At 72.2% G+C, this 56,530-nt stretch carries 52 protein-coding genes (2 of these 52 cut by a window edge); 25 read left to right on the forward strand and 27 right to left on the reverse strand.

The features are described 5' to 3' along the window. Positions 1-84: the end of a heavy metal translocating P-type ATPase gene (locus tag ACZ67T_RS11650; RefSeq protein ID WP_469983328.1), read on the forward strand. 2,202 nt of this gene lie to the left of the window's left edge; only the last 84 of its 2,286 coding nucleotides appear in the window; its start codon lies beyond the left edge, outside the window; its stop codon occupies positions 82-84. Between the two features lie 66 nt (positions 85-150). On the opposite strand, the gene ACZ67T_RS11655 is transcribed toward ACZ67T_RS11650, so the two are convergent. Both ACZ67T_RS11655 and ACZ67T_RS11660 read right to left on the reverse strand, forming a co-directional pair. After that, positions 151-1,803, reverse strand: coding sequence for a DNA repair helicase XPB (locus tag ACZ67T_RS11655; RefSeq protein ID WP_469983330.1), 1,653 nt, complete (start codon positions 1,801-1,803; stop codon positions 151-153). A gap of 119 nt (positions 1,804-1,922) precedes the next feature. Beyond that, the gene (locus ACZ67T_RS11660; protein WP_469983332.1) at positions 1,923-4,442 is read right to left on the reverse strand and encodes a helicase C-terminal domain-containing protein; all 2,520 of its coding nucleotides are present in this window, start codon (positions 4,440-4,442) and stop codon (positions 1,923-1,925) included. A gap of 141 nt (positions 4,443-4,583) precedes the next feature. Here ACZ67T_RS11660 and ACZ67T_RS11665 point away from each other — a divergent pair, with 141 nt between their 5' ends. Continuing rightward, on the forward strand, positions 4,584-5,588 hold the full coding sequence (locus ACZ67T_RS11665; RefSeq protein ID WP_469983334.1) for a hypothetical protein: 1,005 nt from the start codon (positions 4,584-4,586) through the stop codon (positions 5,586-5,588). A gap of 12 nt (positions 5,589-5,600) precedes the next feature. Here the strand turns inward: ACZ67T_RS11665 and ACZ67T_RS11670 are convergent, their stop codons facing one another. The 4 genes from ACZ67T_RS11670 to ACZ67T_RS11685 are packed head-to-tail and all read right to left on the reverse strand — an operon-like array spanning position 5,601 to position 9,485. Continuing rightward, on the reverse strand, positions 5,601-6,578 hold the full coding sequence (locus ACZ67T_RS11670) for an ABC transporter substrate-binding protein (protein WP_469983336.1): 978 nt from the start codon (positions 6,576-6,578) through the stop codon (positions 5,601-5,603). Further along, positions 6,575-7,414, reverse strand: coding sequence for an ABC transporter ATP-binding protein (locus ACZ67T_RS11675; RefSeq protein WP_469983338.1), 840 nt, complete (start codon positions 7,412-7,414; stop codon positions 6,575-6,577). Before ACZ67T_RS11675 ends, ACZ67T_RS11670 begins: the two co-directional genes overlap by 4 nt. Continuing rightward, positions 7,411-8,472 (reverse strand): FecCD family ABC transporter permease, encoded by a 1,062-nt coding sequence (locus ACZ67T_RS11680; RefSeq protein ID WP_469983340.1) that lies wholly within the window; start codon positions 8,470-8,472, stop codon positions 7,411-7,413. Before ACZ67T_RS11680 ends, ACZ67T_RS11675 begins: the two co-directional genes overlap by 4 nt. Continuing rightward, complete coding sequence (locus tag ACZ67T_RS11685; protein ID WP_469983341.1) at positions 8,469-9,485, reverse strand: FecCD family ABC transporter permease; 1,017 nt, start codon at positions 9,483-9,485, stop codon at positions 8,469-8,471. Before ACZ67T_RS11685 ends, ACZ67T_RS11680 begins: the two co-directional genes overlap by 4 nt. Before the next feature lie 65 nt (positions 9,486-9,550). Between ACZ67T_RS11685 and ACZ67T_RS11690 the strand changes: the two genes are divergently transcribed. Next, on the forward strand, positions 9,551-10,198 hold the full coding sequence (locus tag ACZ67T_RS11690) for an HAD family hydrolase (protein ID WP_469983342.1): 648 nt from the start codon (positions 9,551-9,553) through the stop codon (positions 10,196-10,198). On the opposite strand, the gene ACZ67T_RS11695 is transcribed toward ACZ67T_RS11690, so the two are convergent. Next, positions 10,177-10,425 carry a hypothetical protein gene (locus tag ACZ67T_RS11695; protein ID WP_469983343.1) on the reverse strand — a complete coding sequence of 83 codons (249 nt, stop codon included), beginning with the start codon at positions 10,423-10,425 and terminating at the stop codon, positions 10,177-10,179. The genes ACZ67T_RS11690 and ACZ67T_RS11695 overlap by 22 nt on opposite strands. 187 nt (positions 10,426-10,612) lie before the next feature. Between ACZ67T_RS11695 and ACZ67T_RS11700 the strand changes: the two genes are divergently transcribed. Next, the gene (locus ACZ67T_RS11700) at positions 10,613-10,996 is read left to right on the forward strand and encodes a cold-shock protein (protein WP_100595742.1); all 384 of its coding nucleotides are present in this window, start codon (positions 10,613-10,615) and stop codon (positions 10,994-10,996) included. 108 nt (positions 10,997-11,104) lie between these two features. Here ACZ67T_RS11700 and ACZ67T_RS11705 read toward each other — a convergent pair whose 3' ends face one another. From ACZ67T_RS11705 to ACZ67T_RS11720, 4 genes are all read right to left on the reverse strand, one after another. After that, positions 11,105-11,962: a 1,4-dihydroxy-6-naphthoate synthase gene (locus ACZ67T_RS11705; protein WP_469983344.1), complete on the reverse strand. Its 858-nt coding sequence runs from the start codon at positions 11,960-11,962 to the stop codon at positions 11,105-11,107. Continuing rightward, a complete protein-coding gene (locus tag ACZ67T_RS11710) occupies positions 11,959-12,666 on the reverse strand; it encodes a futalosine hydrolase (protein WP_469983345.1) in 708 nt (235 codons plus the stop codon). Before ACZ67T_RS11710 ends, ACZ67T_RS11705 begins: the two co-directional genes overlap by 4 nt. Further along, on the reverse strand, positions 12,636-13,112 hold the full coding sequence (locus ACZ67T_RS11715; protein ID WP_469983347.1) for a DUF2771 domain-containing protein: 477 nt from the start codon (positions 13,110-13,112) through the stop codon (positions 12,636-12,638). Before ACZ67T_RS11715 ends, ACZ67T_RS11710 begins: the two co-directional genes overlap by 31 nt. A gap of 102 nt (positions 13,113-13,214) precedes the next feature. Continuing rightward, a complete protein-coding gene (locus tag ACZ67T_RS11720; protein ID WP_469983772.1) occupies positions 13,215-14,564 on the reverse strand; it encodes an MFS transporter in 1,350 nt (449 codons plus the stop codon). A gap of 383 nt (positions 14,565-14,947) precedes the next feature. Here ACZ67T_RS11720 and ACZ67T_RS11725 point away from each other — a divergent pair, with 383 nt between their 5' ends. The 3 genes from ACZ67T_RS11725 (at position 14,948) to ACZ67T_RS11735 (ending at position 20,229) form a co-directional block, all read left to right on the forward strand. Further along, positions 14,948-15,871, forward strand: coding sequence for a DUF3027 domain-containing protein (locus ACZ67T_RS11725; RefSeq protein WP_469983349.1), 924 nt, complete (start codon positions 14,948-14,950; stop codon positions 15,869-15,871). A gap of 89 nt (positions 15,872-15,960) precedes the next feature. Next, positions 15,961-19,107: a sacsin N-terminal ATP-binding-like domain-containing protein gene (locus tag ACZ67T_RS11730; RefSeq protein ID WP_469983773.1), complete on the forward strand. Its 3,147-nt coding sequence runs from the start codon at positions 15,961-15,963 to the stop codon at positions 19,105-19,107. A gap of 186 nt (positions 19,108-19,293) precedes the next feature. Then, positions 19,294-20,229, forward strand: a complete 936-nt coding sequence (locus ACZ67T_RS11735; RefSeq protein ID WP_469983351.1) for a hypothetical protein — start codon at positions 19,294-19,296, stop codon at positions 20,227-20,229. A 5-nt stretch (positions 20,230-20,234) separates the two neighbouring features. Here ACZ67T_RS11735 and ACZ67T_RS11740 read toward each other — a convergent pair whose 3' ends face one another. Next, positions 20,235-22,634 (reverse strand): cation-translocating P-type ATPase, encoded by a 2,400-nt coding sequence (locus tag ACZ67T_RS11740; protein ID WP_469983353.1) that lies wholly within the window; start codon positions 22,632-22,634, stop codon positions 20,235-20,237. Between the two features lie 145 nt (positions 22,635-22,779). Beyond that, on the reverse strand, positions 22,780-23,046 hold the full coding sequence (locus tag ACZ67T_RS11745; RefSeq protein ID WP_469983355.1) for a DUF2530 domain-containing protein: 267 nt from the start codon (positions 23,044-23,046) through the stop codon (positions 22,780-22,782). Between the two features lie 191 nt (positions 23,047-23,237). Between ACZ67T_RS11745 and ACZ67T_RS11750 the strand changes: the two genes are divergently transcribed. Continuing rightward, positions 23,238-24,683 carry an NCS2 family permease gene (locus ACZ67T_RS11750; RefSeq protein ID WP_469983357.1) on the forward strand — a complete coding sequence of 482 codons (1,446 nt, stop codon included), beginning with the start codon at positions 23,238-23,240 and terminating at the stop codon, positions 24,681-24,683. 70 nt (positions 24,684-24,753) lie between these two features. Here ACZ67T_RS11750 and ACZ67T_RS11755 read toward each other — a convergent pair whose 3' ends face one another. Then, positions 24,754-24,936, reverse strand: coding sequence for a ribbon-helix-helix protein, CopG family (locus ACZ67T_RS11755; RefSeq protein WP_266562974.1), 183 nt, complete (start codon positions 24,934-24,936; stop codon positions 24,754-24,756). 165 nt (positions 24,937-25,101) lie between these two features. On the opposite strand from ACZ67T_RS11755, the gene ACZ67T_RS11760 reads away from it, so the two are divergent. Both ACZ67T_RS11760 and ACZ67T_RS11765 read left to right on the forward strand, forming a co-directional pair. After that, the gene (locus ACZ67T_RS11760) at positions 25,102-25,539 is read left to right on the forward strand and encodes a MarR family winged helix-turn-helix transcriptional regulator (RefSeq protein ID WP_100595753.1); all 438 of its coding nucleotides are present in this window, start codon (positions 25,102-25,104) and stop codon (positions 25,537-25,539) included. A 58-nt stretch (positions 25,540-25,597) separates the two neighbouring features. Then, positions 25,598-26,941 (forward strand): MFS transporter, encoded by a 1,344-nt coding sequence (locus ACZ67T_RS11765; RefSeq protein WP_469983359.1) that lies wholly within the window; start codon positions 25,598-25,600, stop codon positions 26,939-26,941. Between the two features lie 17 nt (positions 26,942-26,958). Here ACZ67T_RS11765 and ACZ67T_RS11770 read toward each other — a convergent pair whose 3' ends face one another. After that, positions 26,959-27,456: a GNAT family N-acetyltransferase gene (locus ACZ67T_RS11770; protein ID WP_469983360.1), complete on the reverse strand. Its 498-nt coding sequence runs from the start codon at positions 27,454-27,456 to the stop codon at positions 26,959-26,961. 17 nt (positions 27,457-27,473) lie between these two features. Between ACZ67T_RS11770 and thpR the strand changes: the two genes are divergently transcribed. Continuing rightward, positions 27,474-28,052 carry an RNA 2',3'-cyclic phosphodiesterase gene (gene thpR, locus ACZ67T_RS11775; RefSeq protein WP_469983362.1) on the forward strand — a complete coding sequence of 193 codons (579 nt, stop codon included), beginning with the start codon at positions 27,474-27,476 and terminating at the stop codon, positions 28,050-28,052. A 161-nt stretch (positions 28,053-28,213) separates the two neighbouring features. Here the strand turns inward: thpR and ACZ67T_RS11780 are convergent, their stop codons facing one another. Together ACZ67T_RS11780 and ACZ67T_RS11785 are read right to left on the reverse strand one after the other, a co-directional pair. Continuing rightward, a complete protein-coding gene (locus ACZ67T_RS11780; protein WP_469983363.1) occupies positions 28,214-29,209 on the reverse strand; it encodes an aldo/keto reductase in 996 nt (331 codons plus the stop codon). Between the two features lie 30 nt (positions 29,210-29,239). Continuing rightward, entirely contained in the window at positions 29,240-29,932 is a 693-nt protein-coding gene (locus ACZ67T_RS11785) for a GDSL-type esterase/lipase family protein (RefSeq protein WP_469983364.1), read from the reverse strand. 70 nt (positions 29,933-30,002) lie between these two features. Between ACZ67T_RS11785 and ACZ67T_RS11790 the strand changes: the two genes are divergently transcribed. Further along, on the forward strand, positions 30,003-30,977 hold the full coding sequence (locus ACZ67T_RS11790; protein WP_469983366.1) for a WD40 repeat domain-containing protein: 975 nt from the start codon (positions 30,003-30,005) through the stop codon (positions 30,975-30,977). A 144-nt stretch (positions 30,978-31,121) separates the two neighbouring features. On the opposite strand, the gene serC is transcribed toward ACZ67T_RS11790, so the two are convergent. Continuing rightward, positions 31,122-32,240: a phosphoserine transaminase gene (serC, locus tag ACZ67T_RS11795; RefSeq protein ID WP_469983367.1), complete on the reverse strand. Its 1,119-nt coding sequence runs from the start codon at positions 32,238-32,240 to the stop codon at positions 31,122-31,124. A 144-nt stretch (positions 32,241-32,384) separates the two neighbouring features. Further along, a complete protein-coding gene (locus tag ACZ67T_RS11800; protein WP_469983369.1) occupies positions 32,385-33,317 on the reverse strand; it encodes a LysR family transcriptional regulator in 933 nt (310 codons plus the stop codon). A gap of 237 nt (positions 33,318-33,554) precedes the next feature. Here ACZ67T_RS11800 and ACZ67T_RS11805 point away from each other — a divergent pair, with 237 nt between their 5' ends. The 10 genes from ACZ67T_RS11805 (at position 33,555) to ACZ67T_RS11850 (ending at position 44,226) form a co-directional block, all read left to right on the forward strand. Continuing rightward, positions 33,555-34,580, forward strand: a complete 1,026-nt coding sequence (locus ACZ67T_RS11805; protein ID WP_469983774.1) for an EamA family transporter — start codon at positions 33,555-33,557, stop codon at positions 34,578-34,580. Between the two features lie 174 nt (positions 34,581-34,754). Then, on the forward strand, positions 34,755-35,549 hold the full coding sequence (locus ACZ67T_RS11810; RefSeq protein ID WP_469983371.1) for a TIGR03084 family metal-binding protein: 795 nt from the start codon (positions 34,755-34,757) through the stop codon (positions 35,547-35,549). Next, positions 35,546-37,333 carry an acyclic terpene utilization AtuA family protein gene (locus tag ACZ67T_RS11815; protein WP_469983373.1) on the forward strand — a complete coding sequence of 596 codons (1,788 nt, stop codon included), beginning with the start codon at positions 35,546-35,548 and terminating at the stop codon, positions 37,331-37,333. The genes ACZ67T_RS11810 and ACZ67T_RS11815 overlap by 4 nt, the downstream gene beginning before the upstream one ends. Continuing rightward, positions 37,330-38,928, forward strand: coding sequence for an acyl-CoA carboxylase subunit beta (locus ACZ67T_RS11820; protein ID WP_469983375.1), 1,599 nt, complete (start codon positions 37,330-37,332; stop codon positions 38,926-38,928). Before ACZ67T_RS11815 ends, ACZ67T_RS11820 begins: the two co-directional genes overlap by 4 nt. 17 nt (positions 38,929-38,945) lie before the next feature. Beyond that, entirely contained in the window at positions 38,946-40,799 is a 1,854-nt protein-coding gene (locus ACZ67T_RS11825) for an acetyl/propionyl/methylcrotonyl-CoA carboxylase subunit alpha (RefSeq protein WP_469983775.1), read from the forward strand. Continuing rightward, the gene (locus ACZ67T_RS11830) at positions 40,796-41,965 is read left to right on the forward strand and encodes an acyl-CoA dehydrogenase family protein (protein ID WP_469983376.1); all 1,170 of its coding nucleotides are present in this window, start codon (positions 40,796-40,798) and stop codon (positions 41,963-41,965) included. Before ACZ67T_RS11825 ends, ACZ67T_RS11830 begins: the two co-directional genes overlap by 4 nt. Before the next feature lie 292 nt (positions 41,966-42,257). Next, a complete protein-coding gene (locus ACZ67T_RS11835) occupies positions 42,258-42,509 on the forward strand; it encodes a DUF6400 family protein (RefSeq protein ID WP_469983377.1) in 252 nt (83 codons plus the stop codon). Then, the gene (locus ACZ67T_RS11840; RefSeq protein WP_266671677.1) at positions 42,493-42,732 is read left to right on the forward strand and encodes a hypothetical protein; all 240 of its coding nucleotides are present in this window, start codon (positions 42,493-42,495) and stop codon (positions 42,730-42,732) included. Before ACZ67T_RS11835 ends, ACZ67T_RS11840 begins: the two co-directional genes overlap by 17 nt. A 157-nt stretch (positions 42,733-42,889) precedes the next feature. Next, positions 42,890-43,636, forward strand: a complete 747-nt coding sequence (locus ACZ67T_RS11845; protein WP_469983378.1) for an enoyl-CoA hydratase family protein — start codon at positions 42,890-42,892, stop codon at positions 43,634-43,636. Continuing rightward, positions 43,624-44,226: a TetR/AcrR family transcriptional regulator gene (locus tag ACZ67T_RS11850; protein ID WP_469983380.1), complete on the forward strand. Its 603-nt coding sequence runs from the start codon at positions 43,624-43,626 to the stop codon at positions 44,224-44,226. Before ACZ67T_RS11845 ends, ACZ67T_RS11850 begins: the two co-directional genes overlap by 13 nt. Before the next feature lie 76 nt (positions 44,227-44,302). Here the strand turns inward: ACZ67T_RS11850 and ACZ67T_RS11855 are convergent, their stop codons facing one another. Next, positions 44,303-45,433, reverse strand: a complete 1,131-nt coding sequence (locus ACZ67T_RS11855; protein ID WP_469983381.1) for a citrate synthase 2 — start codon at positions 45,431-45,433, stop codon at positions 44,303-44,305. Positions 45,434-45,663: 230 nt separating this feature from the next. On the opposite strand from ACZ67T_RS11855, the gene pdxH reads away from it, so the two are divergent. Beyond that, positions 45,664-46,404 (forward strand): pyridoxamine 5'-phosphate oxidase, encoded by a 741-nt coding sequence (pdxH, locus tag ACZ67T_RS11860; RefSeq protein ID WP_469983382.1) that lies wholly within the window; start codon positions 45,664-45,666, stop codon positions 46,402-46,404. A gap of 33 nt (positions 46,405-46,437) precedes the next feature. Here pdxH and ACZ67T_RS11865 read toward each other — a convergent pair whose 3' ends face one another. Together ACZ67T_RS11865 and ACZ67T_RS11870 are read right to left on the reverse strand one after the other, a co-directional pair. Continuing rightward, a complete protein-coding gene (locus ACZ67T_RS11865; protein WP_469983383.1) occupies positions 46,438-47,298 on the reverse strand; it encodes an alpha/beta fold hydrolase in 861 nt (286 codons plus the stop codon). 588 nt (positions 47,299-47,886) lie between these two features. Further along, positions 47,887-48,579, reverse strand: a complete 693-nt coding sequence (locus ACZ67T_RS11870; protein WP_469983385.1) for a metal-dependent transcriptional regulator — start codon at positions 48,577-48,579, stop codon at positions 47,887-47,889. A 203-nt stretch (positions 48,580-48,782) separates the two neighbouring features. Here ACZ67T_RS11870 and ACZ67T_RS11875 point away from each other — a divergent pair, with 203 nt between their 5' ends. Beyond that, positions 48,783-49,538: an SIS domain-containing protein gene (locus tag ACZ67T_RS11875; protein WP_469983387.1), complete on the forward strand. Its 756-nt coding sequence runs from the start codon at positions 48,783-48,785 to the stop codon at positions 49,536-49,538. Positions 49,539-49,552: 14 nt separating this feature from the next. On the opposite strand, the gene ACZ67T_RS11880 is transcribed toward ACZ67T_RS11875, so the two are convergent. The 3 genes from ACZ67T_RS11880 to ACZ67T_RS11890 form a co-directional block, all read right to left on the reverse strand. Beyond that, positions 49,553-50,938, reverse strand: coding sequence for a PAS domain-containing protein (locus tag ACZ67T_RS11880; RefSeq protein WP_469983388.1), 1,386 nt, complete (start codon positions 50,936-50,938; stop codon positions 49,553-49,555). Between the two features lie 498 nt (positions 50,939-51,436). Continuing rightward, positions 51,437-52,321 (reverse strand): formyltetrahydrofolate deformylase, encoded by an 885-nt coding sequence (purU, locus tag ACZ67T_RS11885; RefSeq protein WP_469983390.1) that lies wholly within the window; start codon positions 52,319-52,321, stop codon positions 51,437-51,439. 70 nt (positions 52,322-52,391) lie between these two features. Next, on the reverse strand, positions 52,392-52,892 hold the full coding sequence (locus ACZ67T_RS11890) for an SCO4402 family protein (RefSeq protein ID WP_469983392.1): 501 nt from the start codon (positions 52,890-52,892) through the stop codon (positions 52,392-52,394). A gap of 117 nt (positions 52,893-53,009) precedes the next feature. Here ACZ67T_RS11890 and ACZ67T_RS11895 point away from each other — a divergent pair, with 117 nt between their 5' ends. Next, complete coding sequence (locus tag ACZ67T_RS11895; protein ID WP_469983393.1) at positions 53,010-54,305, forward strand: ABC transporter substrate-binding protein; 1,296 nt, start codon at positions 53,010-53,012, stop codon at positions 54,303-54,305. 26 nt (positions 54,306-54,331) lie between these two features. Here the strand turns inward: ACZ67T_RS11895 and ACZ67T_RS11900 are convergent, their stop codons facing one another. Then, positions 54,332-55,864: a hypothetical protein gene (locus tag ACZ67T_RS11900; protein ID WP_469983395.1), complete on the reverse strand. Its 1,533-nt coding sequence runs from the start codon at positions 55,862-55,864 to the stop codon at positions 54,332-54,334. Positions 55,865-56,080: 216 nt separating this feature from the next. Then, a protein-coding gene (locus ACZ67T_RS11905) for a transcriptional regulator (RefSeq protein WP_469983396.1) crosses the window boundary here: on the reverse strand, positions 56,081-56,530 show its 3' end. Its footprint extends 933 nt past the window's final position; the window shows 450 of its 1,383 coding nt (coding positions 934-1,383); its start codon lies beyond the right edge, outside the window; the stop codon is at positions 56,081-56,083.

Raw genomic sequence — 56,530 nt, forward strand, 5'->3', positions numbered from 1 at the left:
ATCGCGGGCGCGGCGATGGCGTTCTCCTCGGTGTTCGTCGTGGGCAACAGCCTGCGGCTGAGGAACTTCAGGCCGCAGGCGTAGGAACACGCCGGCCGTCAGCGACAAGGGCCCGTCCACACACGGTGGACGGGCCCTTGTCGCTGAGGCTCAGATGCCCTGCCCGCCCGCGAGGAGCTCGTCGGCGTCGATGATGCGGTACGCGTAACCCTGCTCGGCGAGGAAGCGCTGGCGGTGGGCCGCGAAGTCCTGGTCGATGGTGTCGCGGGCGACGACGGAGTAGAAGCGGGCCTCGTGCCCGTCGGCCTTCGGGCGCAGGACGCGGCCGAGGCGCTGCGCCTCCTCCTGCCGGGACCCGAAGGTGCCGGACACCTGGATCGCGACCGTGGCCTCGGGCAGGTCGATGGAGAAGTTGGCGACCTTGGACACGACGAGGACGGAGATCTCGCCGTTGCGGAACGCGTCGAAGAGCTTCTCGCGCTGGGCGTTGCTGGTCTCGCCCTTGATGACGGGGGCGTCCAGATGCTCGCCGAGCTCGTCGAGCTGGTCGATGTACTGCCCGATGACGAGGGTCTGCTCGCCCTGGTGCTTGCGCACGAGGGCCTCCGTCACCTTCCGCTTGGTCGCGGTGGTGGCGCAGAAGCGGTACTTCTCCTCGGCCTCCGCGGTCGCGTAGGCGAGCCGCTCGCTGTCGGTGAGATTGACGCGCACCTCTACACAGTCGGCGGGCGCGATGTAACCCTGGGCCTCGATCTCCTTCCACGGAGCGTCGAAGCGCTTGGGCCCGATCAGCGAGAACACGTCGGACTCGCGCCCGTCCTCACGTACCAGCGTCGCGGTGAGGCCGAGGCGCCGCCGGGCCTGGAGGTCGGCGGTGAACTTGAAGACGGGCGCGGGGAGCAGATGCACCTCGTCGTAGATCACGAGCCCCCAGTCGCGGGAGTCGAAGAGCTCCAGATGCGGATAGATGCCCTTCCGCTTCGTGGTCAGCACCTGATACGTGGCGATGGTGACGGGCCGGATCTCCTTCTTCGTCCCGCTGTACTCGCCGATCTCGTCCTCGGTCAGGCTCGTCCGCTTGACCAGCTCGTGCTTCCACTGCCGGGCGGAGACCGTGTTGGTGACGAGGATGAGCGTCGTCGCCTTGGCCTCGGCCATCGCGCCGGCGCCCACCAGCGTCTTACCGGCGCCACAGGGCAGCACGACCACGCCGGACCCGCCGTGCCAGAAGCCCTCGACGGCCTGCTTCTGGTACGGGCGCAGCGCCCAGCCGTCCTCCGCGAGATCGATCTGGTGCGCCTCGCCGTCCACGTAACCGGCGAGGTCCTCGGCGGGCCACCCCAGCTTGAGGAGCGTCTGCTTGATCTGGCCGCGCTCCGAGGGGTGCACGGCGACGGTGTCGGCGTCGATGCGGGCGCCGACCAGCGGGGCCACGCGCTTGGAACGGAGGATCTCCTCGAGCACCGGCCGGTCCGTGGTGGTCAGGACGAGGCCGTGCGCCGGGTGCTTGGACAGCGTGAGACGCCCGTACCGGTCCATGGTCTCGGCGATGTCGACCAGGAGCGCGTGCGGGACGGGGTAGCGGCTGTACTCGACGAGGGCGTCCACGACCTGCTCGGCGTCGTGGCCGGCGGCCCGCGCGTTCCACAGCCCGAGCGGCGTCAGCCGGTAGGTGTGGATGTGCTCCGGGGCGCGCTCCAGCTCGGCGAAGGGCGCGATGGCGCGACGGCAGGCGTCGGCCTGGTCGTGGTCGACCTCCAGGAGCAGCGTCTTGTCGCTCTGGACGATGAGTGGTCCGTTCACGTGTATCCCTTCCACCGCGCTCCGCGAGGCGCGGGGCCAAACGTCCAGTGTGCCGCATGGCGCGTACGAACCGCGTACGGTCGGCCGCCGACGGGACGTGAGGGGAGCGGACCCCGGCGTCAGGCCTCGGCCTCCAGCTCGGCCACCCCGGTCACCCGGTGCAGCGGGTACGTCCGCACCTCGTCCGCCGTGTGGTCGTAGGCGGTGACGAACCCGCCCTCGACCCGGATCGGGGCGATCACGCGCTGGCTGGCGGTGCCCTCCGCGTTCACATAGCCGATCCACACGGCCTCACCCGTCAGGACGGCCGCCTGCATCGTGGCCAGCGTGTCCGCCGCGCCGGTGCGGGGCAGCGCCCCGCTCTGCTCGCCCGGCGCGTGCTTGCGCGGGGTCGTGGAGGCGAGGTCACCCGCGCGGATCGCGCGCACGGCGGCGGTCAGGAGCGTGCCGTCCGGAACCGGCGGCCCCTCCGGGACGGGCTCGGGGGCGCTGCGCGGCGGAGTGCGGAGGGCGTGGGCGCGGGTGATCAGCACATCGCCCTCGGCGCTCTCCGCGGCAGGCGCGAATCCCATCTGGCGCAGGCCCTCGAGGAGCGCCGCGGGATCGGCCTGCGCGGCCAGGACGGTCGGCGCGAGCCGTCGCAGCCGCAGTCCGGCCGAGCGCTTGTCGGCGAGGATCTCGCCCAGGAGCACGTCGTCGTCGCAGCGCACGTACGCGGAGGCGGCGCCGATGCGCAGATGCCCGTGCTTACGGGCCACGTCGTCGATGAGGTACGCGAGGGGCTGCGGCACGGGCGTACGGGAGTGCGTGTTCAGGAAGTCGTGCAGGTCGGAGGCGGTGCGGCCGGAGTCGAGCGCGCGCCGTACGGACCCGGGGGTGAACCGGTAGACGGTCGCGCCGCCCTTGGACTCCACGTCGGCGAGGACGGAGAGCGCCTCGGCGAGAGGCCGTTCCAGGGGCCCGGGGGCGACGGCGGTCAGGTCGGCCTGAAGAAGGACGTGGTCCAGCGGCTCGGGCAGCAGCGGGCCGAGCAGAGCGACGGCGGCTGCCTCCGCAGCAGGCGTGGCACCGCCCTCGAGGAGGGCCCGCCCGTGCTCGGACAGGGCACCCCGGCCCGTGAAGCCGAGCAGTTCCGCCTCGGTGAGGGTCCACCGGGCGATGCGGGCGCGCAGGTCGTCGGGGTCACCGGCTTCGTCGGAGGAGGCGGCCGCCCCGCGCAGGGGACGCTCCCAGCGGAGCCGGGCGAGGAGGGTCTCGGGGTCGGGGGAGGCACCTTCGGGCAGCTCGGCGAGGAGCGTGAGCACGCGGCGGCGGACCTCGGGGGCGGCCGAGCGGTCGAGGTGCGGCCCGAGCGCGGAGAGGGTGCGCCCGGCGGCGGAGACGGCGGCGCCGCCGTCGCGCCCGGCGACGAGTCCGGGTGTGCGGGTGGCGGGGAGCCAGGCGGCGACGAGCCGCGCCCAGCGCTCGGCGGCGGGCTGCTCCAGCCAGTCGTCGTAGGCGGGCGTCGCGGCGTACTGCTCGTCGGCCTCGCCGTCGGACGCGATGAGCCCGGCCGCGTAGGCGAGTTCGACCCAGAACGCGGCGAGGGGCTCGGTGGTGTCGAGGGCGGCGGCGGTGCGCTTGAGGTCGCGCACGCTGAGCCCGCCGGCGCGGAGAACGGCGGGCCCGCCCTCGTCCCAGTCCTTGAGCAGCTCCTCGACGGTGGCGAGCGCGGTGTAGGCCTGCCCGGCGCCGGTCGCGTTCACGACGGTGGGGCGGTGTGTGGCGGCGGGCTCGACGGCGGGAGGTACGGGTTCCAGGGCGCGGTGGGCGCGTCCGCCGCGCAGGTGGAGGGCGGCCTCGCGGGGCAGCACGACCGTCCCGGGGGCGGTCGGCAGGAGGAGCCCGCGGTCGAGGAGCCAGCGCAGATGGGCGGCGGGCTCGGCGGTGACCTGGCCGTAGGGCGGGCCCCAGACGAGCCGGGAGAGGACCTCGACGGCGTCCGCGGGCGCCTCGTCGAGGAGGACCGACATGCGCGGCCGGTCGGTGAAGAGCGCGGTCAGCGAGGCGACGGCGGACACCGGGTCGTGCGTGGAGGCCAGGCCCGCGGCCGTCACGATCTCCTGGACGCGGCCGGGGGACATGCCCGCGGTGGCCTCGGCGACGGTGGGGCCGAGGCCGGTGGGGGAGGGCCGCTGGGGTGCGGGCGCGAGCAGCTCACGGGCGGTGCGCACGAGGCGGAGCCGGTCGTCGGGCCCCCAGAGCAGGGCCTGTTCGCGCAGGGCGGCGACGGCGTGCGGCAGAGCGGCGGAGACCGTACGGGCGTCCAGGCCCGCGTCGTCACCCTCGTCCCCGGCGAGCAGGGCGAGGAGGGTGCCGTACGTGGTGGGGTCCGGGGCGACGGCCAGCGCCTCCGCGGTCTGGAGCGTGAAGCGGTCCAGGTGTTCGAGCGCGCGGATCACGGAGGCGCGGGTGCCCGCACGGGTGGCGAGCTGCGTGAGGTCGCCGGGAACGGGGTTGAGCAGATCGGGGCGGGCGCGCAGGAGTGCGCCGAGGGAGGCGTCGTCGCGGGAGCGCAACGCCTCGGCCAGGGACCGGGGGGCCGTACTCCCCGCCCCGCTCCCGTCCTCGGCGGCGCGGTCCGGCTCGTGAGTGCTCATCCGGGCCACGGTAGCGCCTGACCGGCCCGCCGGGCGGCGGCCCCGCTGGGCCCGGAAGAGGCCCCCGGTGCCGGGCCGGGCACGGTAACGTCGTAAAACGGGTGAACGAACCGTCAACACCGCCACCCCGGAGGGGACTTCGTGGGGATCGAGAGCGATCAGCTCGTCTTCGACTATCTGAGCCGGGTCGGCGACCTGGCCCAGCAGCGTCAGCTGCCCTCGAGCACACGGATGCGCCTGGTGTCGGAGCTGCGCAACGAGATCGAGACGCGACGCGCGAGAACGACGGTGGACAGCCCGGCTGCGGTGCGCCGGATCCTGGAGCGCCTCGGCACGCCGGACGAGGTGGTGACGGACGCGGGCAGGGGCCGCGGTCCGGCGGAGCCGGAGGCGCCGCGGGCGGCGGTGCCCGTGCAGAGGACGAAGGAGCAGCGGCCCAAGGAGCCCCGCCCGAAGGGCCTTCGGCGGATCGTGCCGGGCCCGCGCGCGCAGCCGCATGAGGACGACGAGGAGGGGTGGGACGCGCCGTCGCCGCCGCATCTGGCGGGGACGGACGAGCTGGGGGAGCCCGGTTCGGAGCCGGACTGGTGGCGCGTGGACAGCAGCCCGTTCGGCGTTGCCGACAGCGTGCCGGGATTCGTGGGCGGCGTCGAGATCCCGGAGATACTCAAGCCGCCGGGCCAGGACGACCCGCGCCTGCCCAAGGCACGCAAGGCCCCGGCCGCGACGGAGGACGAACTCCCGGACGACGAGGCGGAGACGGACCCGGAGGACACGTCCCGAGGGCGCCGCCTCCCGTCCCTGTCCACCTGGTCGAACCCGCTCCTGCTGCTCGCCGCCGCGCTTCTCGTGGCCGGCGCGGTCATGGGCAACTGGTTCGCGCTGGGCCTCGGCTGGATCATCGCGTACGCGTCGCGGCGCCTCAGCGAGGGCGAGTCGAAGGTGGCCGTGCTGTGGCTGCCGGGGCTCGCGGTGACGGCCGGGCTCGTGTGGCTGTGGGGCCGTAACACCGGGCGGTGGGGCGAGCCGATCGCCCAGGGGCGGATGAGCGACGCGATCGGCACGACGTGGCCGTGGGTGGTGCGGGGGGCGGCCGTCGCCTCCGCGCTCTTCGTGGTGTGGAGATCGCAGCGGCAACGGCCGTGACACAAGGGCCTGTCAGGCGGTCAGGTCCTTCTGGAACTCGTCGAGGATCTGGTGCGCGGCGGTGTAGCCGATGCCCGCGATCCACAGGTTGTCGTCGACCGTGAAGACCTTGCCGTCCTTGGACGCCCTGAGGTTCTTCCACAGGCCGCTCTTCATCGTCCGGGTCGTCTTCGCCTTGCCCGGGTCGCCGTAGGTCGAGGTGAAGACGACGTCCGCGTCCGCGAGATCGATCTTCTCGGGGCTCACGTCGTACGAGAACCCGTCCTCGGCCTTGTCGGTGATGGCGGGGCGGCCGACGCCGAGGTCGGCGAGGATCGAGCCGATGTAGTTCTGCCTGCCGTAGATGCGGATGTCGGAGCCCTCGACGAAGCGGACGAAGTTGATGTCCGTCGCGGCGGCCTTCTCCTTGCCGCCGATCGCGGTGGTCACCTTCGCGACGTGCGCGTCGTAGTCGGAGACGACCTTCTTCGCCTCGGCCTTCCTGCCGAGCGCGTCGGCGTGGACCTGGAAGTTCTCCTTCCAGGTGGTGCCGGTGGACTCCGTCATCACGGTCGGGGCGATGGCGCTGAGCTGCCGGTAGCGGGCGCCGTCGCGGACCTTGCTGGTGAGGATGAGGTCGGGCTTCAGGGCGGCGACGGCCTCCATGTCGGGGTTGGCGATCTCGCCGACCTCCTCGATGCCCTTCACCTCGTCCCGGGGCAGGTACGAGGGGAGGCCCTCCTCCGTCGCCGCGTGGGTCGCGCCGACGGGCTTCACGCCGAGGGTGAGCGCGGAGTCGAGTTCGCCGGTGTCCAGGACGACGACGCGGGCGGGGTGTTCGGGCACCTTCACGTCACCCATCGCCGTACTGACCGTGTGCGTCTTCGGGGATGCCGGTGCGGCCGCGCCGGAGCCGGAGGCCCCGTCGGACGAGCCGCACGCGGTCAGGGCCAGGGCGCCGGTCAGGGCGAGTAATCCGGAGGTGAGGGCGCGGCGGTCGCTGCGGGTCATGAGGCTGCCTTCCGGGAGAGGGAGTCGGACGGAGCACCGGCCCGGGCGTCCGGCTGCCAGGGCGCGCCGGGCACGATCAGCGGGGAGCCGGTCACGGGGTCGGGGACGACCACGCAGTCGAGGCCGAACACCTCCCGTACGAGGTCCGCCGTGACGACCTCGGTGGGTGGGCCCTCGGCGACGATGCGGCCGGACTTCATGGCGACGAGGTGGTCGGCGTAGCGCGCCGCCTGGTTGAGGTCGTGCAGGACGAGGACGACGGTGCGGTCCTTGTCGTGGTTCAACTGGCGTACGAGGTCGAGCACTTCGACCTGGTGGGCGATGTCGAGATACGTCGTCGGCTCGTCGAGGAGCAGCAGTTCGGTCTCCTGGGCGAGCGCCATGGCGATCCAGACGCGCTGGCGCTGGCCGCCGGAGAGCTCGTCGACGGAGCGGTCGGCGAGGGCCGCGACGTCGGTGCGTTCCATGGCCTCGGTGACGGCGCGCTCGTCGGCGTCGGACCACTGCTGCCACCAGTGCTGGTGGGGCTGGCGGCCACGGGCCACGAGGTCGGCGACGGTGATCGCCTCGGGCGCCACGGGCGTCTGCGGCAGCAGCCCGATCTGCTGGGCGATCTTCTTGGTGGGCAGCCTGGTGAGCGCTTCGCCGTCGAGGAGCACGGAGCCGCTCTTCGGCTTGAGGAGCCGGCCGAGGGCGCGCAGCGTGGTCGACTTGCCGCAGGCGTTGGGCCCGACGATGACGGTGACGCGGCCGTCGGGGACGGCGAGGTCGAGGTCGTGGACGACGGTGCGGTCCTCGTAGGCGAGGGTGAGCGCGCTGGTGCTGAGCCGGGTCACCGGTTTCCTCCCGTGCGGCTGCGGACGATGAGCCAGATCAGGTACGGCGCCCCGACGGCGGCCGTGAGGACACCCACCGGGAGTTCGGTGGGGGAGAACAGGCGCCGGGCCAGCAGGTCGGCCACGACAACGATGAACGCGCCCAGGAGCGCCGAGCACAGGAGCGGGATCTGGGCGGTACGGGTCACCCGGCGGGCGATCTGCGGGGCCAGGAGCGCGACGAAGTCGACGGGCCCGGCGGCGCCGGTCGCGACGGACGCGAGGACGACGCCCAGGAGTACGAGGCCGAGGCGTACGCGGCCGAGGCGGACGCCGAGCGCGGTCGCCGTGTCGTCGTCCAGGGAGACGGTGCGCTGGGCGCGGGCGGCCCACGCGACGAACGGGACGAGGACGAGGAGGGTCCAGCCGAGCGGGGCGGCCTCCGCCCAGCCGCGGCCGTTGAGCGAGCCCGTCATCCAGATCTGGGCCTGCTGGGCGACGAGGTAGTCGCCCTTCGTCATGAAGAGCGTCGTCACCGACCGCAGAGCGATGGCGAAGCCGATGCCGATGAGGACGAAGCGCGTCGCGTGGAGTCCGCCGCGCCAGGCGAAGGCGTACACGAGGAGCGCCGCGAGGAGGCCGCCGAGTACGGAGAGGTAGGGCAGGACCGCGTACGACGTGACGCCGAACGTCATCGCGCCGACGGTCAGCGCGCTCGCGCCCTGGCTGATGCCGATGATGTCGGGGGACGCCAGCGGGTTGCGGGCGACGGTCTGGATGAGGGCGCCCGCGACGCCGAACGCGGCGCCGACCAGGAGGCCGACGACCATGCGGGGGGCGCGCAGCGTGCCCACGACGAGTTCGTCCGGCGACGGCCGGCCGGTGATGACCCTGAGGACCTCGCCGGGGGCGATGAACGACTCGCCGACGCAGAGATAGGCGAGGCAGGCGGCCGCGAGGAGGACCGCGAGGGACGCGGCGGCGACGGCGGCCCTGCGGTGCAGGAGGAAGGCGGCGCTGCCCGCCCGGACGACGGAGTACCCGGCGGGGCGGACCCGGGGCGCGGTGGTCGTACTCATGCGGGGACCGCCTTGCGCCGGACCAGGGTGACGAGGAACGGGACGCCGATCAGCGCGGTCATCACACCCGCGGGGACCTCGCTCGGCGGGAAGACGACGCGGCCCACGGTGTCGGAGACGAGGAGCATGACGGGGCCGATGAGGGCCGCCATCGGCAGGACCCAGCGGTGGTCGCTGCCCACGACGGCCCGGGCTATGTGCGGAACGGCCAGGCCGATGAAGGCGATCGGTCCGGCGGCGGCGACGCCGACGCCGGTGAGGACGGTCGCGCCGAGGCCGCCGACGATCCGTACGGTCGCGACCCGCTGGCCGAGGCCCTTGGCGACGTCCTCGCCGAGCGCGAGCGCGTCGAGGCCGCGCGCGACGGACAGCACGAGCAGCACGCCGACGACGAGGAACGGCCAGATCTGGCCCACGATGTGTGCGTCCCTGCCGGACAGCGAGCCCACCTGCCAGAACCTGAACTCGTCCATGGCGGACGCTTTCGTGGTGAGGACGGCCGTGGTGACGGAGACCAGGAGCGCGTTGATCGCGGCGCCCCCGAGCGCGAGTTTCACCGGCGTCGCGCCGCCGCGCCCGCTGGAGGCGATGGCGTAGACGGCGACGGACGCGAACGCGGCGCCCGCGAACGCGAACCAGACGTAGCCGGTGAGCGTGTGGATGCCGGCGAACGCGATCGCGAGGACGACGCCGACCGACGCGCCCTGGCTGATGCCGAGGATCCCGGGGTCGGCGATGGGGTTGCGGGTGATGCCCTGCAGGACGGTCCCGGCGAGGGCGAGCGCGGCGCCCACCATCAGGCCGACCAGTGTGCGCGGCAGCCGCAGGCCCCTGATGACCTCGGCGTCGTCGCTGTGGCCGCCGTGCACGAGCGCGTCGAGGACCGCTGACGGGGCGATCGCGCGGGCGCCCACGGCGAGGCTGAACAGGACCGCGAGAACGAGGGCCACGAGCGCGGCCGCCGTCCAGACGATGCGTCGCCGCGCGGCGGGGGCGGCTGAGATCTGACCCATGGACCAATCCGAGGTTGGTAAGGCTTAGCTAAGCGGCAATCGTACGCCCAGGCACAATGGCTCCTATGGGTGCATACGAGAGCGCGAACGGATCAGCTTCGGGACCGACGGTCGGCTTCGACCTCGACATGACGCTGATCGACTCACGGCCGGGAATCAGGGACACATGGCTGGAACTCGCCCAGCGCACCGGCGCGCGCCTCGACGCCGATCTCATCGTGACGCGGCTCGGCCCGCCGCTGGAGCAGGAGCTCGCGTACTGGTTCCCCGAGGAGCGGATCCCGGAGATGGCCGACCTGTACCGGGAGCTCTACCCGGCGCACGCCATCACCGGGACGTACGCGATGCCGGGCGTGCACGAGGCCGTTGCCGCGGTGCACGCGGCGGGCGGCAGGGTGATCGTCGTGACGGCGAAGTACGAGCCCAGCGCGAAGCTCCACCTGGAACACCTGGACATCGCCGCCGACGAGGTCATCGGCAGTCTGTGGGCCGAGGGCAAGGGGACGGCGCTGCGCGAGCACGGCGCGTCCGTGTACGTCGGTGACCACACCGGCGACGTGCGCGGCGCCCGTGCCGCCGAGGCGCTGTCCGTCGCGGTGACGACCGGGCCGTGCGACGCGGCGGAGCTGCGCGAGGCCGGCGCGGACGTGGTGCTCGCGGATCTGACGGAGTTCCCCGTCTGGCTGGAGGGCTACGTCGCCGAGCGGGCCTGACGGCGCTGCGCGGCGATCCCGCGCAGCACGCCGGCCGCGGAGATCAGGAAGCCGACGCCCATCAGCATGCACACCGCGTAGGCGACGGGCGGGAACGGGTCGGTGCCGAGGAACAGAGGGGCCATGGTGGCCAGGGTGGCCACGGCTCCGACGATGAAGACGATGCCGCCGGCCTTGACGAGGCGGTCGCCGGGTCCTGCGGAATTCGCTTGGGTTTTGTCACGCACCCGACCAGGGTAGTTCCCAGCGCGAAGGAACAATCCGGGTCCCTCGGGCCGTCTTGTCACCGGCTCCTGGACCATTAGCCTGGTGCCGGCGGGTCGGGCGGCCCGCTGCAGTGCTATCCAGAGCCGTTTTCACCGCCGTTCTTCATCGCTCGGAACGGCATGACGAGTACGAGGACGAGGACTTCACGTGCCTACCGGCAAGGTCAAGTGGTTCAACAGCGAGAAGGGCTTCGGCTTCCTCTCCCGCGACGACGGCGGCGACGTCTTCGTGCATTCCTCCGTACTTCCCGACGGCGTGGACGCTCTCAAGCCGGGCCAGCGTGTCGAGTTCGGCGTCGTCGCGGGACAGCGCGGCGACCAGGCCCTCTCCGTGACGATCCTCGATCCGACCCCGTCCGTGGCCGCGGCGCAGCGCCGCAAACCGGACGAACTGGCCTCGATCGTCCAGGACTTGACGACGCTCCTCGAGAACATCACGCCGATGCTGGAGAAGGGCCGCTACCCGGACAAGGCCTCCGGCGCGAAAATCGCGGGCCTCCTGCGGGCGGTGGCCGACCAGTTGGACGTCTGACCGCGCCACGGGAGCGCGAGCGCACCCGGGCCGAGGGCGGGCACGAAGCCCTCGGCCGCGGCGCGCGTCAGCAGGGCCGCGGATCGCCGCAGCCCCTCTTCCCGGCCGTCAGGGGAACGACAGGGCGCCGGGGCCGAGTGCGGGGACCAGGCCCTCGGCCGCGGCGCGCGTCAGCAGGCCGCGGATGGCCGCGTATCCGTTCTCGCCGAGGTCGGCCGTGAATTCGTTGACGTACAGGCCGATGTGCTGGTCCGCCACCGACGGGTCCATCTCCTGGGCGTGTTCGAGGACGTAGGGGCGGGAGGCCTCCGGGTCGTCCCAGGCCATGCGTACCGACGTGCGTACCGAGTCGGCGAGTTGGCGCAGGCGGTCCTCGCCCAGGCTCCGCCTCGCGATGATCGCGCCGAGCGGGATGGGCAGCCCGGTCGTGTTCTCCCAGTGCTCGCCCATGTCGGCGAGGGAGTGCAGACCGTAGTCCTGGTACGTGAAGCGGGCCTCGTGGATGACGAGTCCGGCGTCGACCTTGCCGTCCCGCACGGCGGGCATGATCTCGTCGAACGGCATCACGACGACCTCGCCGACCCCGCCGGGCACGACGTCCGCGGTCCACAGGCGGAACAGCAGGTACGCCGTCGACTTCTCGCTGGGGACGGCGACCGTCTTCCCGGTGAGGTCGACGCCCGGCTCGCGGGTGAGCACGAGGGGGCCGCAGCCCCGGCCGAGCGCGCCGCCGCAGGGCAGCAGCGCGTAGTCGTCGAGGACGTACGGCAGGACCGCGTACGACACCTTCAGCACGTCGAAGTCGGGGGAGCGGCGCTCGGCGACGCCGTTCGTGATGTCGATGTCGGCGAAGGTCACGTCGAGGGCGGGAGCCCCGGGGACGCGGCCGTGGGCCCACGCGTCGAAGACGAACGTGTCGTTCGGGCAGGGCGAGAAGGCGATCCGGAGTTCTTCGGGGTGCGTCATGTGCGGTTCCAACTCTCCAGTACGGGCGCGGACTTCCCGAACGCCTCGGCCAGCGCCGCGAGTGCGTCGCCGATGCGCCAGGCCGCGCGGTCGCGGGGGCCGACGGCGTTGGAGACCGCGCGGATCTCCAGGACGGGCACGCCGTGCGCGGCGGCCGCCTCGGCGACCCCGAAGCCCTCCATCGCCTCGGCGGCGGCGCCGGGGTGCCGGCGTTGCAGCTCGGCGGCGCGGGCCGCGGTGCCCGTCACGGTGGAGACGGTCAGGACGGTGCCGGTGAGCGCGCCGGTGGCCGCGGCGACGTCCCGTACGAGGGAGGGCGGCGGGCGGTGCGTGACCGTGCCGAAGCCGAGCTCGGTGACGGGCAGGAAGCCGTCGGGGGTCTCGGCGCCCAGGTCGGCGGCGGTCAGCGCGTCGGCGACGACGACGGAGCCGAGCGGGGCGCCCGGCCGGAACCCGCCGCCGATGCCGGCGGAGACGACCAGGCCGTACGGCCGCCCCGACAGGGCGGCGGTGGTGAGGGCGGTGGCGGTACCGGCCGCCGCGGCGGCGGGCCCGACGCCCACCGCGACGACATCGACGGCAGGGTGCGCGGCGCCCGCCTCGGACAGGCCCCTGGCCACCGCGTCCCGCTCCGCGGGGACGGCGGTGGCGATCAGGACCCGCCCGCTGTCCGTCAGGCGTCCTTCTTGAGCTTGAACGACCACAGGCCGCTCGCGTTCGAGCCGCTGCCCTCGACGATGGAGACCGTCGTGGAGCTGCCCGTGGCGCCGTACTGCTGGTTGAAGAACACGCTGCCCGGGACGGTGCGGTAGGTCTTCTTGCTGGAGTCGGTCAGTGCCTGACCGTTCATCAGCAGGGTCCAGCCCTTTTTCGCGATCTTCGGATCGACGCCGAAGCGGACCGTCGCGTCGGGGTCGACCTTGATGGACTTGATGTCCTTGTTCTTGAGGCAGTCCTTCAGCGCGGAGGCGTTCAGGGCCTTGCCGTCGTTGTAGCAGGCGGCTTCCGTCGTCACCGTGGAGCGGCCGACCGTGATGGTCGCCAGCGGCGTCGGCTTGTCGCAGGCCGAGAGGACGAGCAGCCCGGCAGCGACGGCGCCGGCGGCTGCCACGGTGCGGCGGTTGCGCACGGTGAAACGCAGGGAGGTCATGCGGGCAGGCTATCTGGCGGCCCGCGCACACTCGCCATGCGGGTCCGGCGTGCCGCATGCTCACGCCATCCGGGGTGGATCTCCCGCTCGCCCGGCCGTCCCTCACGCCACGCGGCTGCGTGCCTGGCCGCCGTGGCGCGCGGCGGTCAGCAGGCCCCGTACGGTCGTCAGCCAGCCCGTCCCGACGATCGCCGCGGCGACGCCGAGGCCCAATGCTCCGTTCAGGGGCAGCGCGATGCCGATGGCGCCGCCGAGGACCCACGCCATCTGGAGGAGGGTCTCGGAGCGGGCGAAGGCGGAGTTGCGGACCTCCTCGGGGACGTCGCGCTGGATCAGGGCGTCCAGGGACAGCTTCGAAAGGGCCTGCGCGAACCCGGCGACGGCCGCGAGGCACGCCGTGAGGAACGCGGTGAAGAACAGCGCGGCCGTGATCGCCACGCCGAGGACCACCGCCACCACCGTCACGATGATGATCTCGGGCGCCCGTGATTTGAGCCACGCCCCGACGGCCGTGCCCAGCGCGTTGCCCGCGCCCGCCGAGACGCCGACGATGCTCAGCGACACGGCGGCGCTCTGCCCCGACATGGGGTGCTCGCGCAGCAGGAACGCCAGGAAGAAGATCAGGAAGCCGGAGAGGCAGCGCTGCGAGGCGTTGACGAACAGCGCGTGCGTCACGGCCGGGCCGACCGTGCGCAGACCGGGGCGCTTCTGCTTGGCGGCCTCCTTGCGCGGGCCGTGCAGATGCTGCTCGTCTGCCGCCAGGAGCGCCTTCCCCTCGCCCTTCGCGGAGTCCACCTTGTGCGGCAGCTGGAAGGACAGCACCATCCCCGAAATGAAGATCACAAACGCGCCGTAGAGGGGCCAGCGCGGCCCGAGCAGCTGGAGCCCGGCACCGACCGGCGCGGCCACACCGGTGGCGAGGAGCCCGCCGAGCGTCACCCGCGAATTGGCCTTGACCAGGGAGAAGCGGGGCGGCAGCAGGCGCGGCACGACGGCGCTGCGGACCACTCCGTACGCCTTGGACGCCACCAGGACGCCCAGCGCCGCCGGGTACAGCTCCACGCCGCCGGTGACCACCGCCCCGGACAGGACGATCGCGAGGAGCGCCCGCGCCAGCATCGCAGCGGCCATCGCGGCGCGCCGCCCGTGCGGCAGCCGGTCCAGGAGCGGCCCGATGACGGGCGCGAGGAGCGTGAAGGGCGCCATCGTGATGCCGAGGTAGAGGGCGACGCGCCCGCGCGCCTCGTCCGTCGGCACCGAGAAGAACACCGTGGACGCGAGGGCGATGGTGATCATGACGTCGCCGGCGCCGTTCACCGCGTGCAGTTCGATCAGTTTTCCCAGGCCCGACTCGCCCGCACCGTGCGCGTGGGTCGCTTTGCGAATCCCCCGCGCCGTACCGGTGAACGGCAGGTGCAGGGCACGCCCGAGCCCGCGGACCGCCCTGAGCACCGGGCCCGATCCGCCTGCTGCGCGCGCCGACGACCTCGCGGAAGTCACCCAGCCATAGTGCCCCCGGAAGGTGGTGACTAGTGCCGATATCGGCCGTGCGGGTCGCCGGTACGACCCTCCGGAACCGCCTCGCCGCGTGGTGCAGGACACAGCTAGTTGTACGTCGGTGTGGGCGCACGGGCCGGGAGAAGGTAGCGTGCGTAACGCGCCTGCGGCAGCTGTCCTCGGCCGCGCGCCTCTCGGGCATCCCGCAGAATGGGTGACGTAGGTGCGCCCGAGGACGTTCGGGCGCGGACGTCGACGCGGCCCCCTGGTCCGCTCCGTCCGTACCCCCGCGCAAGGGTGGCGCACTCGTGAGACGGCGTAGGAGAGAAGCGATACCTGTGAGCGCAGCGACAACGCGAAGCCGCACCCCTGACCGTCTGTGCGCCGAGGCGGTAGGCCTCGCGCGGACCGCGGCCGAGGAGGCCGCCGCGCCAGGAGTCGTGGGCGAGCACGTCGACGTCGTCGTCGAGGGTGACCGGGTCGTCACGCATCTCTTCGAGTGCAAGGAGTTCGGCTACCGCGGCTGGCGGTGGGCCGTGACGGTGGCGCGGGCCTCCCGCGCCAAGGTCGTCACCCTCGACGAGACGGTTCTGCTGCCCGGCCCCGACGCGCTCCTCGCCCCCGAGTGGGTGCCGTGGAGCGAGCGGCTGCGGCCCGGCGACATGGGCCCCGGGGACCTGCTCCCGACCGACGCCGAGGATCTCCGGCTCGAGCCGGGCTATTCGGGTGAGGACGTCCCGCCGCCGAACTCCGCGGTGTCCGAGGAGATGGCCGAGCTCGCCGAGGCGGAGGACGCCGACCTGACGGTGGGACCGCCCGCGGAACTGCCCATCGTGCCCGAGCGCGGCTCCATCGCGTCGGTCGCCGAGGAGCTCGGCATGCGACGCGCCCGGGTCCTGTCCCGGTACGGCCTCCACGTCGCCGCCGACCGCTGGGACGAGGCGTACGGGGCGAAGACGCAGATGGCCCAGTCGGCGCCCGCCACCTGCGTGTCCTGCGGGTTCCTCGCCCCGATCGGCGGCTCGCTCGGCCAGGCCTTCGGCGTCTGCGGCAACGAGTTCTCCCCGGCGGACGGCCGGGTCGTCTCCCTCTCCTACGGCTGCGGTGGCCACTCCGAGGCGGCCGTCATGCCGAAGCCCCCGCGCCCGGCCCCGCCGGTGATCGACGAAACGCGCGTGGACCCGTTCCCCCTGCGTCCGTCGGCGGACTCGGGCTCGGTCCCGACGACCCCGGACGGCACGGAGGACCTGGGGCACTCGTAGCCCTCGCAGTTCTCTTTCCGCGAGCGCGGTAGCGTCTGCGTCGCCAGGGTTGGCCTGGGTGAACGGCAGAGGGAGACCACACCGTGAGCGTGAGCAAGATCGTGCGCCCGGCAGCCGAGGGGATGGACCCGTTCGGGACGGCCCGTCTGCGGCGTGGGGTTCTCGATGCGTGGGCAGGCAGCCCGGCCCGCTTCCGTGAGGACGCCAACGCCGAGGAGGACCTCGCCCTCGGCGGCTACCGCGACCGGCTCGTCGTCGAGCTCGCCCAGAACGCCGCCGACGCCGCCGGCCGCGCCGGTGTCCCCGGCCGCTTCTGCCTGACCCTGCGCGACGGTGTGCTCGTCGCCGCGAACAGCGGCGCGCCGCTGGACGCCGCCGGTGTCGAGTCGCTGTCCACGCTGCGGGCCTCCGCCAAGCGCGAGCAGGGCGACGGCGCGGTGGGCCGGTTCGGCGTCGGGTTCGCCGCCGTCCTCGCCGTGACCGACGAGCCCGCGGTCGTCGGCCGCACCGGAGGGGTGCGCTGGTCGCTCACCGACGCGCGCGGACTCGCCGCCGACACGGCGCGGCACAGTCCCGGCCTCGGTGACGAACTGCGCCGCCGGGACGGCCATGTCCCGCTGCTCAGGCTCCCGTTCGCCGCGGAGGGCTCCGCCCCGGACCCGTACGAGACCGTCGTGATCCTGCCGCTGCGCGACGCCGCGGCACAGGCGCTCGCGGCGCGGCTCATCGACGCCATCGACGACACGCTGCTCCTCGCCCTGCCCGGCCTCGACGAGGTCGTCGTGGAGACCGAGTCCGGTACGCGCATCCTGCGCCGCAGGACCGACGGACCGTACGTGGCGGTGGACGACGAGCGCGAGGACGCCGTGTCCGGCAGGCGCGAGAGCGTCACGACCCGCTGGTGCGTCCTCACCCGCAACGGCCCGCTCGAAGCCGCGCTCCTCGCCGACCGGCCCCTCGAAGAGCGCCTTCGTCCGCACTGGTCCGTGACCTGGGCCGTGCCGGTGGACGCGGACGGCGCCCCCGAGCCGCCCCGCAGCGCGCCCGTGCTGCACGCGCCCACCCCCAGCGACGAGCCGCTCGGCGTGCCCGCTCTGCTCATCGCGTCCTTCCCCCTCGACACGACTCGGCGGCACGCCGCCCCCGGACCGCTCACCGACTTCCTGGTGGAGCGCGCCGCCGACGCCTACGCCGAACTCCTCGCGGGATGGCGCCCGGTGAGCTCCGCCATCCTCGGCCTCGTGCCGGGCCCGCTCGGCCGGGGCGAGCTGGACGGCAGCCTCCGCGGCGCGATCCTGGCCCGGCTGCCCCGCACCGCGTTCCTGCCGCCCGCGCTGCCGCGCACGAAGGACGACGCCGACGGGCTGCCCGAGACGCTGCGGCCGCGCGAGGCCGAGGTCGTCGAGGGCGCCGGCGCCGAGACCGTGCGGGTCCTCGCCGAGGTCCTGCCGAGCCTGCTGCCCGCCGGTCTGGAGCGCCGCGTCGAGCTGCGGACCCTGGAGGTCGCCCGGGTCCCGCTGACGGAGGCCGTCGACCGGCTCGCCGGTCTGGAGAAGGAACCGGACTGGTGGCGGCGCCTGTACGACAGCCTCGCGGGCGTCGACCCGGACCGGCTCACCGGGCTTCCGGTGCCGCTGGCCGGGGGGCGTACGACGATCGGGCCGCGGCAGGTGCTGCTGCCCATGCCGGACGCGACACCGGGCGAGACGCTCGCCCGGCTCGGCCTCAAGGTCGCCCACGTGGACGCCGCGCACCCTCTGCTCGAGAAGCTGGGCGCGCTGCCCGCGACGCCCCGCGCCGTCCTGACGACCCCTCAGGTGCGGGCGGCCGTCGCCGGTTCGCTCGACGACGACGCCTGGTCCCTCGACGACGACGGCCCGGTCGGCGTGGACGAACTGGCCGAGCTGGTCCTCACCCTCGTACGGGACGCGAACCTGGAGCCCGGGGACGAGCCGTGGCTGGGCGCGCTCGCGCTGCCCGACGACGAGGGAGAACTCGCGCCCGCCGGTGAACTCGTGCTGCCCGGCAGCCCGTTCGCGCAGGTCGTCCGCGAGGGTGAGCTCGGCATGGTGGACGGCGACCTCGCCGGGCGGTGGGGCGAGCAGCCGCTCGCCGCGTGCGGTGTCCTCGCCGGGTTCGCCCTGGTCCGCGCCGCCGACGTGGTCCTCGACCCGGACGAACTCGACCCGCGCGAGGGCGACTTCGCGGAGCCGGACGACGCGGGTCTGCTCGACGCGGTCGACGTGTGGTGCGAGGACGTGCTCGACCGGCTGCCCGACACCCCCGTGCCGCCCGTCGCCACCGAACTCGTCGCCGTACGCGACCTGGACCTCGTCGACGACGACCGCTGGCCGCAGGCCCTCGCCCTCCTCTCCCGCCCGCCGCTGCGCGACGCCCTCACCCAGCCCGTACGGGTCCTGCTGCCCGACGGCACGCACGAGATCGTCCGTCCGTACACGGCGTGGTGGCTGCGTGACCACCCCGTCCTCGACGGCCGCCGGCCGGCCGGTCTGCGCGCGGCCGGCGGTGACCCGCTGCTCGCCGGGCTCTACGACCCGGCGGACGCGACCGGGTTCGAGGACGAGCAGGTGCTGCGCGCGCTCGGCGTCCGCACGTCGGTCGCCGCGCTCCTCGACGAGCCGGGCGGCGCGGCCGAGCTCCTCGACCGTCTCGCCGACCCGGAGCGCGAGGTCGGCGCGTCCCAACTCCACGCCCTGTACGGGGCGCTGGCCGATCTCGACCCGGAGCAGGTGACCCTGCCCGACGAGCTGCGGGCCGTGGTGGACGGCGAGGTCAGGGTCGTGGACGCGGCCGACGCCGTCGTCGCGGACGCGCCCGATCTGCTGCCCCTGAGCGGGGGTCTTGCGCTGCTGCCGGTGAGTCCGGGCCGGGCCGCGGACCTGGCGGACCTGTTCCAGGTGCGGCGGCTGAGCGCGACCGCGGACGCCGAGGTCACGCAGGAGGGCGCCGAACATCCGGTGCCGGAGTCCGTACGGACCCTGCTCGGGCCGGCGACTCCGCAGACGTACGTCGAGCACGAGGAGCTGTTCGTCGCCGGGGTGGAGGTCGACTGGCGGCGCACGTCCGACGGCACGGTCCACGCCGCGACCCTGGAGGGCGTGGCGGCGGGCCTGGCGTGGGCGGCGGGGCAGTGGCCGCGCCGCTTCGAGGTCGCGGCCCTGCTCGAAGACCCCTCGCGCACGGCGGAGCTGGCACGGGACCGCTGGTTCGACTGAGTGTGCTTCAGGGGCACGGGCGAGTGCGGGCAGGTAAAGGTAAAGGTGATCACAAGAGTTCACCGCCCGTACAACCGATCCCTCCAGTCGCACGTCTGATCTTGCGAGCCAACAGGCTCCTAGATCACTTGGGTCCCGCGTGACGGCATCAGCACCGCGGGATCCCTTCTCCAACTTGGGGAACACATGCGCATACGTGCCACCATGGCCGCCGCGACGGTGACCGGCTCTCTCGCCCTGGCCGCTTTCGCCGTGCCGGCCGCGCAGGCCACCGACCAGCCGAGCCTGGCGCAGGCTCACCAGGTCGCCCAGAAGGCTGCGGGGCACTCGGCTCCGCAGGCCCGTTCGCTGACCGCCACCGAGGCCGGCGACCCGTACGTGATGGACGCCACCTTCTCGAACATCAAGGTGAACAGCGGTAAGTCCGCCATCGTTGTCGGCACCACCAACACAGTGCACGTCTCGTACAGCTTCACCTTCACCCACGGCTCGGACGTGGACCCGACGGCCGACGACTTCGTCCCGGGCGTCGACCTCTACCGCACCGGCACCGACGAGGGGAACGCCCTGTTCGGCGACGCCCCCGCGACCTGCACGGCCGCCTCGTCGACTGTCGCGAACTGCAAGGGCAGCATCGACATCAACCCGCAGGAGGAGCTGGCCAACGTCGACGCCGGGGCCAAATGGACCGGCGAGGCGTTCGCCGTCGCGTACAACGGCCAGGACCCGGACAGCCCCAGCGACCCGAGCAAGATCGGCACCGCGTACCAGGACGCCGTGTCGTCCAATGCCCTGCAGCGCTACTCCAAGCTCACCGTCAACGCGTCCCCCGAGCCCGTGAAGAAGGGCGGCACGCTCACCATCACGGGCGCCCTGACCCGCGCGAACTGGGACACCCACAAGTACGCCGGCTACACCAGCCAGTCGGTGAAGCTGCAGTTCCGCAAGACGAGCTCCTCGACGTACCCGACGACGTACCTGAAGTCGGTCACGTCGTCCTCGACCGGCTCGCTGAAGACCACGTCGACGGCCACGTACGACGGCTACTGGCGCTACAACTTCCTCGGCACCTCCACCACCCCGGCCGTCAAGGCCACGGGTGACTTCGTCGACGTGCGGTAGAAGTCCTAGACGGGAAAGCGGCGGTCGACCCAGCGCCATGCGAATTCCAGGGCGACCGCCGCCACCGCCGCGATGCCGACCGCCGTCCACGGCATCGACGCGCCCACCAGCTTCAGTGCGAAGAAGTCCTGGAGCCACGGCACCACGAGGACGAGCAGGAACGCCGCACCCATCGCGGCCACCAGGCACACCCGCCACCAGGTGTAGGGCCGCGCGATGATGGCGAGGACCCACATCGAGACGAGGAACAGCGTCAGCGTCGCCGAACTCGTCTCGGCGTCGAGCGAGCCGGAGCCCGTGTAGTAGTGCCGGGCGATCACGTACGTCACGAAGGTGGCCGTTCCGGCGACGACGCCGCCCGGGATCGCGTACCGCATCACCCGCTTCACGAACTGCGGTTTGGCCCGCTCCTTGTTGGGCGCGAGTGCCAGGAAGAACGCGGGGATGCCGATCGTCAGCGTCGACAGCAGCGTCAGGTGCCGCGGCAGGAACGGGTACTCGATCTGGAAGCAGACCACGAGGACGGCGAGCAGCACCGAGTAGACCGTCTTGACCAGGAACAGGGACGCGACGCGCGTGATGTTTCCGATGACGCGGCGGCCCTCGGCGACGACCGACGGCAGCGTGGAGAAGCTGTTGTTGAGGAGCACGATCTGCGCGACGGCTCGGGTCGCTTCCGAGCCCGAGCCCATGGAGACGCCGATGTCGGCGTCCTTGAGGGCGAGCACGTCGTTCACTCCGTCGCCCGTCATCGCGACCGTGTGCCCGTGGGACTGGAGCGCACCGACCATGTCACGCTTCTGCTGCGGGGTGACGCGGCCGAACACCGTGTTCTCGTCGAGTGCCTTGGCCATCCCGGCCCGGTCGTCGGGGAGCGTGCGGGCGTCGACCGTGTCCTGCGCGCCCGCGAGGCCCAGCTTCCCGGCGACGGCGCCCACCGACACCGCGTTGTCCCCGGAGATGACCTTCGCGTGGACGTCCTGGTCGGCGAAGTACCGCAGCGTGTCCGCCGCGTCGGGCCGCAGCCGCTGCTCCATCGCGACCAGGGCGGCGGCCTGTGCGCCCTCCTTGACCGCCGGGTCGTCGAGGTCGCCACGGGCGCGGGCGAGCAGCAGGACACGCAGGCCCTGGTGGTTGAGCTCCTCGGTCTCGGCGAGCACGGGGTGCCCGGCAGGCAGGAGGACGTCGGGCGCGCCCAGCAGCCACGCACTGTTCGTTCCGTCGCCCTCGCTGAACGCGGCGCCGCTGTACTTGCGGGCGGAGGAGAAGGGCAGCGACTCGGTGCAGCGCCACTCCTCGCTGTCGGGGTAGGCGTCGATGATCGCCTGGAGCGAGGCGTTGGGCCGTGGGTCGGACTCGCCGAGCGCGCCGAGGACCTTGCGCACGTAGTCCTCGTCGGCGCCGCCGAGCGGGCGCAGCTCGGTGACGTCCATGCCGCCCTCGGTGAGGGTGCCCGTCTTGTCGAGGCAGACGGTGTCGACGCGGGCGAGGCCCTCGATGGCGGGGAGTTCCTGGACGAGGCACTGCTTGCGGCCGAGGCGGATCACGCCGATCGCGAAGGCGACGGACGTGAGCAGGACGAGCCCCTCGGGGACCATCGGCACGATGCCGCCGACAGTCCGCGCGACGGAGTCCTTGAAGTCGTTCTCCTTGACCACGAGCTGGCTGATGACGAGGCCGATCGCGGTCGGGACCATCATCCAGGTGACGTACTTGAGGATGGTCGAGATGCCGGTGCGCAGCTCGGACTGGACGAGGGTGAAGCGGCTGGCCTCCTCGGCGAGCTGCGCCGCGTATGCCTCGCGGCCGACCTTCGTCGCGGTGAACGCGCCGCCGCCGGCGACGACGAAGCTGCCGGACATGACCGGGTCGCCGTGCTTCTTGACGACGGGGTCGGCCTCGCCGGTGAGCAGGGACTCGTCGATCTCCAGGCTGTCGGCCTCGGCGCACACACCGTCCACGACGATCTTGTCGCCGGGGCCGATCTCGATGAGGTCGCCGAGGACGATCTCGGAGGTGGAGATCTCGGTGGCCTGCCCGTCGCGCCGGACCGTCGGTTTCGCCTCGCCGATGACGGCGAGCGAGTCGAGGGTCTTCTTGGCGCGCAGCTCCTGGATGATGCCGATGCCGGTGTTCGCGAGGATGACGTAGCCGAAGAGGCTGTCCTGGAACGGCGCGACGAACAGCATGATCAGCCACAGGACGCCGATGATCGCGTTGAACCGTGTGAAGACGTTCGCGCGCATGATCTCGGTGGCCGAGCGGGAGCTGCGGACCGGTATGTCGTTGACCTCGCCGCGCGCGACGCGGTCGGCCACCTCGGCGGTGGTGAGCCCCCTCGCCCGCCCGGGGACCGGCACCGGGTGGACCGGGTCCAGCTCGGCGCCCGCGTCGATGTGCGTCATGCAAACGACAGTACGGGCGGATTTGCGGCTTCACCCCTCGGGTGCGCCAAAGATCCGACCAGGGGAGGACATGGCGGCGAGGGGGCCGGTCCCCTGGTGGTACGCGGGCGGTTCGCCGGCCGCTGTCCGGGTGCCGGGCCGGCCGCTACTCGGGTGCCGGGCCCGCCCCGGCGGCCGCGCGCTTGAGTGCCGCGTCGCGCCCCCGTACGTACCAGATGCCGATGAGTCCGAGCCCGGCGCCGGCCAGGCAGGTCCAGATCCACCAGGTGTGGCCGTGGTCGTCGAACCAGCCGTAGAACGGCAGCTGCACCAGGAAGAGGACGAACCACAGGATCGTGCCGCCCGTGATGGTGGCGACCACGGGCCCTTCAAGGGGCTCGGGTGCCTCGTGCTTGGGGGTCCACTTCTCCATGGGCACAGCTTACGAGGAGCACGAAACGACGTCTTCAGTCACCCCGGAACCCTTATGGGTCAAGGGTCTACGCGCGGAGATAGCGATTTCTTGCTCATATGTTCATACTGAAACGGCCTGAGTCTGGCCACTTCTGTTCGTAGAAAACGCCAAAAGGCGCCCCCACCAGCACACCGATTCAGAGGTCATCCATGTCCAGCTCGGCCCCCGCACCGGTCGATCTCATTGAGCCGCCGTCGCCCCCGCAGAGCGGCCTCGACCGCTTCTTCAAGATCTCCGAGCGGGGCTCGACGGTCAGCCGTGAGATCCGCGGCGGCTTCGCCACCTTCTTCGCGATGGCCTACATCATCGTGCTGAACCCGATCATTCTCGGCAGCGCGAAGGACATGTACGGGCACCAGCTCGACAACGGCCAGCTGGTCACCGCGACCGCGCTCACCGCCGCCTTCACGACCCTGCTCATGGGCGTCATCGGCAACGTCCCGATCGCGCTCGCCGCCGGACTCGGCGTGAACACGGTCGTCGCCCTGCAGCTCGCGCCCCGCATGTCGTGGCCCGACGCGATGGGCATGGTCGTCCTCGCGGGCTTCGTCGTGATGCTCCTGGTGGCGACCGGCCTGCGCGAGCGCGTCATGAACGCCGTGCCGCTCGGCCTGCGCAAGGGCATCGCGATCGGTATCGGCCTGTTCATCATGCTGATCGGCCTGGTCGACTCGGGCTTCGTCTCCCGCATCCCGGACGCCGCGCACACCACGGTGCCGCTCCAGCTCGGCGCCGACGGCCACCTCAACGGCTGGCCCGTCCTCGTCTTCGTGCTCGGCGTGCTGCTGACCCTCGCCCTGATCGTGCGCAAGGTGCCGGGCGCCATCCTGATCTCCATCGTCGTCATGACGCTCGTCGCGATGGTCATCGACGCCGTCGCCCACGTCCCGAGCTGGGGTCTGACGACGCCCAAGTGGCCCGGCAACCCGGTCGAGATGCCGGACTTCGGTCTGGTCGGCAAGGTCAGCCTGTTCGGCGGCTTCGACAAGGTCGGCCTGCTGACCGGCATCCTCTTCGTCTTCACCGTGCTGCTGTCGTGCTTCTTCGACGCGATGGGCACGATCATGGGCGTCAGCGACGAGGCCAAGCTGACCGACAAGGACGGTCAGATGCCCGGCATGAACAAGGTCCTCTTCATCGACGGCATCGCCGTCGCCGCGGGCGGAGCCTCGTCCTCCTCGGCCACCACCTGCTTCGTGGAGTCCACCGCCGGTGTCGGCGAGGGCGCGCGCACCGGTTTCGCCAACGTGATCACCGGCGGTCTGTTCGCCGTCGCGCTGTTCCTCACGCCGGTCGCCACGATGGTCCCGTCCCAGGCGGCCACGCCCGCGCTGCTCGCGGTCGGCTTCCTGATCCTGTCGGGGTCGATCGGGGCCATCGACTGGAGCGACTACACGATCGCCATCCCGGCGTTCGTGACGATGATGATGATGCCGTTCACCTACTCGATCACCAACGGCATCGGGATGGGCTTCATCAGCTTCACCCTGCTGCGGGTCGCGGCGGGCCGCGCCCGTACGGTGCCGGTCGCGATGTACATCGTCGCTGCGGTCTTCGCCTTCTACTACCTGATGCCGGCGCTGGGTCTGACCTGAGCACCCTGAAGGGGCGCCGGGGGCGCGGGGAACCGCGCGACCGGCCACGGGCGGCCCGCGGGCGGAGGAGTCAGGCCGCCCCGTAGAACTTCTCTGTCTCCTCGACGGACGTGGCAAAGCGTTCGTCGAAGTCGTCTCGAATGAGCGTCCGGACCACATAGTCCTGGACGCTCATTCCTCTTTTGGCGGCGTGGGTCTTGAGCCGGTCGAGCAGCTCACCGTCCATCCGCAGGCTGAGCACTGTCGATCCCATGCGCAACAGGGTCGCGGGCCCTTGTCCGCCCGTGTGTCACTTTTCGTGGCCACATCACTCATACGGGTGACGAAGGGTGCCCCGAAGGATTCAGTGGGGGGAGTCGCGGGAACGTCGCGGGAACCCGGTTGGTCTTTAGAGAGAGTAATGAGTTAAGCTAAGGACATGCCGGACCTCTCCCATGGCGACGACGCGGCCGCGGTGAACGCACTGCGCTCAGCGGTGATGCGCCTGTCGCGCCGACTCAAGCACCAGCGGGTCGACGAGTCGCTGAGCCCCACAGAAATGTCGGTGCTCGGCACCCTCGCCCGCTGCGGCAGCGCGACTCCGGGTGAACTCGCCCGCAAGGAGCACGTGCAGCCGCCGTCGATGACCCGCATCGTCGCGCTGCTCGAAGCCAAGGGGCTCGTCCGGCTGGAGCCGCATCCCGAGGACCGGCGACAGAAGGTCGTCACCTCCACCGAGCAGGCCGAGGCCATGCTCGAAGAGAGCCGCCGCAAGCGCAACGCGTGGCTGGCCTCGCTCGTGGAGAACCTGGACGAGGACGAGTGGGCCAAGATCCGCGCCGCCGCCCCCGTCCTGGAGAAGCTCGCCCACCTGTAAGGCCCTTCGGGGCGTACGTTGACCTGCCGTTCACGGCCGCCAAGGAGGCGAACCCGCATTGAGTACGGGACCCGGAGCAGACTCCGCCCCCGCACCAGCCGCCCTCGACAAGACCGACCGCCCCCGCAAGAGCTCGATGTTCAGCTCGCTGAAGATCCGTAACTACCGGCTCTTCGCGACCGGGGCCGTCGTCTCCAACACCGGCACCTGGATGGCCCGCATCACCCAGGACTGGCTGGTGCTCAGCATCACCGGCTCCTCGGCCGCCGTCGGTATCACCACCGCCATGCAGTTCCTGCCGATGCTCCTGTTCGGCCTCTACGGCGGCGTCATCGCCGACCGCTTCGCCAAGCGGAACCTCCTGTTCGTCACCCAGGGCGCCATGAGCCTGTCCGGGCTCTTCCTCGCCACGCTCACGCTCACCGGGAACGTCCAGGTCTGGCACGTCTACCTCGCGGCCTTCTTCACCGGCCTCGTCACCGTCGTCGACAACCCGACCCGCCAGTCCTTCGTCTCCGAGATGGTCGGCCCCGACCAGGTCCGCAACGCGGTCAGCCTGAACTCGGCGAACTTCCAGTCGGCACGCCTGATCGGTCCCGCGGTCGCGAGCGGACTCACCGCTGCCGTCGGTCCGGGCTGGGCGTTCCTCGCCAACGGCCTGTCCTTCCTCGCCCCGCTCACCAGCCTCTGCCTGATGCGCACCCGCGAGCTGCACCACACCCCGCGCTCCCCGCGCGGCAAGGGCCAGCTCCGCGAGGGCCTCCACTACGTCTCCAAGCACCCCGAGCTGATCTGGCCGATCGTCCTCGTCGGCTTCGTCGGCACGTTCGGGTTCAACTTCCCGATCTGGCTGAGCGCCTACGCCGACGACGTCTTCCACGGCGGGGTCGGCATGTACGGCATCTTCAACACGCTCATGGCCCTCGGCTCGCTGGCCGGCGCGCTGCTCGCCGCGCGGCGCCGCTCCACCCGGCTGCGCGTCCTCGCCGGAGCCGCGGTCGGCTTCGGTGTCCTGGAGGTCGTGGCCGCGTTCGCGCCCGACGTCTGGTTCTTCGCGCCGCTGATCGTGCTCCTCGGCATCCTCGGCCTCACGGTCAACGTGACCGCGAACTCGTCCGTCCAGATGGCCACCGACCCGGAGATGCGGGGCCGCGTCATGTCCCTGTTCATGATGGTGTTCACGGGCGGTACGCCGCTCGGCGGGCCCCTGTTCGGCTGGCTCGCCGACCAGTACGGGGTCCGGATCAGCTTCGCCATCGGCGGCCTCGTGTGCGCCACGGCCGCGCTCGGCGTCGGACTGATGCTGGCCCGCGCCGCGAACCTGCGGCTCAAGCTCGACCTGCGCCGGGGGCAGCAGCACGTGCAGTTCGTACCGCGCGAGCACCTGGCCACGGCGGCGTGAGCGCGGAGGTCTGACCGTCAGACGCGCCGGGCCAGGACCTGGCCCGGCCACACGCCGTCGGGCCCGGTGAACGACTCGGTGCGGACGAAGCCGTTCGCCTCGTAGAACGCGACGAGCTTGCCGTCGTCGCCCGCGTAGCAGTCGACGCGCAGGAGCGGGACGCCCGCCCTGCGCGTCTCCTGTACGGCGTGGGCGAGCAGCGCGGCGCCCGCCCCGCTGCCGTGCCGGGCCGCGAGCAGATGGACGTAGCGCTCGGGCTCACCGGCCGGCTCCACGTACGAGCCGGGCCCCTCGGAGAGCGTGAGCGTGCCGACCGGGGTGCCGTCGGTCTCCGCGATCCACGGCACGCCCTTGGCCACGTACTCCTCGACCATGGCCACGGCCCGCGGACGTTCTGACCAAGGTCTCTCGCCCCATTGCCCCGTGCGGCCCTGTGACACCAGCCACTCCATGGCGCCGTCGAACAGGCCGACTATCGCGGGGATATCCGCTGTGCCGCCCTTTCTGATCTCCATACGGGGACACTAGCCGGGTGAGACTTTTCGCAGCAGTGCTTCCGCCGGACGGGGCGTTGGACGAACTGGGGCGCGCCGTCGGCCAGTTGAAGGGGTCCCGCGACCTCGAAGGGGCCGAGGGCCTGAGGTGGACCGGCGTCCCCGGCTGGCACTTCACGCTCGCCTTCTACGGGGACGTGCCCGAGGACACCGTGCCCGAACTGTCACGCCGCCTGGAACGGGCGGCGGCCCGCACCGCGCCCTTCCCGCTCGCCCTCCGCGGCGGCGGGCACTTCGGGGACCGGGCCCTGTGGGTGGGCGCGTCCGGTGACGTGGCGGCGCTGCAGCGCCTCGCCGAGCGGGCCGGGGCCGCGGCCCGCAAGGCCGGCCTCGACACGGAGGAGCACCGCCACTACCGGCCGCACCTCACGCTGGCCCGTGGCTCCGGCACCGTCCACCTCAAGCCGTACGCGGACGCCCTCGACTCCTTCACCGGCGAGGAGTGGACGGTGGGTGAGCTGGCACTCGTACGGAGCAGGCTGCCGACGTCCGGGGTGCGCGGCGAGCGGCCCCGCTACGAGAAGGTCGGGGGCTGGCCGCTTTCGGCCACGGGTTAATCTCGAAGCGTGGACCCGAAGAGCCGTAACCGGATCATGGCCGTTGTGCTGATACTGATGTTCGCCGTCGTCGCAGTGGCGGCCGCGGTCGGAAAGTGACCGCGGCCGCGCCGCGCCGTACCCGCGGCCGCGCTGCCGTCAGGCCGCGTGAGGCACCGGCTCTACCAGGCGAAAGCCTCCGGTGAAGGCCCCGGGCCCGGGAAGATCTCGTTCAGGCCCGTGAGGACCTCCTCGCTCAGTTCGAGCTCGACCGCGCGCAGCGCCGAGTCGAGCTGCTCCGAGGTGCGCGGGCCGACGATGGGGCCGGTGACGCCGGGACGGGTCAGCAGCCAGGCCAGCGCCGCCTCGCCGGGCGCGAGGCCGTGTTTGTCGAGCAGGTCCTCGTAGGCCTGGAGCTGGGCGCGCGTCTCCGGGTTCGCGAGCGCGTCCGCGGCCCGGCCGCTCGCGCGCCGTCCGCCCTCGACCTCCTTCCTGATGACCCCGCCGAGCAGACCGCCGTGCAGCGGCGACCAGGGGATGACCCCGAGGCCGTACTCCTGCGCGGCCGGGATGACCTCCATCTCGGCGCGACGCTCCGCGAGGTTGTAGAGGCACTGCTCGCTGACGAGCCCGAGGCGCCCGCGCGCGGCCGCCTTCTCGTTGGCCTGGGCGATCTTGTAGCCGGGGAAGTTCGACGACCCGGCGTACAGGATCTTGCCCTGCTGGATCAGGACGTCGACGGCCTGCCAGATCTCCTCGAAGGGGGTCTCACGGTCGACGTGGTGGAACTGGTAGATGTCGATGTAGTCCGTCCCCAGCCGCTTGAGGCTGGCCTCGACGGCGCGGCGGATGTTGACCGCGGAGAGCTTGTCGTGGTTGGGCCAGGGCGAATCGGTGCCCGCGCCGGCCATGTTGCCGTAGACCTTCGTGGCCAGGACCGTCTTGTCCCGCCGGTCGCCGCCCTGGGCGAACCAGCTGCCGATGATCTCCTCGGTACGGCCCTTGTTGTCGCCCCAGCCGTAGACGTTGGCGGTGTCGAAGTAGTTGATCCCCGAGGCCAGCGCCGTGTCCATGATCGCGTGGCTGTCGGCCTCGTCGGTCTGCGGGCCGAAGTTCATCGTGCCGAGAACGAGCCGGCTGACCTTGAGTCCTGTGCGTCCGAGCTGCGTGTACTTCATGAGTCCCCAGCCAACGGCGTGGAGTGGACTCTAGGCAAGGCCCCCGGGCGATGCGCCCACCGGACCCCACGCCTGACGCATCGCCAGGGCGAACGTGTCCGCGAGCTTGCGCTCACCGCTCGCGTTCGGGTGCGTGCCGTCGTACGTGTCCTGGTGGATGTCGTACGACTCCGGCACCGACGCGAGGAGCAGAGGGGAGGGGCCCGAGTCGAGGTCGGCGACCGCCTTCGCGAGGAGCGTGTTGAAGTGCGCGACCTCCGCGGCGAACGGCGCGTCCGTCTCGGCGCGCACGTTCGGGATGACCGGCAGCAGGACCATCCGCACCCGCGGGTTCGCGGCGCGGGCCCCGGCGACGAAGCGGCGCACGTTCTGCGCGGTCTGCTCCGCGTTCGTGTAGAAGCCGAGGTCGATCAGGCCGAGCGAGATGAGCAGGACGTCGGTGCGGGCGAGCGCGACCGCCTCCTCGATGACGGGCGCCATGTGCAGCCAGCCCTCGCCCCAGCCCGCGAGATGGGCGCGCGGGAACGCGGGGTCCGCGTCCGCGTAGTCGTGCGACACCGCGGCGTTCGCCGTCTTGTCGTAGAGCGCCTCGCGCGGGCCGGCGATCTCGAACGCGCCGTCGCCGTACGCGGCCCGCAGATGCTGCCACATCCGGTAGCGCCAGGTGAGTTCGCCCGCGCTGCCTATCGTCATCGAGTCGCCGACGAATGTGAACCTGAGCATCCGCTCATCATCGCGGATCACGGGCGGGCGGAGTGTGTGACGCTGAGCACGCCCTGGCAAGCTGGGGGGCATGCGTTCGTTTCTGGGTGCGGCCGGGGCCGCCGTCGTTCTCGCGTTCGGTGCCACCGCTCCCGCCGTGGCGGACGACCCCGGCAGTGACGGGTTCACCATCAAGGACCCGCGGATCACCGAGTCCAGCGGCCTGGCCGCGTCCCGGATCCACCCGGGCATCTACTGGACCCACAACGACAGCAGCGACGGCGCCTACCTGTACGCGATCGACGGCAGGACCGGCAAGACCGTCGCCACCCTCACCCTGACCGGCGTCGGCGCCCCGCGCGACGTCGAGGCCATCTCCATCGGCCCCGACAACGACCTCTACGTCGGCGACATCGGCGACAACCTCGGCGGCAAGTGGTCCCACGTGTGGATCTACAAGCTGCCGGAGCCGAAGGAACTGCGCGACCAGACGGTGCGGGCGACGCAGTTCACCGTCCAGTACGCCGACGGGCCCCGCAACGCCGAGGCGCTGATGGTCCATCCGAAGACCGGCCGCGTCTACATCGCCGAGAAGAACGAGGACGGCGGCGGCCTCTACGAGGGCCCCCGGAACCTGTCCTCGTCGGGCACGAACGTCTTCCGCCGCGTCTCCGGCATCGACCTGTGGGTGACGGACGGCGCGTTCTCGCCCGACGGCGAGCACCTCGCCCTGCGCGGCTACTTCGGCGGGATCTCGTACGCGTGGAAGGACGGCAAGCCCGAGCGTGAGGGGCAGTTGAACGTGCCGGTGCAGCCGCAGGGCGAGTCCGTCACCTACACCGCCGACGGGAAGACGCTGCTCTACGGGAGCGAGGGCAGGGGCAGTTCGGTGGAGCCCGTACAGGCCGCGGACGGGTCGGGCGGAGACTCGAAGTCGCCCTCGGCGGACGGCGATTCGGGCGACGGGCGCATTCACACGGGCCTCAGTGCGACCGCGGTCGGGCTCATCGCCGTGGTGATCGCCGTGTTCGGGATCGGGCGGCTGCTGCGGCGTCCCAAGAAGTAGCCCAGAAGCAGCCCGAGAAGCAGCCCGAGAACGAGCCTGAGAAGTGACTGTTCATCGAGGACCCGTACCTCGTGGTGCACGCACTACGCCGATGGGGCGCCCGGCGCAGTGCCGGGCGCCCCATCGGCGTCAGAACCGTTGTGACTAGAGCTTCTCGATCACGTAGTCGATGCACTTCGTCAGCGCCTCGACGTCCGCGGGGTCGATCGCCGGGAACATCGCGACGCGCAGCTGGTTGCGGCCCAGCTTGCGGTACGGCTCCGTGTCCACGATGCCGTTGGCGCGCAGCGCCTTGGCGACCGCGGTCGCGTCGATCTCGTCCGAGAAGTCGATCGTGCCGATGACCTGCGAACGCTTCGCGGCGTCCGTGACGAACGGCGTCGCGTACTTCGAGTCCTCGGCCCAGCTGTACAGGCGCGTCGAGGAGTCCTTGGTGCGGGCCGTCGTCCAGGCGAGACCGCCCTGGCTGTTCATCCACTCCAGCTGCTCACCGAGCAGGAACAGCGTCGCGAGCGCCGGGGTGTTGTACGTCTGGTTCTTGCGGGAGTTGTCGATCGCCGTCGGCAGCGAGAAGAACTCCGGGATGTGGCGGCCCGACGCGTGGATGCGCTCGGCGCGCTCCAGGGCGGCCGGCGAGAACGCCGCCAGCCACAGACCGCCGTCCGACGCGAACGACTTCTGCGGGGCGAAGTAGTAGACGTCCGTCTCGGCGATGTCGACGGGCAGGCCGCCGGCGCCGGAGGTCGCGTCCACCAGGACGAGGGCGCCCTCGTCGGCACCGGCCACGCGCTTGATCGGGGCGGCGACACCGGTGGAGGTCTCGTTGTGCGTGAGGCCGTACACGTCGACGCCCGCCTCGGCCTGCGGCTCGGGGTGCGTGCCGGGCTCGGAGGTGATGACGGTCGGCTCGGCCAGCCACGGGGCCAGCTTCGAGGCCTTCGCGAACTTGGACGAGAACTCGCCGAAGTTCAGGTGCTGCGACTTGTTCTCGATCAGGCCGTGCGTCGCCACGTCCCAGAAGGCGGTGGAGCCGCCGTTGCCCAGGATCACCTCGTAGCCGTCGGGGAGCTGGAAGAGGTCCTTGACCCCTTCGCGCACCCGGCCGACCAGGTTCTTGACCGGGGCCTGGCGATGGGAGGTGCCGAGCAGGGACGTGCCGGTGGCGGCCAGGGCGTCCAGCGCCTCCGTGCGCACCTTGGAGGGGCCCGCGCCGAAACGTCCGTCGGCGGGCTTGATGTCAGCGGGAATCTGGATCTCAGCCACGGGGCGAGCCTAGCCGCTCGCGGGAGCCCGGAATCACCGTGTCCGCCCGGTGAGACTCGCGTCCCGCCGCGTGGCTCCGTCCCGGACCCCGCTCCTCGAACGCCGGAGGGGTTGGTTCCGCCGGACGCCATGACCTCCGGAGTCTCACTCCATGGACCGGGTTCCGTCGGACGGTACGACCTCGTGGGCGAGTTCCACCAGGTCCCGTACGGCGGGGTGGCGTGGGCCGGCGTCGCGCCAGGCGAGCACGACAGGCAGGTCGGGGGCGTCGGTCAGCGGGACGTAGGCGACCCCCGGGTGCGGGTGCATGCCGGGCGTGGCCGTCGTCGTGACGCCCACCGCGCGGTCGGCCGCGATGGCCGCGAGCCAGTCGTCCGTGTTCGCGACGGTGATCGTCGCGGTGGGCCGCGCGGCGGGCGGCCAGAGGTCGAGGGCGGTGGTGCCGGAGACGGTGTTCACGGCGATCGTGTGACCGGAGAGGTCGGCGAGGGTGAGCGCGCCGCACGCGGCGAGAGGGCTGTCGGAGGGTACGGCCGCGACCCGGCTCTCCGTGTGCAGGAGGTCGGTGGCCAGGCCCGGCGCGTCCACGGGCCCGCGCAGCAGCGCCACGTCCACGGCGCCGCGGGTGAGTCCGGCCGTGCGGTCGTCGATGCGCAGGAGTTCGAGCGGTACGTCGGGATACCGCTCGCGCCAGCGCCGCAGCAGGGGCGTGGTGTACGGGCCCGCCGCCGACCAGGCGTGCCCGACCCGCAGCGGCCGCCGCACGGCGCGTACGGAGTCCAGGGCGTCCTCGAACGCGGCGACGGCGGCAGCCGCGCTCTCCTGGAAGGCCCTGCCTTCGGCGGTCAGGGCGAGGTGGTGGGTGGAGCGGTCGACGAGCCTTGTGCCGAGTGCGTCCTCGAGGGTTGCGAGGGTGCGCGAGACGGCGGGCTGGGTGAGGCGGAGGCGGGCGGCGGCGCGTGTGACGTTGCCCTCCTCGGCGATGGCGAGGAAGCAGCGCAGATGGCGCAGCTCCAGCGAGTGGAGGGCATGCGGACCGCTCATGTCTGCGGAGCATAACGGGAGCGCAGCAGGCATTTCACGGACCGTGGACGGCGGTCCTAGCGTGGCAGGTGGGCCTGCGTCGCGCTGGACGCGACGGGCGGTGAACCGTCAGCCGTAAAGGGGGTCCACGATCATGACGCGGTGTACTACCTTGGACGGTGAAGTCCACCCTGTTGAACTGTGGGGGGTGGCGGTGAAAGGGAAGGCTCAGACGTGAACGTCTCACGTACCGACCGGGCGGCGACCGGCGCCGACGCGGCGGCCGCCGCACTGGTGCAGCCGGAGGCCGTGGTGGCGCAGCCGGAGGTGGCGGGCGCTCCCGCCGCACCCGGGGGTGCCGCGCCGGGCGGCTCCCGCTGGGGCGCGCTCGGCCCGGTCGGACTCGTGCTCGGCGGCTGTGTGTCGGTGCAGTTCGGCGCGGCCGTCGCGGTGACGCTGATGCCGCGCGCCGGGGCGGTCGGCGTGGTCACCCTGCGCCTGGTGTTCGCCGCGCTCGTGCTGCTCATCGTGTGCCGGCCGAAGCTGCGCGGTCACTCGCGCGCCGACTGGGGCACCGTCGTCGCCTTCGGTGTCGCCATGGGCGGCATGAACATGCTCTTCTATCAGGCGGCGGAGCGGATCCCCCTGGGTCCGGCCGTCACCCTCGAGGTGCTCGGCCCGCTCGCCCTGTCGGTCTTCGCCTCCCGCCGCCTGGTCAACGCGATCTGGGCCGGCCTCGCGCTCTGCGGTGTCTTCCTCCTCGGCGGGGGCGGCTTCGGCGGACTCGACCTGGTCGGCGCGGCCTTCGCCGTCTCGGCGGGCGGCATGTGGGCTGCGTACATCGTCTTCAGCGCCCGTACGGGCCGCAGGTTCCCGCAGGCGGACGGTCTCGCCCTCGCGATGGCCGTCGCGGCCGTGCTCTCCCTGCCGCTCGGCATCGCGGCGTCCGGCCCGAAGCTCGTCGTGCCGTCGACGCTGGCCCTCGGCGCGGCCGTCGCCGTCATGTCCTCGGTCCTCCCGTACACCCTCGAACTCCTCGCCCTGCGCCGCCTGCCCGCGTCCACCTTCGCGGTCATGATGAGCCTGGAACCGGCCATCGCCGCGCTCGCCGGATTCCTCATCCTCGACCAGGCCCTGTCCGCCGTCGGCGCCCTGGCGATCGCCCTGGTCATCGCGGCCAGCATCGGCGCGGTGCGCACACAGGTGGGCCGGGGGCGGGCGAAGGTACCCGACGCGGAGGCCATGAAGGCGTCCGCGCCGAAGGCCGGGAACGTGCCCGAACCGGAGCTCAAGCAGGCCGGACGGCAGGCTGGTTGACGCGGGAGCGCGGCGGACGTCGGCGGCGGGCCGAACAGGCCGCGCGCCGCCGCCCGTCGCCCCCGGTTTTCCATTCCCTCCCCCTGTTCAATTTTCATACAAGCACGCTTGATTGTTTCTCCGGGCACTGCCATGCTCCGGGGCACGCCGTCGTGCCCCGGAGGGGAGCGCATCGTGTCCGACCCGTTGGCCGTGCTCGAGGATCTGCGCAGTGAGAGCGCCGAACTCGACCGGATCGTCAGTGAGCTGAGCGAGGACCGATGGGCCCTCGCCACGCCCGCGCCCGGCTGGAGCGTGGCCCACCAGATCGCGCATCTGGCCTGGACCGACCGCTCCGCCCTGCTCGCCGTCACGGACGCCGACGCGTTCGCCGCCCTCGTGCGGGAAGCCGTCGCCGCGCCCGACGCCTTCGTCGACGCGGGGGCGGAGGAGGGCGCCGCGCTGCCGCCCGCCGAACTGCTCGCCCGCTGGCGCACCGGCCGCGAGGAACTGCTCCGGGCCCTGGTCGCCGCCCCCGCAGGAATGCGTTTTCCCTGGTACGGGCCGCCCATGTCGGCCGCATCCATGGCGACGGGCCGCCTCATGGAGACCTGGGCACACGGTCAGGACGTGGCCGACGCGCTCGGCGTCGGACGGGGGCCCAGCGACCGGCTGCGGCATGTGGCCCGCATCGGGGTCCGGGCACGCGACTTCGCCTTCGCCGTACGCGGGCTGACCCCGCCCGCCGAGGAGTTCCGCGTCGAACTGACCGCCCCCTGCGGCGACCTGTGGACGTACGGGCCCGAGGGCGCGGCGCAGCGCGTGACGGGATCCGGGCTCGACTTCTGCCTGCTGGTGACGCAGCGGGCGCACCGCGACGACGTCGACGTACGGGCCGAAGGCGCCGACGCCGACCGGTGGCTGGACATCGCCCAGGCCTTCGCGGGACCGCCGGGAGCGGGGCGCGAGGCGAAGGGGGCCGGACGGTGACCGAGGACGTACTGCGCATCGGCAACGCCTCCGGGTTCTACGGCGACCGCTTCGACGCCCTGCGCGAGATGCTCGAAGACGGCCCCCTCGACGTCCTGACCGGCGACTACCTCGCCGAACTGACCATGCTCATCCTGGGCCGCGACCGCCTGAAGGACCCGGCGCGCGGTTACGCCCGCACGTTCCTGCGCCAGCTGGAGGAGACCCTCGGCCCGGCGCTCGACCGGGGCGTGAAGATCGTCGCGAACGCGGGCGGACTGAACCCGGCCGGACTCGCCGACGCCCTACGGGAGTTGGCGAGCCGTCTCGGCCTCCACGCGCGCGTGGCGCACGTCGAGGGCGACGACCTCGCCCCGAGCGGACGCTACCCGGGTGCCCTCACCGCCAACGCCTACCTCGGCGGCGCCGGGATCACCGCCTGCCTCGCGGCCGGCGCCGACATCGTGGTCACCGGCCGCGTCACCGACGCAGCCCTGGTCACCGGACCCGCGGCCTGGCGCTTCGGGTGGGAGCAGGACGCGTACGACCGCCTCGCCGGGGCCGTCGTCGCCGGGCACATCCTGGAGTGCGGGACCCAGGCCACGGGCGGCAACTACTCCCGCTTCACCGGGCGGGCCCGCGATCTGCGGCGCCCCGGCTTCCCCCTCGCCGAGCTCCACGAGGACGGCTCCTGCGTCATCACCAAGCACCCCGGCACGGGCGGGTTCGTGACGGTGGGGACGGTGACGGAGCAGCTGCTCTACGAGACCGGGGGCGCCCGGTACGCGGGGCCCGACGTGACCGCGAGGCTGGACACCGTACGGCTCACGCAGGAGGCCCCGGACCGCGTCCGCGTGGACGGAGTGCGCGGCGAGGCACCACCCCCCACCTTGAAGGTCGGCCTCAACCGGCTCGGCGGCTTCCGCAACGAGGTCGTGTTCGTGCTGACCGGGCTCGACATCGAGGCCAAGGCGGCGCTCGTGCGGGAGCAGATGGACGACGCGTTCGACCGGGCCAAGTCCCGCCCTGCGCAGGTGACGTGGGAGCTGGCGCGCACGGATCGGGCGGACGCGGACACCGAGGAGACCGCGAGCGCGCTGCTGCGGCTCGTCGTCCGGGACGGCGACGCGGACGCGGTGGGCCGCACCCTCAGCAGCGCCGCGATCGAACTGGCCCTCGGCAGCTACCCCGGCTTCCATGTGACGGCCCCGCCCGGTAAGGGCGCGCCGTACGGGGTGTTCGAGGCGGCGTACGTGGACCGGGGCGAGGTCGAGCAGGTCGCCGTACTGCCGGACGGCGAGCGGAAGTCGATCACGTACGACGGCCCCACGCGCGCGCTGACGGACGTGGAAGAACCACCCCTGCCCGCGCCTCTGCCACCCGGCCCCACCCGGCGCGCCCCCCTCGGCCTCGTCGCGGGCGCCCGCAGCGGCGACAAGGGCGGGGACGCGAACGTGGGGGTGTGGGTGAGCGGGAGCGAGGGCGGCTTGGACGGTGACCGGACCGGAGGCGGGGACGGAGCCGGAAGCGGGGGCGGAGCTGCAGTTGGAGCCGGTGGCGGGGACGAGGCCTGGCGGTGGCTCGTGCATGAGATGACAGCTGACAGATTTCAGAATCTGATAACTGAAAGCCGTCATCTGACAGTTGTCCGGCACGTGCTGCCCAACCTCCGCGCCCTCAACTTCACCGTCACCGGCCTCCTCGGCCAGGGCGTCGCCTCCCGGCACCGTTTCGATCCTCAGGCCAAGGGGCTCGGCGAGTGGCTGCGCTCCCGTCATCTGGACATACCGGAGGTCCTGTCGTGACCGTTCTCGCCTCGGCCCTGGACGTCGGCGGTGCCGACTTCGCCGCTCACCGCGAGGCCATGATCGGCAAGCTCGACGCGCTCGACGCCGAGCACGCCAAGGCGCTTGCGGGTGGCGGTGAGAAGTACGTTCAACGGCACCGCAAGCGCGGCAAATTGCTCGCCCGCGAACGTATCGAACTGCTCCTCGACCCCGACACGCCCTTCCTCGAGCTCTCCCCGCTCGCGGCCTGGGGCAGCGACTACGCCGTCGGCGCCTCCCTCGTCACCGGCATCGGCGTCGTCGAGGGCGTCGAGTGCCTGGTCACCGCGAACGATCCGACGGTGCGCGGCGGAGCCAGTAACCCCTGGTCGCTGAAGAAGGCCCTGCGCGCCAACGAGATCGCGTTCGCCAACCGGCTGCCCTGCATCAGCCTCGTCGAGTCCGGCGGCGCCGATCTGCCCTCCCAGAAGGAGATCTTCATCCCGGGCGGCGGCATCTTCCGCGACATCACGCGCCTCTCGGCCGCCGGGATCCCCACCGTCGCCGTCGTCTTCGGCAACTCCACCGCCGGCGGCGCGTACATCCCCGGCATGTCCGACCACGTGATCATGGTCAAGGAGCGGGCGAAGGTCTTCCTGGGCGGGCCGCCCCTGGTGAAGATGGCGACCGGCGAGGAGAGCGACGACGAGTCCCTCGGCGGCGCCGAGATGCACGCCCGTGCCTCCGGGCTCGCCGACTACTTCGCGCTCGACGAGCGGGACGCGATCCGGCAGGCGCGCCGCGTCGTCGCCCGTCTCAACCACCGCAAGGCGTACGCGGATCCGCAGCTCGTGGAGCCGCCCAAGTACGACAGCGACGAACTCCTCGGCATCGTGCCCGGCGACCTCAAGGTCCCCTTCGACCCGCGGGAGGTCATCGCCCGGATCGTGGACGGTTCGGACTTCGACGAGTTCAAGCCGCTGTACGGGTCGAGCCTGACAACGGGCTGGGCGTCCCTGCACGGCTATCCGGTCGGCATCCTCGCCAATGCGCAAGGGGTTCTCTTCAGCGAGGAGTCGCAGAAGGCCGCCCAGTTCATCCAGCTCGCCAACCAGCGCGACATCCCGCTCCTGTTCCTGCACAACACCACCGGCTACATGGTCGGCAAGGAGTACGAGCAGGGCGGCATCATCAAGCACGGCTCGATGATGATCAATGCCGTCAGCAACAGCCGCGTGCCGCACCTGTCCGTCCTCATGGGTGCCTCATACGGCGCCGGGCACTACGGGATGTGCGGGCGGGCCTTCGATCCCCGCTTCCTGTTCGCCTGGCCGAGCGCCAAGTCGGCCGTGATGGGGCCGCAGCAGCTCGCCGGCGTCCTGTCGATCGTGGCCCGCCAGTCCGCCGTCGCGAAGGGGCAGCCGTACGACGATGAGGCGGACGCGGCGCTGCGCGCGATGGTGGAGCAGCAGATCGAGTCCGAGTCCCTGCCGATGTTCCTTTCCGGGCGGCTGTACGACGACGGGGTCATCGACCCGCGCGACACCCGGACCGTGCTCGGCCTGTGCCTGTCCGCGATCCACACGGCGCCCGTGGAGGGCGCGCGCGGTGGATTCGGCGTGTTCCGGATGTGAGGCCCATGACCACGCGAATGATCACCTCTGTACTCGTCGCCAACCGCGGCGAGATCGCCTGCCGCGTCTTCCGTACCTGCGCCGAACTGGGCATCCGGACCGTCGCCGTGTACTCGGACGCCGATGAGAACGCCCTCCACGCGCGCGTGGCCGATGCCGCCGTACGGCTTCCGGGGGCGTCGCCCGTTGAGACGTATCTGCGCGGCGACCTGATCGTGAAGGCCGCCCTGGCCGCGGGCGTGGACGCCGTGCACCCCGGCTACGGGTTCCTGTCCGAGAACGCCGGCTTCGCGCGGGCCGTCGCCGACGCGGGCCTGACCTGGATCGGCCCGCCGCCCGAGGCGATCGAGGCCATGGCGTCCAAGACGCGCGCCAAGGAGCTCATGGGCATCGAGCCCCTCAAGACCGTCACGGACCAGGACCTGCCCGTCCTGGTGAAGGCCGCCGCCGGCGGTGGCGGGCGCGGCATGCGTGTCGTACGTGAACTGGCCGAGCTGGAAGAGCAGTTGACTGCCGCCGGGGCCGAGGCGCTGAGCGCCTTCGGGGACGGTGAGGTGTTCGTCGAGCCGTACATCGAGGGCGGCCGGCACGTCGAGGTGCAGGTCATGGCCGACGCGCACGGAGCCGTGTGGGCGCTGGGCACCCGCGACTGCTCGCTCCAGCGGCGCCATCAGAAGGTCGTCGAGGAGGCGCCCGCACCCGGTCTCACGCCTGAACTGGAGGCGTCTTTGCGGGAGATGGCCGTGCGCGCCGCGCGAGCCACCGGCTACCGGGGCGCCGGAACCGTCGAGTTCCTCGTCGCCGACGGCAGGGCGCACTTCCTGGAGATGAACACCCGCCTCCAGGTCGAACACCCCGTCACCGAGGCCGTGTTCGGCGTCGATCTGGTCGCGCTGCAACTGCGCGTCGCCGAGGGCGAGCCCCTGGGTGAGGAGGTGCCCGTCGCGCGCGGACACGCGGTGGAGGCCCGTCTGTACGCGGAGGATCCGGCCGCCGGCTGGGCCCCGCAGACCGGCACGCTGCACCGGCTGTCCGTCCCGGAGGCCGTACGCCTGGACACCGGGTTCACCGACGGCGACCCGATCGGGGTGCACTACGACGCGATGCTCGCCAAGGTCGTCGCGCACGCGCCGACCCGCGCCGAGGCCCTGCGCAAGCTGGCGGGCGCCCTGGAGCGGGCCGTCGTGCACGGCCCGGTCACCAACAGGGAGCTGCTCGTCCGGTCGCTGCGGCACCCGGAGTTCACCGCGGGCGGCGCGGACACCGGGTTCTACGACCGGCACCTGGCCGCGCTCACGGCGCCGGACCCGGACCCGTACGCGCCGCTCGCCGCGGCCCTCGCCGACGCGCACGGCCGCTCCCGGTTCGGCGGCTGGCGCAACGTGGCGTCGCAGCCGCAGATCAAGCACTACCGCACCGAACCCGACGGGACCGAGCACGAGGTGCGCTACCGGCACACCCGTGACGGTCTGGCCGCGGACGGAGTGCGCGTCGTGCGCGCGGGCCCGGCGCTCGTCGTGCTCGAAGTGGACGGCGTGGTGAGGAAGTTCGACGTCGCGGTCCACGGGGAGCGCGTGTACGTGAACGGCGCCGCGCTCACCGCCCTGCCCCGACTCCCCGAGCCCGTCGCGCGCCAGGAGCCGGGATCCCTGCTCGCGCCCATGCCCGGCACCGTCGTCCGGCTCGCCGAAGGGCTCGCCGAGGGCGTCACGGTCGCCGCGGGGCAGCCCCTCGTCTGGCTGGAGGCGATGAAGATGGAGCACCGCATCACCGCTCCCGCCTCCGGCACGCTCACCGCCCTGCACGCCGCGCCCGGCCGCCAGGTCGAGGTCGGCGCCCTGCTCGCCGTCGTACAGGAGGATCAGTCGTGAACGCTCCCGTCCTCGAATCCGAGGAGCAGCAGGCTCTGCGCTCCGCCGTCGCCGCTCTCGGCAGCCGCTTCGGACGCGACTACATGACCCGTGTCGTCCGCGAGGGGGGCCACCCCGAGGAGCTGTGGGCGGAGGCGGCGAAGCTCGGCTACCTGGGCGTGAACCTGCCCGAGGAGCACGGGGGCGGAGGCGGCGGCATGTATGAGCTGTCGCTGGTCCTCGAGGAGCTGGGCGCGTCCGGCGCGCCGCTGCTGATGATGGTCGTGTCGCCCGCGATCTGCGGCACCGTCATCTCCCGCTTCGGGACGCCGGAGCAGAAGGCCGCCTGGCTGCCGGGTCTCGCCGACGGCAGCCGCACGATGGCGTTCGGGATCACCGAGCCCGACGCGGGCTCCAACTCGCACCGCATCACGACCACCGCCCGCCGCGACGGGGACAGCGGCGACTGGATCCTGTCCGGGCGCAAGGTGTTCGTGTCCGGCGTCGACATCGCCGATGCCACCCTCATCGTGGGCCGCACCGAGGACGCGCGTACGGGCAGCCTCAAGCCGTGTCTGTTCATCGTGCCGCGCGACGCCGAGGGCTTCGGGCGGCGGCAGATCGACATGGAGATCCAGGCGCCGGAGAAGCAGTTCGAGCTCGTCCTCGACGACGTACGGCTCCCGGCCGACGCGCTCGTCGGCGACGAGGACGCCGGCCTGCTCCAGCTGTTCGCGGGCCTCAACCCCGAGCGCATCATGACGGCCGCGTTCGCGATCGGCATGGGCCGTTTCGCCCTGGCCAGGGCCGTCGGGTACGCGAAGGAGCGCACCGTCTGGAAGTCGCCCATCGGCGCGCATCAGGCCATCGCCCACCCGCTCGCGCAGGCCCACATCGAGCTGGAGACGGCCCGCCTGATGATGCAGAAGGCGGCCCATCTGTACGACGCGGGCGACGACATCGGGGCGGGGGAGGCCGCGAACATGGCCAAGTACGCGGCGGCGGAGGCCTGTGTGCGGGCCGTCGACCAGGCGGTGCACACGCTCGGCGGCAACGGCCTCACCCGCGAGTTCGGCCTCGCCTCGCTCATCACGGCGTCCCGCGTGGCCCGCATCGCCCCCGTGAGCCGGGAGATGATCCTCAACTACGTGTCCCACCAGACCCTGGGGCTGCCGAAGTCGTACTAGCGACCTGAGCCGGAGATCCGGGCTCCCGGGGGTGTCCGGCGGATCATGGCCGGGCTCTCCCCGTGGGCCGCCGTGAAGTGCGTCATAGTCCCGTCGGCGGGTCGTGCCGGTCTCTTCGTGGCCGACATCGGCAACGGCCCACCCCCGTAGGTGAATCCGAGGCCGCCCCGTCGACCGTCCGGGCCGTACGTCGCTCCCGGTCACCGCAGGGCAACTTAGGTAACCCTTTCCTGGGGCTGGGGGTGCCTGGTACTGATGGTCGAGTTCTGCTCAGCTCATCGGAAGTCTCGCCATGAACCAAGACAATTCACCTGGCCTCATACCCTTCGCGATCGACCTGACCTTCGAGGAGGCCCGGCGCCGTGCCGAGGTCGTGGCCGCGCTCGGCCCCGACTGGGATCCGGCGGCCGTCCTGCGGGGCGAGGACGAGGCGCACGCCCTCCTCTACTCGGGTCTGGACGCCGGGCAGCAGCGGACCTACGACCTTCTGGTGGCGGCCGGTGTCCTGCCGGGAGAGGAGCCGGGCCGTGCGGCTTCCCATTGATCCGCAGGCGGACATCGCCCGGCGCGCCTGGGTGGCCTGCCCCGTCTGCGACGACGCCCGCCACTGTGCGCCCTGCGCCGACCGTCGCAACTGCCGCGAGCACTGGCGCTACCTGATCTCCAATCAAGGGCCGGTCCTCCACCTCCAGTGTCCGCAGTGCACCCATATGTGGTCCCTGAACACCCGGCCGGGCGTGACCGGGCCCGACGGCAGAACGCTCTGACCGGCGTCCGGACGGCCGGATCCTGATTCATGCAGGCACGCTTGATTGTTTCTGTGCCCGCTGCCACTCTCTGAATGTCGCGCCCATGTGACCGGAGAGGGGCCGTGCCGCGCGCCGCCTCGGGAAAGATCCTCCGCCGACAGCTCAGGGAGACGTCGTGAGCACCCCGAAGAACCTGGTCCGCGCCTCGCACGAGCGCGGGGTCACCACCCTTGCCCTCGACTCCCCGGCCAACCGCAACGCCCTGTCCGCCGGGCTCGTCGCCGAGCTGGCGGACGCGCTCACGGCGTGCGGCAAGGACGACGCCGTACGGGCCGTCGTCCTCACCCACACCGGCAACACGTTCAGCGCCGGCGCCGACCTGAAGTCCCCGCCCCCGCCCGATGCCCTGGTCGCGCTCCTGCGGCAGATCGTCGCGCTGGACCGGCCGGTCGTCGCGCGGATCGCCGGGCATGTGCGGGCGGGCGGGCTCGGCCTGCTCGGGGCGTGCGACATCTCGGCCGCCTCGCACGCCGCCTCGTTCGCGTTCACCGAGGTCCGCATCGGGGTCGCGCCCGCCGTCATCTCGTTGCCCCTGCTCCCGCGCACCGACCCGCGCGCCGTCGCCCGCTACTACCTGACGGGCGAGCGCTTCGACGCGGCGGAAGCGGTCCGCATCGGGCTCCTGACGGCGGCGGGCGACGATGTGGACGCGGCCCTCGCCCCCGTCCTCGACGGGCTGCGCAGGTCGTCCCCGCAGGGCCTGGCCGAGACGAAACGGCTGCTCACGGCTAAGGTGCTGGAGGCCTTCGACCGGGACGCGGCCGACCTGAGCTCGCTCTCGGCCCGGCTGTTCTCCTCCGCACAGGCAGGCGAAGGGATGACGGCCTTCCTCGAACGACGGGATCCCGCATGGGTGCTGTGACCTCAACCGGTACGGCGGTGGAGCGCGCCCCCAAACAGGACCGCAGCCGCGCCACCCGCCGGCGCCTCCTCGAAGCGGCCGTGTCCTGCCTCGCCGAGCGCGGCTGGTCGGGCTCCACGGTCTCCGTCGTCGCCGAACGGGCCGGGGTCTCGCGCGGCGCCGCCCAGCACCACTTCCCGACCCGCGAGGACCTGTTCACCGCCGCCGTCGAGTACGTCGCCGAGGAGCGCTCGACCGCGCTGCGTGCCCTGCGTCCCCGGGGCCGCACCGAGGTCGTCGCCGCCCTCGTCGACCTGTACACGGGCCCGCTGTTCCGCGCCGCCCTGCACCTGTGGGTGGCGGCGTCGAACGAGCCGCAGCTGGGCGGCCGCGTCACCGAACTGGAGGCCCGCGTCGGCCGCGAGACCCACCGCATCGCCGTGGAGCTCCTGGCCGCCGACGAGTCGCGCCCCGGCGTCCGCGAGACGGTGCAGGGGCTCCTCGACATGGCGCGCGGCCTCGGCCTCGCGAACCTCCTCACCGACGACGGGCCCCGCCGCGAGCGGGTCGTCGCGCAGTGGGCGGCGATCCTGGACGGGGCGCTGGGGTGACGCGGGTCGGACGACGTACGCGAACGGCGCCGCAGGGAAGACCGCGCGGCGCCGCTCGCTGTGCCGAGGGCAGTACTCAGCCCGAGATGTCCCCGTACCCCTCGATGTCGCGCGGGTCGCGGCTGCCCGGGCCGATGTAGCGGGCCGAGGGGCGGACGAGGCGGCCCGTGCGCTTCTGCTCCAGGATGTGCGCCGACCAGCCGGCCGTGCGGGCGCACGTGAACATCGACGTGAACATGTGCGCCGGGACCTCCGCGAAGTCCAGCATGATCGCCGCCCAGAACTCCACGTTCGTCGCCAGGACCCGGTCGGGCCTGCGGGCGTGCAGCTCCGCGAGGGCCGCCTTCTCCAGGGCCTCGGCGACCTCGAAGCGCGGGGCGCCCAGCTCGCGGGCCGTGCGCCGCAGCACGCGCGCGCGGGGGTCCTCGGCGCGGTAGACGCGGTGCCCGAAGCCCATGAGGCGCTCGCCCTTGTCGAGGGCACGGCGGACGTACGCGTCCGCGTCGCCGGTGCGCTCGATCTCCTCGATCATGCCGAGGACGCGGGAGGGCGCGCCGCCGTGCAGGGGGCCCGACATGGCGCCGACGGCGCCCGAGAGCGCGGCCGCGACATCGGCGCCCGTGGAGGCGATGACGCGCGCGGTGAACGTGGAGGCGTTCATGCCGTGCTCGGCGGCGCTCGTCCAGTACGCGTCGACGGCGGCGACATGCTTCGGGTCGGGGTCGCCGCGCCAGCGCTTCATGAACCGCTCGACGACGGTGTCCGCCTTGTCGATCTCGCGCTGCGGCACCATCGGCCGGCCCTGTCCGCGGGCCGACTGGGCGACGTAGGAGAGGGCCATGACGGCGGCGCGGGCGAGGTCCTCGCGGGCCTGCGCCTCGTCGATGTCGAGCAGCGGTTTCAGGCCCCACACGGGCGCGAGCATGGCGAGCGCGGACTGCACGTCGACGCGGATGTCGCCGGAGTGGACGGGAATGGGGAAGGGCTCGGCGGGCGGCAGGCCCGGGTTGAAGGCCCCGTCGACGAGCAGGCCCCAGACGTTGCCGAACGAGACATGGCCGACCAGATCCTCGATGTCGACGCCCCGGTACCGGAGGGCGCCGCCCTCCTTGTCCGGTTCGGCGATCTCCGTCTCGAACGCGACGACTCCCTCGAGGCCGGGCACGAAGCCGGGGACAGGGCCGGGGTCAAGGCCGGGGTCGGACATCAGGCGGCTCCTCTGAATGTGTACGACTCTGCGTCTGTACGACTCTGCATCTATCGGTACGACGGTGGACCGCGGTGGTGGCGCGGCTCGGGGGCTCGCGGGCCGGATCGGTCACCCCGGTGATGCCCCGTTCGGCAGGCGGTCACCCAACGAAGGGGCGGCGGGACCGATGACGATATCCGCTGGTGCCACCCTTGGGGAGAGTGCGCGGCACTCGGTGCCACTCAGTGATGAACTCCACGCGCCCGACTGCCCCATGCGTACGGCAGGATGACCGCGTGAGCGACCACCACGACCACCATGACCACCACGCGCCCCCGAACCCCGCCGTCATGCGTGCGCAGTACCGCCCGCCGGGTGAGGGGCTCTTGGAGGAGGACGTCCCCGCGCGCCCGATGGAACTGTTCGAGCTCTGGTTCAACGAGGCCACGCGGGCGCGCGGCGTGCTGTACGAGCCGAACGCGATGGTGGTCTCCACGGCGGACGCGGCCGGCCGGCCGAGCTCGCGCACCGTGCTGCTCAAGGCCTACGACGACCGGGGCTTCGTCTTCTACACGAACTACGGCTCCCGCAAGGCCCGCGACCTGGCGGCGAACCACGAGATCGCGCTGCTCTTCCCCTGGCACCCGATGGCCCGCCAGGTCATCGTCTCCGGCACCGTCGCCCACACGAGCCGCGAGGAGACGGCCGCGTACTTCCGCTCGCGTCCGCGCGGTTCCCAGCTCGGCGCGTGGGCCAGCGCCCAGTCACAGGTCCTGGCCACGCGCGCCGAACTTGACGCCGCGTACGCCGAACTCGCCGAGCGCTACGCGGAGGGCGAGATCATCCCGGTGCCCGACCACTGGGGCGGCTTCCGCGTCACCCCGCGCACGGTCGAGTTCTGGCAGGGCCGCGAGAACCGCCTCCACGACCGGCTCCGCTACGTCCACGAGCCGTCCGGCTCCTGGCGCGTCGAACGCCTGGGCCCCTGAGGCCGGGTCCGCCGTCGGTACGGGGTTCCGCCGCTACGAGGTGAGCACGCCGTCCAGGAAGGGCTCGATCGCGGAGCGCAACGCCTGAGGCCGGTCGTAGTGCACGAGATGCCCGGCGTCCGCGATCTCCGCGTACTCGCCACGGGGCAGGACGCGGACCATCTCCTGCGACTCGGCGCGGCCCAGCTCGCCGTCGAGGCCGCGGACGACGAGGGCGGGGCAGCGGACCTGGGCCAGCTCCTCCCAGTGCGCGTCGTAGACCCACGTGGCCCGGGAGGCGAGCATCTGCCGGTGGTCGAACACGGGCCGCCAGCCGTCGGGGCTCTCCGCCATGACCTCGGCGTAGAACTCACCGCGCGAGGGCTGGGGCCGCTCCACCCACGGGTCGTCCTCGCCGAACCACTTCCGTACGTCGCCGAGCGTGGCGAAGGGCAGGGGCCAGGCGTCGAACCAGTCCTCCCACTCCCGCTGGGACGCCGCCCCGAGCGCGGAGGCCCGCATGTCGCAGATGATCACGGCCCGTACGAGGTCGGGGCGGCGCGCGGCGAGCTGCCAGGCGGTGAGAGCGCCCATGGAGTGGCCGATGACGACGGCGGGCGCGAGGCCGAGCTGCACGAGCGCGGCCTCGGCGTCCTGGATGTAGGCCTCGCGGTCGTAGGGACCCTCGGGGGGTTTCTGGCTCTGGCCGTGGCCGCGCTGGTCGAGCGCGACGGCACGGTGGCGCTCCGAGAGCCAGCGGGCGGTGTCCGCCCAGTGCGAGGCGCGGCCCATGAGGCCGTGCAGTAACAGCACGCCGGGGGACTGGTCGACCTCACCCGTCTTGGGAGGGTCGGCGAACTCCCACGCGGCGAGGCTCACGCCGCCCGCCCCGGTCACGTCGATGCGCCGCACCATAGGCCCTGGCACCCCCTTTTGGTCGCGCCTGCAGTCGCGTACCCGCGCACGCTATCGAACTCTTTTTCGAAAACGCGGTCGTTCTCGGCAACACCCCTCGTTCGAGTGACCTCGCTCAAGGATTGATCGCCGTCGTCGAGGGGAGATCTTCAGCGGGAGGCGGACCGCTCGGGGAAATCGGTCCGAAGGGGATGACCCTGGGAGCTCGGGGCTCCGGGTCAGCACAGGGGAGGACAGGCCCCGGCGCCGCAAGGCGCCGGGGCCCTCTGTCCGAGTACGTCCTGTCCGAGTACGTCCTGTCTGGGTGCGCCCCGCCTGGGTGCGTCGGCACATCGTCCTGCCCCCTCCCCGCCCGTGCGGCCGGACCGGTACGGACCCGAAACCGAGACGGTCAGGAGTCCTCAGGTCATATGCCTCTCGCGACAGCCTTGCACGCAAAACGTCCGCGCGCTGCGATTCCACGCAGTGAATCTTGGTTTCTGCGAGAGTTCTCAGGGAATGCGATGACGTCCCAATTGCGCCTGTGGGAACAGGAGTTGACGCGTCGGTAAGTTGCCCGGACGTCGGTTGCCGCGCCCGGCGCGCGGCTCAGCGCTTGGCGACGAACACGTGCGAGGCGACATCCGCCGCCAGCTCCGCGGCCTCACCGCTGCTGCCCACCAGGACCCCGCCCGGCGACGCCGTCACGCTGACCACGGAGCCCGGCTGGATGCCCGCACGACGCAGCGTGTACATCAGCTGCGCGTCCGTCTGGATCGGCTCACCGATCCGGCGCACCACGACCGTCTTACCGTCCGTGCCCGGGTCGAGGTCGGCGAGGGACACCATGCCCTCGTCGAGGAACGGGTCCGCGCCGTCCTTCTCGCCCAGCTCCTCGAGCCCCGGGATCGGGTTCCCGTACGGCGATTCGGTCGGGTGCCGCAGCAGCTCGAGGACGCGGCGCTCGACCGCCTCGCTCATCACGTGCTCCCAGCGGCAGGCCTCGGCGTGCACCTGCTCCCACTCCAGGCCGATCACATCGACGAGCAGGCACTCGGCGAGGCGGTGCTTGCGCATGACGCGCGTGGCGAGCCGGCGGCCCTCGTCCGTCAGCTCCAGGTGGCGGTCCGTGGCGACGGCCACCAGGCCGTCGCGCTCCATGCGGGCCACGGTCTGGCTCACCGTCGGGCCGCTCTGGTCCAGCCGCTCGGCGATCCGGGCGCGCATGGGGACCACACCTTCCTCTTCGAGCTCGAGGATGGTGCGGAGATACATCTCCGTGGTGTCGATCAGTCCGGACATACGTGCCCCTCGATTAGCTCTGCTAGCTCACCGCTAGCTCGTGCGCTGGCCCTGAACCCAATTCTGACGCATAGCACCGACAACCGTGCCGCACCGGGGGAACCGGGCTCCGTGAGGCAGGAACGTATTGACAGGGCACTGGTCCGGACCGCAACGTGATGCGCGGCACGCGGGCAGTAAGGGACGACGAAGGGGCTCCGCCGATGAGCGACAGCAAGCTGGCCGGTCAGTACCTCGACGCCGCGATCGGCCTGCTGAGGCGGGTGCGCGACGAGGAGGACCGCAACATCGCGGCCGCCGGCACGCTCATCGCCGACACGGTCGCCGAGGGGGGCCGGCTCTTCGCGTTCGGCGCGGGGCACTCCTCGCTCGCCGCGCAGGACGTCGTCTACCGCGCGGGCGGTCTCGCCCTGATGAACCTGCTCTCCGTGCCGGGGGTCGTCGGCGTCGACGTCATGCCCGCCACGCTGGGCTCCGCCCTGGAACGTGTCGACGGGCTCGCGGGCGCCGTCCTCGACTCCAGCCCGGTCCGCGCGGGCGACACCCTGGTGATCATCTCGCTGTCCGGCCGCAACTCTCTGCCCGTGGAGATGGCCATGAACGCGCGCGCCCTGGGCCTGCGCGTGATCGGCGTGACGTCCGTGGCGTACGCGGAGGGGACGAAGTCCCGCCATGTGTCGGGGACGTTCCTCAAGGACCACTGCGACATCGTCCTCGACTCGAAGATCGAGGTCGGAGACGCGGAGCTCACGTACGACACCGTCGACGCCCCCTTCGGGCCGGCCTCCACGATGGTGGCCAGCGCGCTGATGCAGGCCACCATGGCGACGGCCGCGGCCGAGCTCGCCGACCGCGGCATCCAGCCGCCGCTCCTGCGCTCCGGGAACGTGGACGGCGGCCACGAGTGGAACGGCCGGATCTTCACCGAGTACGGCGACCGGATCTTCTACCGCCACTGACGCGTGGCGCGCGGCTACCGGTCGAGCACTCTCGCGAGGTCGAGCGTCCCGGCGATCCGGGCCGCGACGCTCTCCGCGTACGTGGCGTCGGCCCGCTCGAACTGCGTGCGGCTGGGCCCGCGCAGGAACGTCACCACGCCCAGCGTCCGCGCCCGGCTGCGCAGCACCGCGCACAGGGCGTGCACCGTGCCCTCGGGCCACTGTCTCGCCTCGGCCCACTCGCGCTCCCGGGTGGCGTCGCGCCCGCTCGCGCTCGCCCGGACCGAACCCGTGCGCTCCACGCACTGCAGCGCGGGGTGGCCCTCCAGATAGCGCACGGGCAGCGTCGTACGGGACACCAGCAGGCTCGGCCCCGGCGCTCCCGAGGGCGTCGCGGCCGCCCGCGCCAGGCGCACCGGGCCCGCGCGGTCCCCGTCGGCCTGCTCGTCCCCGACCACCAGATCGATCAGCGCGTGGTCGGCGAACCCGGCCAGCGCGAAGTCCAGATGGACGGTCGCCGCCTCCGCCGGGTCCTCGCACTCGGCGGCGGCCCGCGAGGCCCGGTGCAGCTGGTTGGCCCGGAACCGCAGCTGCGCCGCCTCCTGCTCCGTCTGCTTGGCCTCGGTGACGTCCTGGAACAGCCATCCGACGCCCAGCGGTACGGGTTCCTCGGTCAGCGGTGAGGCGAGCCGCACGAAACCGCTGCGCCAGCACCTGCGCGCGTCGCCCTCCGGGAGCCGCACCGTCACCCACAGCTCGGCCGGGGCCGGCGGCGCGCCCTCCGCGAGCACATGGGCGAGCGCGCTCTCCAGCTCCTCGACGCCCTGCGAGATCAGGTCGCCGAGGGGGCGTCCGAGCAGCGCGGTACGGCCGGCACCGAGGGCCCGGGCGGCGTGCACGTTCACGACCGCGGGCCGCAGGTCGGCGTCGACGAGGACGACTCCCCAGGAGGCGTCCTCGAAGAGGGCCTCGCTCAGGGCGATCGACCGCTCCAGGTCGATCTGCGTGTGCACCTCGCTGAACGCGCAGTACAGCCCGGCCGGCTTGCCGTCGGGCCCGCGCACGGCGGAGGACTGGGTCCGTACGAGGACGCGCCCGCCGTCCTTGGTGAGCAGGGCGAATTCGTGGACCTGCCGGCCCGGCGCCCGCATCGCGGCCATCAGCCGGGATTCGACCTCGTCGGCGTCGGCGCTGCGCACCGCCCATCCGGAGAACCCGCGCCGTCCCACGGCCTCGGCCGCGGACCAGCCGAGGATCCGCTCGGCCTCACGGTTCCAATGGGTGACGATCCCGTCGGCGTCGAACGCGCAGAGCGCGGCGTCCATCCCGTCGAGCAACGCGGCAAGAAGATCGGCCCCGTCCCGTTCGGGCTCGTCGGGCCCGAGCTCGTCGGTGGCCCCACTACGCCGGGAAGCACTCACCTGGCACCCCCTGCAGGCTGTGTCCGCGTGTTCCGCACTTCAGATCATTCAACTCGAACGTGACGCAGCACACACGGAGTTCGGGGAAATCGTTGCGCCCCGGAGATCCGGGGGGAACGTTCCGTCCTTGATCACAGCGTACGGCCTCGCGGACGGGCCCAGCTGTGGGCCCGTTAATTCGCTTGAAGGCTCCCTGGGCCCTTCTTAGAGTGGAGGTACACAAGAAGGGAGGTGGTTCGGCAGATGTATGAATACCGGACGCGTGAGGTGACTGCGGGCTAGCAGCCCGGCGTCGCATCTCGATTTCGGCGCCGGACCAGCACGTGAGAGCTGCGTGCAGCTGGCCCCAATCCCAGGCAGTCACCCGACCCGCGAGCCGCCGGTACGTCCGGCCGGCTTCCCCCCGTCCCGTACGGGAGGAGACCTGGCTCGCGGGTCGTCTGCGTGTGAGTACAACCCGCGGGCGCACGACCCACGAGCCGACCCGCGCGCGGTGGATCAGGTGAAGACGACCGTCCGGCGCCCGTTCAGCAGGATCCGGTGCTCGGCGTGCCACTTCACGGCGCGGGCGAGTGCCTGGCACTCCACGTCGCGGCCGATCGCCACGAGCTGGTCCGGCGTCACGTCGTGGCCGACGCGTTCGACCTCCTGCTCGATGATCGGGCCCTCGTCGAGGTCGGCCGTCACATAGTGCGCGGTCGCGCCGATCAGCTTCACGCCCCGCGCGTGTGCCTGGTGGTACGGCTTGGCGCCCTTGAAGCTCGGCAGGAACGAGTGGTGGATGTTGATGATCCGGCCGCTCAGCTCCTTGCACAGGTCGTCCGAGAGGACCTGCATGTAGCGGGCCAGGACGACCAGTTCGACACCCTCCGCGCGCACCAGGTCGAGGATCTGCGCCTCGGCCTCGGGCTTGTTGTCCTTCGTCACCGGGATGTGGTGGAAGGGGATGTCGTACGACTTCACGAGCTCGGCGAAGTCCGTGTGGTTCGAGACGACCGCCGCGATGTCGACCGGCAGGGCGCCGATCCGGGCGCGGAAGAGCAGGTCGTTCAGGCAGTGGCCGAACTTCGACACCATCAGGACGACGCGCATCCGCTCCGAGGAGCGGTGGATCTGCCAGTCCATCTGGAAGGAGTCGCCGACCGCGGCGAAACTGGCCCGCAGCTTCTCCGCGGTGACGGGCGCGTCCGCCGAGAAGTGGACCCGCATGAAGAACAGGCCCGTGTCGTGGTCGCCGAACTGCTGGCTGTCCTCGATGTTGCAGCCGGTCATGAAGAGATAGCTCGACACGGCGTGCACGATGCCCCGCTTGTCGGGGCAGGAGAGAGTCAGGACGTACTGCTCGCCGCCGGCGACGCCGGACGCGGGGGACGGCTCATTCATGCAGGCAAGGGTCCCATACACGCAACCCGCGCCGGGCCGCCGTCCCGCTGGTCGGACGTGCTCGCGGCGCTCAGGCCGCCCGCGTCATGATCCGCAGGACCTCGAGCGTGCGGGGCGCCGCGTCGGGGTCTTCGCCGTCGCTCGTGGCGAGCACGACGTGCGCGTCCCGCGCGGAGTGCACCGCTTCCGGCCACGCGTGGTGGTCGAGATAGGCGGAGACGGGGGCGTCCGGGCCCACCTGGTGCATGATCCGCAGCACGCGCAGCACCGCGGTGTCGACGAGCTGCGCCTCCTGGGAGTCCCGGAATATCGTGCCGACGTATTTCTCGGCGGACCAGTTGTCGAGCCAGGTGTCCTCGACGAGGCGGTACACGGCGTCCGTGACGTCCCCGAACCCGTCCACACCCGCGAGCCAGACGTCCCGCTGGAACGCGGGGTCGGAGAGCATGTGCAGCGCGGAGCGCACATTGCTGCGCCAGCGCCACCACGGCATGTCGTTGAGTGGCATGCCGCCCATGGTGGAGGAGCGACGGCCGCGACGGGAAGACTTCTCCGAGCTTTGCACGGTCATCGATCGTACGTGCCGTCCCCGCCGGCCTGTCCCGACCCCCGTAATTCACCTCCACGTCACCGCACGTTGACCGCAGGTCACTCGCAGGTTAGGGATGCGGCGGAATCGTGCAGGTTCATGACTGGCCGGCGCCGCACCATCACCCCGCGCACCTTGCGCTCCCTGCGTTCCACCGTGCTTTCGGCGGCGGTGTGGGCGGCTTGCGCGTCGCTCGTCGCCGGGTGCGGACTCGTCTCCGACATCACCGGGAGCTCCAAGGACCCCATCACGGTGATGACGTGGGCGCCCGAGAAGACCCAGGCGACCAACATGCCCGGCATGCCGGCCATGGCGCGCGCCTACGCGCGCTGGGTCAACGCCCACGGCGGCATCGGCGGCCGCGACCTCAGGGTCATCACCTGCAACGACAACAACGACACCGTGGGCGCCGCCCGCTGCGCCAGGGACGCCGTCGAGCAGCAGGCTGTCGCGGTCGTCGGCTCCTACAGCCAGCACGCCCGCTCCTTCCTCGCCCCGCTGGAGTCCGCCGGTATCCCGTACATAGGCGGCTACGGCGTCACCGACGAGGAGTTCGCCAGCCCCCTGTCGTATCCGGTCAACGGCGGTCAGCCCGCCCTGATGGCCGGAAACGGACGGCAGCTGGCCGCCGCGGGCTGCGACCGCACCTCGCTCGTGCGCCCCGACACCGTCGCCGGCGACCAGCTGCCGCTGCTCCTCGACACGGGCCTGTCCGCGGGCCGCAACGGGGCCTTCGACGTGCGCGCCGCCGAGGACGCCACCGACTACACGGAGCAGGCCCGCCAGGCGCTCCAGCGGGCCGGTGCCGACCCGACCGGCAAGGGCTGTGTGTCGGCGGTACTCGGCGACCGCACGGACACGTTCTTCGACTCGTTCCGCCGCACCCGCGACTCGTATCCGAAGGTGCGGATCTCGACCGTGCTCGGCAGTGTCGACCAGACGGTCATCGACCGCTCGGGCGGCAAGTCGGGCGTCTACGAAGGGGCGTACGTCACCGGCTGGTACCCGGTGGCGACCGACCGGCGGTGGGCGACGATGCGCAAGGTCATCAGCGAGCAGGCGTTCGGCGACAACCGGATCGACCCGGCGGACGCGGGCGTGCAGACGACCTGGATCGCGTACACCGTCCTGAAGCAGGTCATCGAGTCGCTCGGCAACGGTGACGTGACGTCGCACACGGTGCGTGCGGCGCTCGACGGCGGCCTGAAGGTGCGTACGGGCGGGCTGACGCCGACGCTGAGCTGGCGCTTCGAGGACATGATCGCGGCCCGCGGCTTCCCGCGGCTCGTCAACGCCGACGTCACCTTCCAGGTGGTGCGCGACGGGCGGCTCGTGGCCGCGCGCCGCGGACTCGTCGACGTGTCGAGGACGCTGGAGGCGACCCCGATGGGCTGAGCCCGCTCGGCCGCCGCCCTCGTCGGCTAGAGCTGGTACGGCTTGCGCTGCGGAAGGCTCCACTGCGTCGCGATGGCGTTCCACAGCTTCGACGCCTGGGTCTTCTGCGTGGAGGCGGTGGCGCTCGCCTGGTCGCCCGCGCGGCGCTGCGGGGTGGGCTTGGCGCGGCCCTTGTGGCAGCCGTTCTTGCCCGCGACCTGGTCGGCCCACGCCGCGTAGTGGCTGTCCGCGGAGGCGGAGGCCTGCCACGCCTTGGTGAGGGACTGCGTGAGCGCCGCGTTGCTGGGCAGCTTGTCCACTTCGAGCGCGGCGAGCCGGGTGACGAGCCCGGTGCGCTGGGTGGCGGCGCCGCGCAGGTCGCCCGCGGCCTTGCCGAGGTCCTTGCAGGCGCCGATGTTCGCGACGGCCCTGATGACCGTGTCGCGGCTGTTGTTCGAGTCGGCGAGGAGCTTGTCGAGGGCGACGGCCTGCGCCTTGGCGGGGTCGGCGGGTGTCGGGGACGAGCTGCCCGGCTCACCGGTCGCGGCGGCCGGCTTGGCGTCGTCGCCCTTGTTCTCGTCGCCTCCGCCGCTGATGAGGGCGCCCGCGCCGATGCCGACGACGAGGATGCCGACGCCGATGGCGGCGATGAGCGGCACCTTCGAGCCGGTGCGGTTCTGCCCCTTGCGGGCCGCGGCCCGCCCGGCGGGCTCGTACGGGCCCTGCGGCTGCGCGGCCGGGCCGGGTCTTCCCGGTCCACCCGGTCCGCCCGGTCCCGAGGGGCCGCCGGCGCGCGGGTCGAAGCGGGGCATCTGCTGCGTCGAGGCGGGCGCGTCCGGCTCCGGCTCGGTGCGGAAGAGGCTGTCGAACTCGGCCGGGGGCTGCCGGTCGCCGGGGGCGCCGGGACGGATGCCGTAGGGCGCGCTCGGCGGCGGCGAGGGCACGGGCGCGATGTACTGCGTGGCATCGCTGTCGGTGCCCGCGGGCGGCATGGGCATGGAGCCGTACGGCTGCTGCTGTGGCTGCTGGGGCGGCATCTGGCCGGGTGCGTTCGCGCGGCCCAGGTACTGGGTGGCGTCGGAGGGCACCTCGGGCGGCAGGGCCCCCGGCGCGACCGGCGCGATGTACTGCGTGGCGTCCGCGTCGGAGGGCGCGGTGGGGGCTATGTACTGCGTCGCGTCCGAGGTGGAGACGGGCGGCAGTGGCGCGGAGCCGTACGGGGCGGCGTCCGCCGGCGGCGGGCCGGCCGGGGCTGAGGCGGGCGGCAGCTGCGCCGAGTACTGCTGCTGCGGTACGGCCGGGGGCAGCGGGGCCGCGGCGTACGGCGCGTTCTCACCCGGCAGCGCGGACGGCGCGCCCCACTCGTACGAGGGCATCGGGCCGCCGGAGGCCGCCTGCGCGGACTCGGGGCCCCACGGCTGGCCCCAGGGGCTGCCGCCCGCGGGGGCGACGTGCGACTGGTCGCCGAAGGTACCCGGCAGCAAGGGCTCGCTGCCGTCGGCGGGCAGCACGACGCCTTCGTGTGCCTGCCGCACCGAGGGAAGGTGCGGATCCTCGCCCTGTCCGCTCTGCTGCGTCACCGGGACTCCTACGACTGGGGGACCTTCGGAATCGTCGGCTCACGCTACCGGGTCCCCGCACACACGTGCCACGCAGCTCAGAACCCCACAGCCTCCCCACACCCTCAAGTAACAAAACAGGCCTGCGCAACGCTGATTAGCGCCCTCCCCGAGCGGGTTGAGGCGTCCGTCACACAAGCTTCACCCCTGCGTCTCCTGCGCGCCGCTCACAAAACTTCACGCTGCCTGAAGATCGAGGCGCGCACCGAACTCCCGCACCACGGGTTCGTCCCGGTACGGCTCGAGGCGCTGCCTGAAGTCGTCCAGGTACTCGGCGCCCCGGTTCGAGCGCAGCGTGCCGAGGAGTTCCACCGCGCGCGTCCCCGTCTGACAGGCCTGCTCGACCTCGCGCTGCTGCACCTGCGCCGTGGCGAGCAGCACCAGACCGATCGCCCGGCGCCGCGCCCGCGACTGCGGATGCCCGGCCAGGGACGCCTCGGCCTGCCGCCGCGCCGCCTCCGCCTGCCCCAGGTCCCGGTAGCAGTGCGCCAGTTCGTCCGCGAGATACGCCGCGTCGAAGTGCGCGATCCAGGCCGGGTCGTCGCCCGAGCCCGGCTCGGCCCGCTCCAGCGCGGCCAGTGCGCTGCCCGCCACCGCCTGCGTGGCCCGCGCGTCCCCGAGCAGGGC

This window comes from Streptomyces sp. NPDC107517, from assembly GCF_055582645.1.

Bases quoted from the DNA above. Each gene is read 5' to 3' on its own strand.
- ACZ67T_RS11690 (WP_469983342.1), top strand. From the start codon at position 9,551: ATGGGTGCATACGAGAGCGCGAACGGATCAGCTTCGGGACCGACGGTC.
- ACZ67T_RS11680 (WP_469983340.1), bottom strand. From the start codon at position 8,472: ATGAGTACGACCACCGCGCCCCGGGTCCGCCCCGCCGGGTACTCCGTC.
- ACZ67T_RS11800 (WP_469983369.1), bottom strand. From the start codon at position 33,317: ATGCCTGCTGCGCTCCCGTTATGCTCCGCAGACATGAGCGGTCCGCAT.
- ACZ67T_RS11825 (WP_469983775.1), top strand. From the start codon at position 38,946: ATGATCACCTCTGTACTCGTCGCCAACCGCGGCGAGATCGCCTGCCGC.
- ACZ67T_RS11780 (WP_469983363.1), bottom strand. From the start codon at position 29,209: ATGAAGTACACGCAGCTCGGACGCACAGGACTCAAGGTCAGCCGGCTC.
- ACZ67T_RS11835 (WP_469983377.1), top strand. From the start codon at position 42,258: ATGAACCAAGACAATTCACCTGGCCTCATACCCTTCGCGATCGACCTG.
- ACZ67T_RS11670 (WP_469983336.1), bottom strand. From the start codon at position 6,578: ATGACCCGCAGCGACCGCCGCGCCCTCACCTCCGGATTACTCGCCCTG.
- ACZ67T_RS11685 (WP_469983341.1), bottom strand. From the start codon at position 9,485: ATGGGTCAGATCTCAGCCGCCCCCGCCGCGCGGCGACGCATCGTCTGG.
- ACZ67T_RS11790 (WP_469983366.1), top strand. From the start codon at position 30,003: ATGCGTTCGTTTCTGGGTGCGGCCGGGGCCGCCGTCGTTCTCGCGTTC.
- pdxH (WP_469983382.1), top strand. From the start codon at position 45,664: ATGAACTCCACGCGCCCGACTGCCCCATGCGTACGGCAGGATGACCGC.
- ACZ67T_RS11850 (WP_469983380.1), top strand. From the start codon at position 43,624: ATGGGTGCTGTGACCTCAACCGGTACGGCGGTGGAGCGCGCCCCCAAA.
- ACZ67T_RS11755 (WP_266562974.1), bottom strand. From the start codon at position 24,936: ATGGGATCGACAGTGCTCAGCCTGCGGATGGACGGTGAGCTGCTCGAC.
- ACZ67T_RS11750 (WP_469983357.1), top strand. From the start codon at position 23,238: ATGTCCAGCTCGGCCCCCGCACCGGTCGATCTCATTGAGCCGCCGTCG.
- ACZ67T_RS11760 (WP_100595753.1), top strand. From the start codon at position 25,102: ATGCCGGACCTCTCCCATGGCGACGACGCGGCCGCGGTGAACGCACTG.
- ACZ67T_RS11660 (WP_469983332.1), bottom strand. From the start codon at position 4,442: ATGAGCACTCACGAGCCGGACCGCGCCGCCGAGGACGGGAGCGGGGCG.
- ACZ67T_RS11705 (WP_469983344.1), bottom strand. From the start codon at position 11,962: ATGACGCACCCCGAAGAACTCCGGATCGCCTTCTCGCCCTGCCCGAAC.
- ACZ67T_RS11745 (WP_469983355.1), bottom strand. From the start codon at position 23,046: ATGGAGAAGTGGACCCCCAAGCACGAGGCACCCGAGCCCCTTGAAGGG.
- ACZ67T_RS11855 (WP_469983381.1), bottom strand. From the start codon at position 45,433: ATGTCCGACCCCGGCCTTGACCCCGGCCCTGTCCCCGGCTTCGTGCCC.
- purU (WP_469983390.1), bottom strand. From the start codon at position 52,321: ATGAATGAGCCGTCCCCCGCGTCCGGCGTCGCCGGCGGCGAGCAGTAC.
- ACZ67T_RS11865 (WP_469983383.1), bottom strand. From the start codon at position 47,298: ATGGTGCGGCGCATCGACGTGACCGGGGCGGGCGGCGTGAGCCTCGCC.
- ACZ67T_RS11785 (WP_469983364.1), bottom strand. From the start codon at position 29,932: ATGCTCAGGTTCACATTCGTCGGCGACTCGATGACGATAGGCAGCGCG.
- ACZ67T_RS11715 (WP_469983347.1), bottom strand. From the start codon at position 13,112: ATGACCTCCCTGCGTTTCACCGTGCGCAACCGCCGCACCGTGGCAGCC.
- ACZ67T_RS11890 (WP_469983392.1), bottom strand. From the start codon at position 52,892: ATGACCGTGCAAAGCTCGGAGAAGTCTTCCCGTCGCGGCCGTCGCTCC.
- ACZ67T_RS11875 (WP_469983387.1), top strand. From the start codon at position 48,783: ATGAGCGACAGCAAGCTGGCCGGTCAGTACCTCGACGCCGCGATCGGC.
- ACZ67T_RS11770 (WP_469983360.1), bottom strand. From the start codon at position 27,456: ATGGAGATCAGAAAGGGCGGCACAGCGGATATCCCCGCGATAGTCGGC.
- ACZ67T_RS11895 (WP_469983393.1), top strand. From the start codon at position 53,010: ATGACTGGCCGGCGCCGCACCATCACCCCGCGCACCTTGCGCTCCCTG.
- ACZ67T_RS11740 (WP_469983353.1), bottom strand. From the start codon at position 22,634: ATGACGCACATCGACGCGGGCGCCGAGCTGGACCCGGTCCACCCGGTG.
- ACZ67T_RS11870 (WP_469983385.1), bottom strand. From the start codon at position 48,579: ATGTCCGGACTGATCGACACCACGGAGATGTATCTCCGCACCATCCTC.
- ACZ67T_RS11735 (WP_469983351.1), top strand. From the start codon at position 19,294: ATGCGCATACGTGCCACCATGGCCGCCGCGACGGTGACCGGCTCTCTC.